This is a genomic window from Micromonospora sp. NPDC000442 (assembly GCF_042898635.1).
In the GTDB taxonomy this organism is placed as follows: domain Bacteria; phylum Actinomycetota; class Actinomycetes; order Mycobacteriales; family Micromonosporaceae; genus Micromonospora.
In genome coordinates this window covers 446,145-486,652 of the sequence record NZ_JBIAYZ010000002.1, presented here as the reverse complement: position 1 = coordinate 486,652, position 40,508 = coordinate 446,145, and the positions used below count along the sequence as shown (strand labels likewise).

The window sequence follows — 40,508 nt, the reverse complement described above, 5'->3', positions numbered from 1 at the left end:
GCGGAACTGCACGGGCTGCAACCCGGTGAACGGGAAAATCCACTCCTGGCGGGCTACCGAGATCACCTGCACCCCGACATGATCCATCATGGACGGCCGACGGAGTTACGAGACGTCCCTTAGTCAGCGCAGTTGCGGAGTTGTCGTTTGGGTGAACGGGCCGGTGCCGGTGAAGACGTGTTCCGCGAACCGGGTGCCGATCCGCTGGTGAGCCTCGGCGCTCGGGTGCAGGCCGTCCGGTAGTGGAAGGTCGGTGGCGTCGGCTGGGCCGTACAGGGCGGTGCCGTCCAGGTAGTGCAGGTTCTTGTCGGCGGCGCGTCGGTCGGCCAGTGAGCGCAACTCGCGCCGGATGACCTGAAGCGTCAGGCGTCCCAGCGTGACGTCTCCGGGTGTGCCGGTCGCGACGAAACGTACCTGGTCGGTGCCGATCGACTCGGGATCGATCGCGCCCGGGCCGGGGGTGTCCTCGTGGATTCCGCAGAACAACGGTGAGATCAGCAGCAGCGGTACGTCGGGGTGGCCGTCGCGGATCGTGTCGAGGAAGCCGTGGACGGCGGGGACGAAGGTGCGTAGCCGCATCCCGTCGAGGTTCACCACGTTGATGCCGAGCTTGACGCTGATGTAGTCGGCGGGGGCGTCGCGGATCACGCGGGCCAGGAACGGATCGACGAACGCGCTGCCGCCCAGGCCCAGGTTGCGCAGCTCGACACCGGCCCGACGGGCGGCGACGGCCGGCCAGGTCTCGCTGGGTGCGAGGGCATTCGAGCCGTGACTTATGGAACTGCCGTGATGTACCCACAGCGGCAGCACTACGTCGTCCGGCTCGATCGGGGCGTCGGCCCGCAGGTCGACCAGCTCGATGCTCTCGTTGTGCGGCAGCCAGACCTCGATCCGGCGACGGCCGGCGGGCAGCCCGGAAACGGTGGTGGTGTGCGCCTGCCCGGGATGGAAGACGCTCTGGCCACTGGTGAGGTCGACCTCGATCCGGTCGCCACCGTCAAGCGTGTCGCGGGCGGCGAGCACGCCGTCGGCGTAGACGTCGATGCGGCCACGCGGGCGCTCGGCGCCCAGGTAGGCGATCCGGGTCGGGTGGGTGACGAGTTCGAGCGTGCTCGCCGCCGTCTGGAAGGCGACGCGTACGCCGGACGGCTGGCTCTCCATCGCGAGCAGTTGACCATCCGGGAACTGCTCCCGTACCCACGCCGGCAGCCGGTGCGGCCGGATGCCACGCGGGGTGACCTCGGCCTCGGCGACGCCACGGAGGAGGTCGGACGGGACGGGCATCATTGGTTCCCTTCGATAGGCCAGGAGCGGAAGGCGGTGTCGAGTGCGCTCAGCGCCCGCTGCCAGGAGGTGTCGGCGGGGGGTTCGCGGTGCCCGAAGCTGCCGGCCGCCTCAAGGGCCAGGAAGCCGTTGATGGTCGCGCCGAGCAGCCGGGTGGCATGGACGAGTTCGGTCTCCGGCAGCCGGTAGCCGCGGAGCATCGCCAAAGTGAGCGCGACCAGTCGGCCGGCCGCGTCCGACCGCACGGTCGCCGCCGCCGCCGGACGTTGCAGAGCGGCCCAACGGCCGGGAAACTGACGGGCGTAGTCGCGGTGCGCGTCGGCGAGGGCGGTGAGCGCCTCTCGCTGTGAGCGGCCGCCGATGGCGATCGCGACCCGGTCGGCCAGCTCGCCGAGGGCCAGTTCGTGGACGCTGTCGAGCAGCGCGGACCGGTCGCGGACGTGCGAGTAGAGACTCGCGGTCTGCACGCCGAAGTGGCGGGCCAGCGCCGACAGGGTGATCGCGTCGAATCCCTCCCGGTCCGCCAGCTCCGCCGCCGCGGCGACGACGACCGCCGGGGTCAGGTTGGCTCGTCCCATGCCCCCACCCTACACCCTGTAGCTGAAAACCTAATTGCTTTAGGTTGGGGCGGCGGAGCGGGAGTCAGTGCGGGCGTACGGCGTTGGCGTCCGTCGCGGCCCGAACGAACTCCTGCACCCGCCTGGTGGTGTTGGCCTCCAGCCAGATCGGCCCGCGCTCGATCGGTGGGGCGTCGTGGATCGGTACGTAGGCGATGTCGGGGCGCGGGTGGTAGTGCTCGGTCTGCTCACCCACCGGCAGCACCCCCCGGCCCATCGCGACGAGTGACAGCATCTCCGAGAACGTGTTGCCGTGCGGGCCCTTCGGGATCAGCCGGCCGGCCGGCGTCTGCTCGGGTGTGCGGTCCCGTTTGAACGCCGCGGACGTCATCGCCGGGTACTGGACGACCGGGTGGTCGGCGAGCACCTCCAGCGAGACCGACTCCGCGTCGGCCAACGGGTGCGTGGCGGCCACGGCCAGCACCCGTCGCTCCACCATGAGCGCGGGGCCGCAGGCCAGGCCGTCGAACGGGTACGACGCGACGAGCACGTCGATCGAGCCGTCCATCAGGCTGGCCCGCGAGGTGGCCAGCTGCACCTCGCGTACGTCCACCGCGCAGTCGGGATGCCGGGCGGTGAACAGCCTGACCGCCTTGAGCAGCACCGGCGCGAGGTACTCACCGAGGAACGCCACCCGGAGTTGGCCGGTGACGCCACGGCCGGCCTCGATCGCGCGGCGCAGGGCCGCATCCATCTGCTCGACAAGCGGCGCGAGGTCGTCAGCCAACTGCCGGCCGATGGGTGTGATGCGGACGACCCGACTGGTGCGCTCGAACAGGGGAGCTCCGATGCGCCGTTCCAGCTTCCTGATGACGTGACTGATCCGGCCGGTGGTCACTCCCAGGCGTTCGGCGGTACGACCGAAGTGCAGCTCGCCGGCGAGCGTCAGGAAAGTCTCGATCTCGTGTCGCTCCAGCATCCCGCCGCTCTTTCGTTGAATCAGGCTCAACGATCGTAGTCCGATGATGGCTTGGTCGGGCTCCCCGGCCAGTGAATCGTTGAGGGCGTCACCGGGACGGCAGGTGGGCGGCAGGATCCGCCCACCTGCTGGGTGGCTGCCGGAACGATCGAGGAGAAATCATGAAGACTGCAAGGATCGACGACTATTTGACCGGACTCGACGCCTCGCTGAGGCAGACGGCCGAGGCGCTGCGCCCGGTCATCGACGGGGCGCTGGCCGACGCCACTGCGGTGATGTGGCACGGGCACCCGGTGTGGGGCCTCGGTGAGGCTCCGGGACGGCGGCCGATCTGCCTGCTCAAGGCGTACACCTCGTACCTCACCTTCGGGTTGTGGCGTGGCCAGGAGATCAGCGATCGGTCGGATCGGCTGATCCCGGGTGCCCGCCAGATGGCCTCGGTGCGACTTTCCGTCGTCACGGACATCGACGAACCGCTCTTCGTCAACTGGCTGCGCCAGGCGCGCGCCCTGGAGGGAAAGTGAGCATCGTGCGGGTCCGAGCCTTCGACCACCTGGTCCTCAACGTCGAGGACGTCGAGCGATCGCTCGCCTTCTACTCGACGACGCTCGGCCTGGAGACCATGCGCGTCGACGAGTGGCGGGCCGGGCGGGCCGGCTTCCCTTCCGTCCGGATCAGCCCGGACACCATCATCGACCTCGTGCAGGGTCACCGAGGAGAGTCGAACGTCGACCACATCTGCCTGGTGGTCGACCCGTTGAACTGGCAGGACGTCATCGAGGCCGGCGTGTTCACCGTCCTCGAAGGGCCGGTGAGCCGCTCCGGTGCCAGAGGCGAGGGCATCTCGCTCTACGTCCAGGACCCGGACCGCAACACCGTCGAACTTCGCTGGTACCCGGCGGACGCGGCACCGACGACGCCGCCGAGCCCGTGACCGACGCGCGCGGGGATGCGGCATGAGCCCGATCGACGACGTGATGATCCGCGCCGCGCACCGCGCCGACCTGGACGGTCTGGGTGAGTTGGCGGGCTCGCGGGACCGCGCCGAGGCGGCAGGTGCGGCACGCGGCGCCGACGCCATGAGTCTCGACGTCGACGTCGACGACGAGGCGGCCGTCTCGTTCTACGAGGGGTTGGGTTACGTGATCGTGCGACCTCACCAGCACCGCTGGCGCGCGGTCGACCCGCGTACCGGCGCGGTGACCGGCGAAGGCACGGCATCGACGTGGATCATGCGTCGTCACCTTCGAGGGGCCGGCTGACCGGGCTGGTCGTGATGCCGCCGCGTTGCCACGTGCAGCCTCAGGGACGCGGTTGTGGCAGGCGGGCTTCCTCAGTCGACTGGGCGTTGGCATCGCTGATCCGGTCCGGTCGACTGTCGTGGGTGTCCGTACCGCCCGAACTCGAGCCTGCCGGCCGACGCCAGACGCGTACGGTGACGGCTGCGCGGGACAGCATGAGAACGGCGACGAGGAGCAGCCCGGCACCGAGCAGCGCCGCGATGTCGGGCGCCCACAGGGGGACCTGGTCCAGCGTCACGCCGAAGTACGACGGCAGGGCGAGCAGGCCGGCAGCCACCAGCAGCAGGACCACCAGCCAGGCGACGAGACCCAGCAGGCGTCGGCGGGACCAGGTGGCGACCGGCCGCGCCACCTGCCACAGCGAGCGGGCCACCGCAACAACCAGCAGCAGGCACAACAGGCCCAGGCCGGAGAGGAGCGCGAGGTAGGACGGCTCGTTGTCGTGGATCTCGGGTACGGCTCCGGAGAGGATCGAAGCCAGTCCCCACGAGGTGTCCAGGAGCTGGTTCTCCTGGAAGCTGCCGTAGGCGTTCTGCAACACCACCACGGCCCGGTTCTGCTCGGGCAGCAGGACGATCCCGGCCTGGTAGCCCGGTGCGGCACCGGAGTGCCAGACCATCGGCTGGTCGCTGCCGAACACCGGCCAGGTGCGCCAGCCGAGCCCGTAGCTGCGGCCGTCGCCGGTGGTCACCTCGGGCTGGATCAGCGTGGCCCGTTGCTCGGCGGACAGTAGGCCGCTGCCGTCGAGGTTCGCCCGCGCGAACGCGACGGCGTCCCGGAGGGAGCCGCCGAGGTATCCGTAGCTGACACCGGCGGGGTCGAAGCGGCTCTGGAATGCCATCGGCTCGCCGAGCACGTACCGATGGCCTGGCGGGAGTCGGTCCGTCGCGTCGTCGGCCCTGACGATCGCGGTGTCCATCCCCGCGGGCGTGAGCAGCCGCTCGCGCAGTACCTCGGCGAAGCTCCGCCCGGTGATCTCCTCGACGACGGCGCCGAGCAGCAGGTAGTTGACGCTGGAGTAGAGGTGCTTCTCGCCGACACCGGCGGCCAGATGGATGTTGCCGAGGGCGTCGACCACGTCACCTGGACGGCGATCAGCGTCGTAGCGGTCGGTGAGGTCCATCCGCTCCGGGATGCCGCCGGTCTGGCTCAGCAGGTGGCGCAGGGTGATCGTCTCGGCCTCCTCGTCGGCCATGCCGAAGTTCGGCAGGTAGGTCGTCACACGCGCGTCGAGATCCAGCTCCCCGGCCGTCGCCATCGACACCACCAGGCTCGCGGTCACCGGCTTGGCCACCGATCCCCACAGGAACGGCGTCGTATCGGTGATCGGCTCGCCGTCGCCGTCCGCGCCGAACGTCGCCTGGTGCTCCACCCCATCCGAGCCCACGATCGCGTACGCGACGCCCGGGATACCGGCCCGGTCCATCTGCTCGGTGACGAAGGCATCCAGCCGGTCCGGTTCGACAGCGCTGTGCTGCGCCGGTGCCGCCTCGACCGACCTGCCGGCCCCGAGGTCGAGGCCGACGCCGGGCAGCGCGAGCAGCAGTACGGCCATCCCCCGTTGCAATACGCTCATATGGCAACCGTAGCCATACGACGGTATGGTTATCAAATGCCCCGCGTTGCCGACCACGACGAGCGACGCGCGCTCATCGCCCGGACGTTCCGGCGTCACCTGGTGAAACACGGCCTTCAGGCCACCACGTTCGCCCGCGTCGCCGCCGCTGCCGGCATCTCGGTCGGTCTCATCCAGCACTACTTCGGCAGCCGCGACGAGCTGCTCCGATTCGTGTACGTCGACGCGCTCCGCCGCCGGGACGACCGGATCGCGGCGCACATCGCCGAGGGCGAGGCCGCCGAACGGCCGATCCGCGAGATCATCGCGACCGCTGTGGTCGAGCTGCTCCCGCTCGACGAGATCCGGGTCGAGGAGTTCCACGTCACCCAGAACCTGGTGACCCAGGCCCTGCACGATCAGGCGCTCGCCGAGGTCGCGGCACGTGCTCACCGCGACCTGCACCTGCGCGCGTCGATCGCGGTGCGCAACGGGAAGCGGTGCGGCGAGGTCGACCCGGGTGTCGATGTCGACACCGCGGCCGCACGCGTCCTCGCCACCACCTACGGCCTGGCCGCCAATGTCATCCTGGTCGGACCCGACGACCCGGCCCGTCGCCGGGAACATGCCAGCGCGGTCATCGAGCCGATCCTGGCGGGCACGTTCACCGGTCGCTGCCGTCACTACGCCCGGTCGTGATCCGGCCGGCGTACGCGAGCCCGCGTCGCAGCGAGCTGCCGACACCGCCCGGGTTTCCAATTCGTCACGCAATTTGACTGCACGTTGCGATCGGGTGCCTCCGAGGTTAGCGCTAACACCGCCGCCGCCTGTGACCTCTGCCATGTTGACAACGGTCGGCTTGATGTCGATTCGCATCGCGTGACACCCGCCGTCTTCCCGGTGACCTCGCCATTCATGCGCGACGTACGGGAACGGCGCCCAGGCTTGTCGTCCCGGTCAATCAGGTCGCGTTCCGAATGGTATTGCCGACGACATTTCCCGGTAACCCCGGACCGTGGCGGAGTAGCTACGTTCAGCACCGGCCGGCGGAAAGCCGGAAAACGATCTGGGAGAGGGAGCATGCGCAGAAAACTGATCCGGCGATTGCTCGCCGGGGTCACTGTGGGGGTGGTGCTGGCACCGCTCGCCGTGTCGTCCGCGTCCGCGGCCCCGACCGGGGACGTGCAGTGGACGCCGTGTGAGCAGGACGCCAGCGCCCTGTGCGGCACCCTGGAGGTGCCGGTCGACTGGGCCGATCCGGACGGGCCGACCATCGAGTTGGCGCTGGCCAAGCGGCCGGCAACGGACCCGGCGGTGCGCCGCGGGTCGCTGATCGTGAATCCGGGCGGCCCCGGTGGCTCCGGCGTCGACTCGGCGCTGTGGGCCACCTACGGCGAGGAACTGCGCCGCCATTTCGACATCGTCGGATTCGACCCACGCGGAGTGGCCCGTAGTTCACCGATCATGTGTACTCTGGACAAGATCAACGCTCTGCCGGTCGAGCCGATCAAAACGTCCACCGCATTTGCCAGGATGGTGTCCGCGAGTCGCGCGTTGGCGGATGACTGTCGCGCCAAAAGTGGGCCGGTATTCGACCACGTCGACACGCTCCAGGTGATCCAGGACATCGACGCGATACGCGCCGCGGTCGGTGACGCCCAATTGAATTTTCTCGGGATGTCGTACGGCACCCTGATGGCCCAGCAGTACGCGGAAAGGTATCCGAGCCGGGTACGCGCCGTCGTGGCCGACAGCGTGATGGATCACAGCCAGGACGCGCGCGGTTTCGCCGTCACCCAGGCGGCCACCGGGCAGGATTCGTTCGACGAGTTCGTGGCCGGCTGCTCCCGGCTGCCGCAGTGCGCCCTGTACGGCCGGGACATCCGCCAGTTCTGGCAGCGGCTGCTCGACCGCGCCGCCCGGGGTGAGCTGCCGGATCCGGACGACCACAGCTACAAGATCACCCAGCGGGATCTGGTCAACTTCGTGTTGGGCAACCTCAACTACCAGCCGTACTGGCTGGAGATCGCCGCCGAGCTGGAGCGGGTCGATGCGGGACGGCCGTGGGGGACGTCGTCGTCGGCGGCACGGGAGTCGGCCGAGGACCCGCCGACCGTGGTGCCCTTCGCGTACCAGGCGGTGCTCTGCCAGGACTGGAACCTGAAGGCCCGTGACGTCACCCAGTGGCGGTCCATCCTCACCGATGCGCAGCGCGTCGCGCCGGACCTACCGGACCCGCCCCGGGCGTCGGTCGGCGCGATCTGCTTGGGCTGGCCGACCCCGGCGGACAACCCGCAGCGGCGGATCAGCCCGACCAACGAGTCGAAGTTGCTGCTCGTCAACTCGCTGCACGACCCGGCAACCGGTTACAACTGGGCGCTCGGTGCCGCCGACCAGTTCGCCGACCACGCCGAACTGCTGACCTACGAGGGTTGGGGGCACATCGTGTACGGCCGCGTGAGCTGCGCGGACGAGGCCATCGAGGCGTACCTGATCGACCAGGTGGTGCCGGCGGAGGGCACCCGTTGCGCCGCGGCCCCGCCGCCGGGCACGACCTCGGCCCGTGGCCGGGCGCCGAGCCAGGATTCCGGCCCCACCGCGCAGCCGCCGGTGCCGCTGCGCAGTGACCCGGAGCTGCCGACCTGGCTGTTCTGACCGATCGGGACGGAGGTGGTCGGTTCGCCGAGGCGGGCCGACCACCTCGGTCGCTGCCGGAGCGGTCGGGTCGCGGGGGTGCTGTCAGGGTAGTTCGTGGATGGTGACCGGGCCGGTGGTGTAGCGGACCGGGGCGAGCCGGGCCAGGTCGGTGGAGACCGGTCCGGCGTTGGTGTCGGCGAGTAGCCAGCGCACCCCATGGGCTTCGCGGAGCCGGGCCAGGTCGGCGGGGGTGGGCGCGGTGAAGATGCGCTCGTTGAGGCCGAACAGTGCCGGGTCGGGGGCGGATTGTCGGGGGTAGCGGTATCCGTCGCGGCCGTGGGCGGCGAGGGTGGCGTCGGCGTAGGCCCAGCTCTCCACCAGGGCGCGTCGTCCGCCCAGGCCGGTGACCCAGTAGGCGCGGGCGTCGCAGTGCGGTGTGGACCGTACCGGTCGGCAGTGCACATTGGTGGCGACCAGGTCGTCGGGGTCGGTGTGCTCGTTCAGCCAGAGCGCGGCCCGCATCTCGGCCTCGGTCACCACGAGCTGCTGGTTGATGGCGCCGAGCGGATCCTCACCGGCGAGCAGGTGCCGGACCGGGATGTCCACTCCGGTGGCGAGGCTGGCACCGAGCAGTGCGGTGACCACACCGGCGAGCGCCGACCGGCCGAGCAGCGTCGTCCGCGCCGGCCGGCCCAGCCGACGGGCCAGGGCGGCGCGGCGCGCGGTGACGGCGGCCCGGGGCCACCTGAGGAGCAGCGCCTCCACCGTGACGGCGAGCAGTGCGGCCAGGACGATCAGGGCGACGTACCGGGCGGCCGACCAGCCGAGCGCGGTCATCCAGTCGTCGGCGTTGGCGACGCGTACCGACTCGATGGCTCGTTCCGCCTGGGGCAGCACCGGGGGTGAGCCGAGCGGTGGGGCGAGAAGTTGCGCGAGTACGCCGAGGAGACCGGCCGTCACGAGCACCGGCCACCGTACCCGGGTCCGGGCGAGCAGCCAGCCGGCGAGCAGGGCACCGAACGGAATGACGGGTAGCCAGAAGTAGACCTGGCTGGCGGAGGGGTGATAGGTCAGCCAGGCCACGGCGAGGCCGGCGGCGACGGCACCGGTGAACAGCCAGGCGACCGGGTCGCGTCGGGTCGGCGTGGCCAGCAGCGACCCGCCGGCCAGCCGGGGTGTCTGCCGCAGCAGCCACGAGCCGAACAGGGCCGCCGCGAGCAGCCACGCGGCGCTCCCGTCCGCCTCCGCCAGGCCCGGCGGCAGCAGGCCCCCGAACCGGGCACCTTCTTCCGCGCCGTACGTCTGCTGGTAGGGCAGCAGGTGGCGGATCAGCCCGAGCGGTTGAGCCCGCAGGGTGCCCGCGCCGCCACCGGCGAACAGCCGGTAGCCGACGGCCATGGCGGCGACCAACGAGGCCAGCACGGCGAACACCCGCCACGGCACCCGACGACGACGGATCCAGGCGGCCAGCGCGGCGAGACCGAGGCCGGCGATCAGCGGCGGCAGGGCGCTGGACTTCGCGCCCGCGCAGGTTAGGCCGAGCGCCGGCACCAGCACCCAGGCCGGGCCGAGGGCCCGCCCGCGTAGCGCCTGGACACAGACGGCGGCGAGCAGCATCAGCAGCGGCAGCGCGTACGTCTGGGAGAGGCTGGCGTACGACAGTGCCCGGGTCCACGGGATGTCCAGCGGTGAGCCGAAGGTGGGCGAGGCGCCGACGTATCCCACCGCGGCGACCAACGGCCCGGCCCACAAGCGTCCGGCCAGTTCGCGGGCAAGCGCGGCGGTGACCAGCGCGGCCACCCAGCCGACCGGCACCACCCACAGGTGCAGCAGCACCGTGGCGGGTGGCACGCCGGTGATCATGCTGGCGCTGGCGATGTGCGCGTCGGACAGGTAGTGGTAGCGCAGCGACTCCCCAGCCAGGTGCGGCAGCTCGAAGGGCATGGTCCGGGTGAGTTCGTGCACCAGCCCGAGGTGGTAGAGCAGGTCCGGGTAGTAGGCGTAGTCGGCGGGAGGTAGCGGCAGCATCCGCCAGTTGGCGTACCCCCACCCGGCGATCAGCAGCAGCACCCCGCAGATCGCCCAGTGCCAGCCCAGCGGCAGCCGCCGACCGGGACCGGTGCGCCAGTGCCGCCGCAACCGGGGCACGGCCAGGAAGGCCACGACCACCGGCAGCGGCCACCACCGCAACAGGTGCTGGCCGCCGGAGGCGGCGGCGACCGCCCAGGCGGCGAGTTCGAGCAGCAGGCCGGTGGCCGCACCGTAGCCGAGATCCTCGGGCAGGTTGCCCCGGCTGCCGCGCAGCGCCCGGTGCACCAGGGTCCCCGGCAGCACCAGCGTCAACGCCCAGTACGCCACGAATGTCCCGACGTCGGCCGCCGGTACCCCGCCATGCCACCAGCCGACCGGCAGCGCGGTGAGCACCGCCAGCCAGGACAGCAGTGCGGCGAATCGGCGCAGGTCAGCCACGGAGGGCAGCGACCGGGTGGCCGTTGGCCGCCGGAGGCTCCGACGGTGCGGGCGGGTCGTCGGCGCTGTCCGAGCCGATGTGAAAGGTCGGCCGGTTCTGCACGGCGGCGTAGATCCGGCCGACGTACTCGCCGAGCAGGCCCAGGCAGACCAGCTGCACCCCGCCGAGCAGCAGCACCGCCACGAACAGCGAGGTCCAGCCGGGGATGGTCACCCCGCGCAGGTGCCCGACCACACCGAAGGCGATCAGCGCCAGGCAGGCCAGGAAGCTGCCCGTGCCGAGCCAGGTGGCCAGCCGCAGCGGAGCGGCGGAGAAGTTGGCGACGCTGTCCCAGGCCAGCGCGATCATGCGCGGCAGCGGGTATTTCGTCTGCCCGGCGTGTCGGGCCTCACGTACGTAGCGGACCTCGGCGCTGGGAAAGCCGAGGGCCGGGATCAGCAGCCGGTAGACCGGGTTTCGTTCGGGCAGTCGGCGCAGCGTCTGCACCACCTCCCGGCTGACCATCCGGAAGTCGCCCGCCTGAGCCGGCACCTCGGCCCCGACGATCCGCCGCATCAGGCGGTAGTAGGCCCGGGCGGTGTGCCGCTTGAACAACGTGTCAGTGCTGCGGTCGGCGCGTACCCCGTACACCACGGCGGCACCGGCCCGAGCGAGCCGCAACATCTCGGCGATGGTCTCCGGCGGGTCCTGGAGGTCGGCGTCGAGGCTGACCACCCAACGGCCGCGCGCCCGGTGCAGGCCGGCGGTAAGCGCCGCCTGATGGCCACTGTTGCGACGCAACCGCACGATTCGTAGCTGTGGCCAGTCCCGCGCCTGCGCGGTGAGCAGCGTGACGGTGGCGTCCCGGCTGCCGTCGTCGACGGCCACCACCTCGTAGTCGACGTGCAGATCGTCCAGCACCGGGCGGAGCCGGGCGACGAGGCCGGTTACCACCGCCTCTTCGTTGTACATCGGAACGACCACGGAGAGCGTCGTCTCTCCGGTCACGTCGGATCGCATCGTCTGCCGGCCCCGTCCCACGCAGAGTCCACCTCAGAGCACCCGCGCAACATGCGCAGGCGGTCACCCTGCCGCGCCGAGTTGACGCCTGCCTGGCGCTGGTGTGAACGGCCAGCGAATGCCGATCAGCGCTCCAACGTCACCAGGCCCTGCCCGACCGTCGCAGCCGGCGGTTCTCCCACCGGAGCGCCAGCGCCACCCCTCGGCAGAAGTAGCCGCCACCTGCTGCCATGCGGATGGTTGAGGGCGAGGTGAAATGGACGGGCCGGGCACCTGGTGCCGCATCCCCGGTGGGTGCGGCTCCGGCTGCCCGGCCCGCTCTCGGGTCCGCCCCGGCGACTACGTGCCGGGGCGTACCGCGCCGGTGTGTCTCAGGCCGCGACCGGCAGGCCGCCGAGCGCGCGGCCGGCCTCCCGTGCGGCCTGCAGGGCCTCGGTGTGCATCTGCGCGGCCTGGTCGGTGAACGGGTCAAGGGCGGGGTTGACACCGACGAGGGTGAACTCGCGTTCGACGACGGTGAGGTCGGCGCCCCAGCAGTCGGCGAGGATGCGGCGCAGGTACGGCGTCGCGTGGTCCCAACCCTCCCGGGGCGTGCCACCGCCGTACGCCCCGCCACGAACCGTGGCGAGCACGACCCGCTTGCCCGCCAGGAACGGCTTGGCGAACGCTCGCGGGTCGGTGCTCACCAGGTCGACGTACGCCTTGAAGTGCTGTGAGACGCCGTAGTTGTAGAGCGGCACGGCGAACAGGATGGCGTCGGCGGCGAGCAGCTCGTCCACAAGCGTCGCGGCGAGGGCGACGGCCTCGCGCTGCTCGGTGGTGTGCTCCTCCGCCGCGGTCGTCCCGGCGGTGACCGCTGCGGCCCAGGCGGTCGCGGGCAGGGGATCGACGCCGAGGTGGCGACGTTCGATCGTCTCGTCTGGGCGCGCGGTGAGCCACTCCGCCTCGACGATATCCGCGATCTCGCGGCTCGCCGAGCCGTGGGTGCGGATGCTGGCATCCAGCCGGAACAGGGTCACGACAACTCCAATGCGTGTGAGGTTCAAGCTTGAACTCGACGATAGCCGGACTCGATTCAAGCTTGAACCAAATGGGAGATGTCTCACCTTGAGGTGGGCCTGCGATGCGTCGAGGGCGCGACCGCGCGGATCCTCAGGCAACTGAGTGTGGTGACTCACACGCCTTGGGCGCGCTGGCCATCTTAGATTACGCTCATAATCTAAACGGGGCCGCGTCCGCGGCTCTCCCCTGACCTGGAGGTCCGCGATGAGCACCTACCTGATCAACCACCTGCGCATTCCCGGCGGCGTTCCGAACGAGGCCGGGCTGCGCTACCTCGAGCAAGTCGAGGCCACGGTGAAGCCGTACGGTGGGAAGTGGCTTGCCAACGGCGAGGCGAGCATTGTCGAAGGCGCGTGGCCGGGCCTGGTCGTCCTCATGGAGTTCCCCGATCGCGCCGCGGCCGAGCGGTGGTACACCTCGCCCGAGTATCAGGAGATCCTGCCTCTGCGGGTCAACAACTCGATCTCCGACCTCGTGCTGATCGACAGCCTTCCGGCCGACTACACCGTCCGGGGCTTCGCACAGCAGGTGCGCGCCGCGATCGCCGCGGCAACCGGTGCCGACAGCTGAGCGGTGCGAGGCGGAGCCGTGGCGACTGCCACGGCTCCGCCTTCGCGTATTCAGTCGGCCAGCGGAGAGGCGGCCTCGCGCACCGCGCCCAGGATCTCCTCCGACACCTCCGTGGCCGCCGTCGCCCGGGCCAGGAGCAAGCCGCCGACGATGGTGGACAGGGCGGCCAGCCCGGCGTTCCCCGGCGCGATCCAGCCGGCCATCTCCCGGACGCCGGCCGCGTACGTCTCACGAGGGACCGGGTCGTGCGCGACATCACCGGCGAATCCGGCCGCTGGGCAACCCGCGCCCGGGTCGTCCCGGTGCTCGACCGACAGGTACGTGTCCAGCAGCGACGACCATGCCGCCGCGTGGTCCGCGGAGCCGTCCTGCAGGTCCGACAGATAGCGCAGCATGTCGATGAAGCCCAGGTGCACGGCCTCGTCGACGAGCGCCGCCTTCGATGCGAACTGCTTGTAGAAGCCACCCTGGGTCAGACCGACGGACCGCATCACGTCGCCCACGCTGACGTTCGGTACGCCCTGTTCGCGGAAGAGTCGCGAGGCGGCCTTCACTGCCGCTGCCCGATTGGCCTGTGCCTCAGCCTTGGATGCCCGACTCATCTGCCCACCTTCACCGTGGCCACCGAACTGTCGAGTTATAGATTACCCGCAAAATCTAAGCAGCGGTCATGACCCTTGCGGCGCTCCCACCCGCTACGACTTAGGCGGAGGCGGTGTCGTGGGCGGTCATCGTCTCCTGACGGCCCGGCTCCTCGCGCAGGATGGCGGCGTGCAGCCAGATGTCCGGGATGGCGAATCCGTCGACAAGCGTCCGCATCTGCGGGCGCAGCTCCTTGAGCAGGCCGTTCACCACGGCCGTGATCGCCTTCGAGCGGGCCGGCGTGAGCCGGCCGTGCTCCAGCAGCCACCCCTTGTGGGACTCGATGACGCTGAGGGCGTACAGATCGCAGACGCGCGAGAGCAGCGCCCGGACCGCCGGGTCCGCAGTGTCCTCGATGCCGGCGACGAACGCCTCAAGGGTGATCCGGTCGATGTGTGCGGCGGCGGCGGTCAGGACGTGGTCCTGGACATCGTTGAAGATGTCGAACGGGCGGTCCTGCTTGGTGGTCGCGCCGTTGCGCAGGCGGCGGATCGCCCCTTCGAGCAGGTGCTTCTCGCGGTCGTCGAAGATCTTGAGCTGCCAGCCCCGGTCGGTGACGGCGACCTCCTCGTCGCGGCCGGGCACGGCGCTGATCAGCTGCTGGATCAGGGACCGTGCGGCGGTGCGTTCGAGCACCATCTCCCGGACCTGCTCGGCGACGAAGGAGGCGCGACCCCAGCCGTCCAGCGAGCCGAACTCGTCCCGGTAGCCGGTGAGCAGCCCCTTGGCGACCAGTTGCAGCAGGACCGTGTTGTCGCCCTCGAAGGTGGTGAAGACGTCGGTGTCGGCCCGCAGGCCCGGCAACCGGTTCTCGGCCAGGTAGCCGGCGCCGCCGCACGCCTCGCGACACAGCTGGATGGTGCGGGCGGCGTGCCAGGTCTGCGCGGCCTTCAGCCCGGCGGCACGGGATTCCAGCTCCCGCTGCCGGCGTTCGTCGACCGGGCCGCCGCCGCCCTGCACCTCATGCACCGCGGCGACCAGTTCGGCCTGGGCGAAATGCAGCGCGTACGTGGTGGCCAGGGCGGGCAGCAGCTTGCGCTGGTGGGCCAGGTAGTCGTTGAGCAGCACCTCCCGCTCGGCGTCGGGGGTGCTGAACTGGCGGCGGGTGTCGCCGTAGCGGACCGCGATGGTCAACGCCGCCTTGGTGGCCGACGACGCGGCGCCACCCACACTGACCCGGCCGCGGACCAGGGTGCCGAGCATGGTGAAGAAGCGCCGGGAGTCGTTCTCGATCGGGCTGGAGTACGTGCCGTCCTCGGTGACCTGTCCGTACCGGTCCAGCAGCATGTCCCGGGGCACCGTCACGTGGTCGAAGCTGAGTCGCCCGTTGTCCACGCCGAGCAGGCCGGCCTTGGGCCCCGCGTCGCCGATGGTCACGCCGGGCAGCGGTTTGCCCTGCTCGTCGCGGATCGGCACCAGCCACGCGTGTACGCCGTGCCGCCGCCCGTTGGTGACCAACTGCGCGAAGACCACCGCCATCCGCCCGTCCCGGGCCGCGTTGCCGATGTAGTCCTTGCGGGCCGCCTCGTGCGGCGTGTGCAGGTCGAAGGTCTGCGTCCGGGGGTCGTACGTGCAGGTGGTGCGCAGCTGCTGGACGTCGGATCCGTGCCCGGTCTCGGTCATCGCGAAGCAGCCCAGGATCCGGCCGGAGATGATGTCCCGAAGGTAGGCGTCGTGGTGGCGCCGGGTGCCCAGGGCCGCGACCGCGCCGCCGAACAGGCCCCACTGCACGCCGGCCTTGACCATCAGTGAGAGGTCGACCTGCGCCAGCATCTCGGTGGCGATGATCGAGCCGCCGAGGTCGGATCCACCGCCGTACTGGGTGGGAAAGGCCGACGCGATCCCCAGCTTGACGGGCAGCTCGCCGAGCAGTCGGGTGATCCGCTCACGCGCCTGGTCGCCGGTCTCGCCGTACACCGGGAGGAAGCGTTCGTCGAGGTGCCGGCGGTGCGCGTTGCGGACCTCGACCCACGGTCCGTCGAGCACCTGCTGAAGGTGGGCGAGGTCGACGGGGCCGGGTGCTTGACTGGGCATGGCTACCTCGCAGGACGCTGGTTGGGTACAGCTCGTACCCATCCCAGGGTAGCGAGCCGCTACAGTGATCAGGTGAGCAATGCGGCGGTGAAACGGGACACCATCGCCGCCCGCCGTGCCGGCGGCATCCCGCAGGAGCGGGCCCGGCGACGGCAGGCGATCGTGGAGGCCGCGGTCCGCGTCATCGAGGAACACGGCACCGACACCGGGCTGGGCACGGTAGCCGACCGGGCCGGGCTGCGCAGACCGCACGTCTACCGCCATTTCGCCAGCAAGGACGACCTCGACCAGGCCGTCGCCCGGCACGCCGCCCGCCTGGTGAGCGCCTGGATCCGTCCGTCGCTGTCGGCCCAGGGCACGCCGCCGGAGGTGGTCCACGGCATCATCGGCCGGGTGTTGAGCTGGGCGGTGGCCCACCCCAACCTCTACCGGTTCCGGGCCCGTCTCGGCACCGCGCACGCGGTGCCCGAAATCACCGAAGCCGCCGTCGCCAACCTGCGTGCCGCCGGGTACACGGCGCACCTGCCCGCGTACGTGGTCGCCAGCGTCGTCGGCATGGTCGACGCCGGCATTATCTGGTGGTTCGACCACCGGGACGAGGTCGGGCCGGAGCAGCTCAACGACTGGCTCGCCGCCCAGGTCTGGCGGGTCGTCGCCGAGGCGGTCCAGCGACCACCGTCGGCGTCTGACGACGGGTGACCGACGCCGATCCGGCACTCACGACCTGAGCGCCTCCGGCAGTGGCTTGGTGTGCAGGATGACCAGTTCGGCGACGGCCCGGGTCAGGGCGACGTAGAGCCGGTTCATGCCGCGAGGCTCGGCGGCGACGATGTCGGCGGGCTCCACCAGCACCACCCGGTCGTACTCCAGCCCCTTGACCTGGCTGACCGGGATCGCCCCGAGCGGGTCGGCGATCGCGTCCGGCGCGATGATCGCACCGGTTTCCTGAGCGAGGGCCGCCCGCAGGTCGTCCACCTGACGGATCGTGAGGGTGCCGCCGGGCCGGAAGGAGCGGGTCGGCGCGAGCCCGGGTGCCAGCGCCCGGGCGGCGAAGTCGGCGATGACCTGCGGCACCCGGTAGCCGGTGGGCAGGTCGAGCATCCTGACCTCGCGCTTGCCCAGCTGCCTCACCAGCTCCGGCCAGCTTCCGGGGGCCAGCGGATGGGTCGCCTGACCGAGGTCGCCCACGATCGTCATCGAGGCGTGGGCGGCTCGGCGGGCGATCATCCGACACTCCATCGGCGAGAGGTCCTGGGCCTCGTCGAGGATGACGTGCAGGTACACGTCCTCGACGGGCTCGGCGGGCTCCGCCACCGGCAGCGGCTCGGCCAACTCCGGCACGTGCCCCTCCTCGCCGTACGGGTCGAAGCCGTCCGACCAGCCCACCACCTGGTGGCCCTCACGCAGGATGATCGCCGCTGCCCAGCGCTGCGCCGCCCAGGTGTTGCCGCTGTCCAGGGACTGACCGGAGACGGCGATCGGGGTGGACAGCCCGGGCGCGAAGAGCTGCCAACCGTCGTTGAGGCTCAGGCTGAGCACGAAGGTCTCCGCCAGACGCGGGCCACTGCTCAACTCACGCACCTGCCACTCGTTCCTGGTCGGTGTCGGGGTGACCGGCCTACCCAGGATCTCGGCGAGTTCGTCGAGCAGCGGGACGTCGTCCACCGACCATTGCCCGTGCTGCGCGGGCAGCACGTCCTGCGGCGTCAGCGTCGGCCACCACGCCGTGAGGAAGGCCTCGGGGATCTCCCGGCCGCCGAGCAGTTCCGAGAGCACCGTCGCCGCCTCGGCGCGGGCGCCGTTGGGTTTGATGCCCCGCGCCTCGCACCGTCGACGCACCTCCAGGCGCGCCTTCGCCAGGTCGTCGGCGTCGAGCCTGCCCAACTGCGCCGGCGCGTTCGGCGGGGTGTCCCAGGCCAGTTCGGTGAGTACCCGCACCATCTTCAGGTCGCCCTTGGATCTGGCGACCTCGGCGCGGTCACGTCGGGTCGCCACCACACCGTCGAACAGTTCGCCGATCGCCCGCAGGTGGACGCTGTCCTCGCCGAGACCGGGCAACACCCGGCCGATGTACTCGGTGAACACGGTCGACGGACCGACCACCAGCACCCGGCCGTCGGCGAACTTGCCCCGGTCGGTGTAGAGCAGATAGGCGGCACGGTGCAGGGCGACCTGGGTCTTGCCGGTCCCGGGGCCACCGGTGATGACGGTGACGCCGTGCGCGGGTGCGCGGATCGCCTCGTCCTGCTCGTGCTGGATGGTGCTGACGATGTCGCGCATGTGCGGACCGCGCTCCCGGGTGAGCGACGCGAGCAGGGCGCCTTCGCCCACCACACCGTCGACGTCGCCGGCCGACAGCACCTCGTCGTCCACGTCGACGACCGTGGGACCCTCGCAGGTGATGATCCGACGGCGCACCACGCCCAGTGGCTCACCGGGAGTGGCTCGGTAGAACGGCGCGGCGGCCGGTGCGCGCCAGTCCACCACCAGCGGCTCCCGGTCCTCGTCGCGTACGCCGAGCCGGCCGACGCGGTAGGTGTCGCCGTCGTCGAAGTCCAGCCGACCGAAGACCAGGCCCTCCTGCTGACCGTCCAGGTCGGACAACCGGGCCGCGGCGCGCAGCACCATCGCGTCGCGCTCGACCAGCCCGGTCAGCGGGCCGGCCGAGGCACGACCACGGCCCTCGGAGTCCAGTTCCCTCGCCTGCGTACGCATGACCTCCAGTCGCTCGTAGACCTTGTCGACCACCTGCTGCTCGATGGCGAGCTGCCGCACTGTTTCGGACACACTGCTCCCTGGTCTGCCAGAGGCTGCTGCACGGGGACTGGTCGAGAATATGTACCGGCCAGACCCACAAAATCGGCATCCAGGGTGATTCGCACGACTTGACCCGTAGATAAGATGGAGGTGGCCTCAGGGGATCAGCCCTGATCGCCCCGCCCGGTCTGCTGCTGCAACTGGTCGATCAGCTTTGCCGCCTCGGCCTTGCTGAGGCCGTCCGGCACGCTCTCGCCCGCCTCGCGGGCCAGGGTCCGCAGGTACGACTCCTGCGCCGCCGTCGTCGGCTCGTCGCCGGTCACCCACTCGTCCGGGTCCTTCACCGCGGCCTGCGGATCATGCTTCTCGGTCATCTCGGCACCACCCCTTCTCTCGAACAGGTGTGCCATACCCGGGTCGGTGGTCACCCATTCCTCCCCGGCGTCCTTGGTCCGCCGGGGAGGATCGGTGGCTGGTGTCCGGGTCGTCCGACCCAGCGGAGGTCGGCGGCCCGGCTGCGCGACGACGTCGCCGCGCTGCGCTGGGCGATGCGTGCCTATCCGGTGGCCGGGCCGGTCGTCGGGCCCGCGCCGGTCACGTTGAGCGCGAGCGAGTAGACCGAGGTGGTGGCCGTCACGAACAGCAGATTGCGCTTGCGGCCACCGAAGGTGAGGTTCGAGCAGATCTCCGGTAGTCGGAGTTTGCCGAGCAGTGTGCCCTCCTGGTCGAAGCAGTGCAGCCCGTCGTGGGCGGCGACCCACAGCCGGCCCTCCCGGTCGAGTCGGATCCCGTCGAACGACCCGGCGTCGCATTCGGCGAGCACGCCACGGTCACGCAGCGTCCAGTCGGGGCCCACGTCGAAGTGGCGGAGATGCCGACGACGGGTGTCGACGATGAACAGCCGACGCTCGTCCGCCGAGAACGCCAGGCCGTTGGGACGCAGGAAGTCGTCGGCGACCCGTTTCACCCGGCCGTCGGGCGAGCAGCGGTAGACGTGGCAGCCGTCCAGCTCCGGATCCGCCCGGTGCCCCTCGTAGTCGCTGTCGATGCCGTAGCTCGGATCGGTGAACCACAACGAGCCGTCGCTGGTCTCCACGACGTCGTTCGGGCTGTTGAACCGCTTGCCCCGCCAACGGTCCGCCACCACGGTCAGCGACCCGTCGGGTTCGGCACGGGTGACCCGACGGTGGCCGTGCTCGCAGGTCACGACACGGCCGAGGCGGTCGATGGTGCGGCCGTTGGGGTAACCGGCGGGTGTCTGGAAGACGTCGCACCGGCCGGTGACCTCGTCCCACCGCACCACCCGGTCGTTGGGGATGTCACTGAACAACAAACAGCGCCACGCGGCGGAGTACGCCGGCCCCTCCAACCAACGCCCACCGTCGAACAGTCGCTGCACCATGTGGTCACCGCTCACCGCCTGGAACCGCTCGTCCAGGACGTCCCAGCGGGTGGGTATGCGCTCGACCGGGTTCATCGCTCACCCTCGCTACCCGCGGCGAGCTCGGCGAAGGTCGTCGCCTCCTGCGCGAGGAGTCGCTGGGTCCGCCTGCCGTACAGCAGCTCGACCAGGCGGGCTCCCGGGCCGTCCCAGTCGATGCTCAGCCGCAGGCGGGTGGCGGAGCCCTCCGGATGCAGCTCGTGACTCGCCCTGGTTCGGACCCCCGGCATACGGGCCACCCAGGTGAAGCCGGCCCCGGGTCGCCAGTCGGTGATCTCGTACGTGGCGGTGGTCAGCCCGGATTGGCGGATCCGGAAACGGCTGCCGACCGTCACCGGCCCGGCATCGTCGATTCGTCTGATCTCGTCGATGGTGGGCAGCAGCTCGGCCCAACGGTCGACGTCGCTCACTGTCCGCCAGACGGTGGCGACCTCGGCATCCACGTGCTGTTCGACGGCAATCGTCATGTACCGGATGGTACGGCGGCGTCGGGTACGCGGCCCACGTGGGTCGGGCGGCCCGGGGGTGCGCGGTTCGCCCCCGGGCCGCCACAGCCGTGGTCAGCCGTTGTCGATCAGACTCGCGATCTCGTTGTAGATCAGGTGCGCCTTGGCGCCCTGATTGGACGGACAACCGCCGAGGTGGTGCAGGGCGATCACCCGGTGGCTGCTGTTCAGCACCGGTGAGCCCGAGTTGCCGCCGGAGGTGTCGCAGCTGTAGCTGATGTTCCAGGTGTTGTAGTTGGCGTTCCGTACGGTGCAGCGCGCGCCGTTCTGGGCGTTCTCGAAGATGGACAGACGCTTCGGGCTGCCGTCACCGTGCCCCGGGATGTACATCTGCGTCCCAGTGGTGGTGGCGGACGTCGCCAGGTAGAGCGTGCCGAAGCCCTGGATGGCGGCGAAGTTGTTCACCGAGAACAGGGCGTAGTCGAGTTGGCTGGAGCCACCACTGCTCACCCGGTAGAGCGTTGCACCACTGACCTTGGTGCCGGGCCCGGGGTTCGCGCCGCCGCAGGTGGCGCACTGGTAGTTGAACTGCATCTCACTGCCGCTGACCGCGGCCTGCGTCGAGAAGCAGTGCTTGTTGGTCAACATGCGGTTGGTGTTGCCGACCCGCCAGGTGGTGCACATGCCGCCGCCGCTGATCAGCAGCCGGGCCACGGCGTTGCCGCGTGCGTACTCGGTGGGGTGGCTGCTCTGGTAGCAGACCACGTCTCGGCGGGCGTCGGTGCTGCACACCGACTGGGTGGAGAAGTTGTACTGGCCGATCTCCGTGCGGTCGTAGCCGCGCCAGAACCGGTCGATGATCGCGGCGCTGCCCCGGGAGGAACGGTTGCTGTGCAGCGCCACCACCGCCGTGTCACCTTCCACCGACATCGCCCAGAAGCCCGGCCGCCCGTCGGTCGTGTAGTCCGCGCCGGTCGCCCGGTTCAGGTGGCGGTCGTACCGGTAGCTCTCCCGGCCGTCGGGGCTCGACACGGTGACGTACTCCCCGGGGGCCAGCCGCAGCGAGCTGAAGTGCACCTTGATGTACGTGGCGCCGGGGTGCTGGATGACCTGGGTCCGGCCGTCGCGGGCGTACGACAACGAACCGTCGACGGTGCGCAACTCACCGACGGTCGTCACACCCTCGGCCGAGAACTGGTCCGACTCGGGTGCCCGGTCGGAAAGTGGCGTGATCGGCTGCACCGGGTGTGCTGCGGCGGGAGCCGACAGCAGGGTCAGCCCGAGTGTGCAGGCGGCGAGTGTGACGGTCACCGTGCGTAGGCGGCGCAGGGCAGGTTTCATCGTCGCTCCTCCCAGGAAGCGGAACCTGAACGATTCCTAAGCCTTCATACCGGACGGCGATCGATACATGCAAGGAAATCGATACAAGCGGGTGCTCGCGGCCCGTCTGGTGGCGTGGGGCCGACCTGACATGCGGGGCTACGGGCAGTCCGGCAAGGCGCGAATTCTGCCGGACCACTCCCAGCAGTCCAAGCGGGTGGTTGCGGCGGACATGGTCCGGCTGATGGACGCGCTGGGCCATTCGACGTTCGCCGCGGTCGGGCACGATCGCGGCTGCTACGTGGCGCTGCGCCTGGCGCTGGACCATCCCGACACCGTCAGTCGGCTGGTGGTCATCGACGGGGTGCCCATCAGCGAGGCGCTCGCCAGGTGCGACGCGACGTTCGCCCGGAACTGGTACCACTGGTTCTTCTTCGCCTAGCCGGACAAGCCGGAGCGGGCCATCGGTGCCGATCCCGACGCCTGGTACGGCGACAAGGCGCGGCCGGACCGCATGGGAGTCGACAACCACCGGAGTTCCGGCAGGCCATCCACGACCCGGCCACCGTGCGGGCGATGCTCGAGGACTACCGCGCCGGCCTCGGGGTCGACCGGGCGCACGAGGAGGCCGCGGCTACCCCGCCTCGACGACCAGCGCTGCGTTCGGGGCTGGTGCGGGAGCACCGGCATGGGTCACCCTGACTGTCACGCTTGAGCCATCGATCCCCATCACCACCCCACCTGGTTCCGAGACCGTCCGGCAGTCCCGCTGGACGTGCCCGAGCCCGTCGGGCACCCGCATCCCTGGATGTGAAGGAGCGCCATGAAACCGTCCCTCCGGGTCCTCGCGGCGGTGGTCGTCCTCGCGGCCCCGCTGGCCCTGACCGCTCCCGCGCAGGCGGCCAACACCCTCACCATGCGCGGCGCGGACGTCTCCTCGCTGCAACGCAGCCTCGATCTCGGCGCCCGCTACTACAACGCCTCCGGCGCGCAGGCCGACCCCTACGACATCCTCGCCTCGAAGGGCGTCAACTATCTGCGGCTGCGCATCTGGAACAACCCGGCCAGCGGCTACAACAACAAGGCCAGGGTGCTTCAGCAGGCCAGGGCGATCAAGGCCAAGGGCTTCAAGCTGCTGATCGACTTCCACTACTCGGACACCTGGGCCGACCCGGGCAAGCAGTATCCGCCGGCGGCCTGGGCCGACCATTCGCTGAGCCAGTTGCAGGCCGACGTCTACAACTACACCTACGACGTGTGCACGGCGCTGAAGGCGCAGGGCACCACGCCGGACGCCGTGCAGATCGGCAACGAGATCAACGTGGGCATGCTCTGGCCGGCCGGACAGGTGGTCAACAACGACTTCGCCCCGCTGGCGAGCCTGCTCAAGCGGGGCTACCAGGCCACCAAGGCGTGCAACGGCGCCACCCAGGTGTGGATCCACACGGCGAACGCGGACAGCAACGCCAACGCCCGCTGGTTCTACGACGGGATCCGGGCGCAGGGCGTCACCTGGGACGTCACCGCCTTGTCCTACTACTGCATGTGGCACGGCACGCTGGCCAACCTGTACAACGTGATCGCCGACGTGAGGTCCCGCTACGGCTGGCCGGTGGTGATCGCCGAGACCGCGTACCCGTTCACCACGGCCGACGCCGACCACCAGCCGAACGTGATCTCCGGAACCGCGCGCTGCGACAACATCCCGGCCACCTGGTCCGGCCAGGCGCAGCAGTTCAGCTGGGTGCAGAACACCGCGCGCAACGCCGGTGCGGTAGGCGTCTTCTACTGGGAACCGACCTGGCACGCGGTACGCGGCAACGGCTGGGACCCGGCGGACATCAACGGAACCGGCAACGGCTGGGACAACATGGCCGTCTTCGACTGGTCCGGGCGGGTGAACCCGCACCTGTACTGGACTCCGTGACCGCCGTCCGGGCCCGGGAGTCGCCACCGGGCCCGGTGGGCGGGGTGTTCCGTGGCCCCGGGCGGGCCCGGACCGGAGTCCGCAGCATGGCCAACAAATAGACCTCAGTCGTTTGACGTATGACGTCGTTAACGCTAACTTCGCTGTCACGAGCGGGTCTTGTGGCTGCCGGGAGCCAGATTCTCCGCCGTGGTCCCGCGCCGGCCGGTCTCGACCGTGGGCTCGTCGTCACGCTGGTCGGCGGCTCCGGTGACCTGATCTTTCCGCACCACACCACCGTGCTGACGCCACCACCTGACGCCGGCACATAGGCAGCGCATCCACGGACTGCGCGTGGGTGACCCCGATCGAAGGAGTGGACCATGAAGGCCATCGGTGAGGCTCGTCCCGCCTCTCCACCCAGACGCGGTTGGCGGTCGGGACTGGCCGCGGCGGCCGCCGCGGTCCTGGCGGCGAGCGCGCTCGTGGTGGTGAACGCGGCGCCCGCGGCGGCGGCGACCGTGGACACCAACGCCTGGTACGTGCTGGTCAACCGCAACAGCGGCAAGGCATTGGACGTGTACGGCCTGGCGACCAACGACGGCGCGCGGATCAGCCAGTGGACCCGCAACGACGGCGCCAACCAGCAGTGGCAGTTCGTGGACTCCGGCGGTGGCTACTACCGGCTGAAGTCCCGGCACTCGGGCAAGGTCCTCGATGTGCACAACTTCTCGACCGCCGACGGCGGGGCGATCGTGCAGTGGTCCGACCACAACGGCACCAACCAGCAGTTCCGGTTGGCCGACTCGGACGGCGGTCACGTCCGGCTGATCAGCCGGCACAGCGGCAAGGTCGTCGAGGTGCAGGGCGCCTCCACCGCAGACGGCGCGAACATCGTGCAGTACGCCGACTGGAACGGCGCCAACCAGCAGTGGCAACTGGCCCGGGTCGACGGTGGCGGCGACCCGCCGCCGACCGGCGGCTCCGGCTGCGGCAAGGCTCCGACGCTGAACAGCGGCACGCACACCATCCAGAGCAACGGCAAGAGCCGCCAGTTCATCCTGCGCCTGCCGGCCAACTACAACAACAACAACGCCTACCGGCTGATCTTCGCGTTCCACTGGCGCGGCGGCACCATGCAGGAGATCTCCTCCGGCGGCACCAGCGGGAGTGCCTGGTCCTACTACGGCCAGCAGGAGCAGTCGAACAACAGCGCCATCCTGGTCGCGCCGCAGGGGCTCGGCAACGGTTGGGGCAACGCCGGTGGCGAGGACGTCACCTTCGTCGACGACATGATCCGTCGGATCGAGAGCGACCTGTGTGTCAATCCGAGGCAGCGCTTCGCCCTCGGCTTCAGCTGGGGCGGTGGCATGAGCTACGCCCTCGCCTGCGCGCGGGCCACGGTCTTCCGGGCGGTCGCCGTGATCGCCGGTGCGCAGATCAGCGGTTGCAGCGGCGGTACGCAGCCGATCGCGTACTTCGGTCTGCACGGCATCTCGGACAACGTCCTCAGCATCGGCCAGGGCCGAGGGCTGCGCGACACCTTCGTCCGTAACAACGGGTGCAACGCCCAGAACCCGCCGGAGCCGGGTGCGGGCAGCCGTACGCACATCACCACTGCCTACTCCGGTTGCCGCGCCGGGTACCCGGTGCAGTGGGCGGCCTTCGACAACGGGCACATGCCGGGCCCGGTGGACGGGACGTACGCCGAGAGTGGCATCACCACCTGGACCAAGGGTGAGATCTGGCGCTTCTTCGCCCAGTTCTCCTGACCGGGCCGAGCGCGACGGCGGGTCGCGGCCTCCTGGCGGCAGTGGGAGCCAGGAGGCCGGGCCCGCCGGCCCGTCGTGTCCCGGGTCAGCGTTGCAGGCGGTCCGGCTTGCCCGAGCCGCTGCGGCGGACCACCCAGGCCTCGGTGATGTGGGTGAACATCGCCGCCGCGGCCCCTTCCGGGTCGTGGGCGGCGATCATCTCGTAGACACGTCGGTGTCCACGGTTGGAGGCGACGCAGAGCGACCGCTCGGTGCGGCCGGTGTACCGCGCCGTGTTCACGACCTGACTCTCCAGCGCCTGCACGACGCCACGAGCGATGCGGTTCCCGGACGCCTGCATGACGGTGTCGTGAAAGGCACGGTCGAGTTCGTGGTAGGCCACGGTGTCGCCGACGAGCTCGTCCATCCGGTCGACCAGGGCGCGCAGGCGGTCCACGGTCTCCTCATCGGCGACCCGGGCGGCGACGTGTGCCATGTCGGACTCCAGCAGCCGCCGGGTCACCACCACGTCGTCGAGGATGGAAAGGCTGTCGTCCTCGGCGATGGTGGCCCCGAGGACGAGTTCGTCGAGCATGTCCCACATCGAGGCCGGGGTGACCATGGTGCCGGCGCCCTGACGGACCTGTACCAGCCCCTTCTCCTGAAGGATCTTCACCGCCTCCCGGACGACCGTCCGGCTGACGGAGAAGGTCTCACAGAGCACTGGTTCCGGAGGCAGTGCCGTGCCGGACGGATGCACCCCGCGGACGATGCGTTCCACCAGCTCGGCGGTGACCGCCGTGGCGAGGTTGGTGGGGCGGCGCGCCCAGGCCGGGGCGGCCAGTTTTTCCAGGGCCGTCTCCTGCGATGGCGTCATGTCCCCCTCCGATTGGCTCGTCGTGCCGCGACGTCCAGGGCCAGTGTACGGCGGACTGTTGACGTCAGACGTCATACGAGTTACGTTCTTGATCACGTTGGCTGCGGCAGGCCGTCAGCCATTCCCCTCAGAGGTGAACAACGATGAAACAACGAGCATTGTGGTCAGCCGTCCTCGTTGTGGGACTGGCGACGGCAGGTTGTGGAAGTGCCACCGACACGGGCTCCTCTTCCGGTGGCGCGACCGACAAACTGGTGGTGTGGGACTGGAAATCCGGTGAGCCTTCCGCCGGACCCTACATCGAGAAGGCGAAGGCCGACTTCGCCGCCAAGCACCCCGACGTGACGGTCGAGTTCGTCGCGCAGCCGTTCGACCAGTACTACACGCTGCTCGGTGCGGCCATTCAGTCCGGCAAGGGCCCGGACGTGATGCTTTTCAACGGCGGCGGCCAGATCCGCGACCGGGTCGACGCGCTGGTGCCCCTCGACGAGTATGTGGCCGAGGACAAGCAGCGGCTCGCCGGTTGGGACGCCTTCAGCAAGGACGGCAAGACCTATGCCGCTCCGGTGACGCTGCAGGGGCACCCCATCTACTACAACAAGGCGCTCTACGAGAAGGCCGGGCTCGATCCGGCGAGCCCCGCCACCACCTGGGACAAGTTCCTCGCCGACTGCGCCGCGATCGACAAGGCCGGCGCCAAGTGCTTCGCCCTGGGCAACAAGGAGGGCGCCGGAATCCAGTTCTGGATGTCGGCGCTGGGCTCCGGGATTCTCACCGCCCAGGAGTACGACGACTGGATCGCGGGCAAGCGCGACTGGAACTCGCCAAACGTGAAGCGAATCTTCGAGCTGTGGAAGGAAGCCGGCGACGCCGGTCTGAACAACGACGGTGCCAACTCGACCGCGATGTTCAACGACTCGTTCGCACTCTTCCAGTCCGCCAAGGCCGCGCACGTCATCGGGCTGATGTCGGACGTCGGGCACTGGAAGGACTTCAACGAGTTCCTGACGCCCGACAAGCTCGGCGTGATGGGCGCTCCGGTCGTCACCGCCGGCACCACGCCGAGCCTGGCCTACGACGGTGGCATCGGATACGCGGTGGCGAAGTGGACCAAGGATCCCAAGGTCGCCGCCGACCTGGTGCGATCGCTGACGTCGACCGAGGCGCTCCAGGCGTTCTACGCCGACGCCGGCGCGATCGCCGCCGACACCACCATCGACGTGTCGCAGGCCGGTCCGGCCGCCGCCACGATCGTCGCCGCGCTGCAGAGCGGTAAGCCCGCCCTGCACGTGGCGCTCTCGTCGAAGACCCTGGATCTGATGGGACGGGTCTCCCAGCAACTGCTCAGCGGGTCGATCAGCGTCGACGAGGCGGTGAAGCAGCTGGCAGCTTCCGACCAGGCGGGCTGATTTCGTGCCGATCGGAAACGCAGAGCCGTCGGTCCGTCCGGTTCCCCCCGGACGGGCCGACGGGGCGGCGGCCGGATCAGCGGGCCCCCGTCGTGGCGCCGGGTCACGGCCCGTCCGCGGCGGCTCGCGGGCCGAGCGCTTCGCCCCTTACGTCCTGGTCGCACCCGCCATCCTGATCATCGTGGTGCTGCGGCTGTACCCGTTGCTGCTCGGCGTCAACTTCTCCTTCACCGGAGACGGCGAGCGCAACGGTACGACGGTGGGCTTCGACAACTACCTTGAGTTGATCGATGACCCGTTGTTCCGCACCGCGCTGGGCAACGTCGGGCTGCTGGTGTTGTTGCTCCCGGTGGCGGTGGCGATCCCCGGGCTGCTCGCGACGTTCATCTACCTGCGGGTACCGGGTCATCGCTTCTACCGCAGCGTCTACTTCTTCCCGGCGGTGCTCTCACCGGTCATCGTCGGCGCGATCTTCAACCTGCTGCTCGCCTTCGACGGCCCCGTCAACGCCGTGTTCGAGGCGGTCGGCATCAGCCCGGTGGACTGGCTCGGGAATCCCGACGTCGCGATGTTCGTGGTGGTCGGTGTACACATCTGGGCGACCTTCGGCATGGCGCTTGTGGTGTTCCTGGCCGGGTTCGCGACCCTGGACGCCGCGCTGTTGGACGCGGCCCGGGTGGACGGAGCGTCGCTGCCCCAGGTCATCCGGCACGTGATCATCCCGGGCCTGTCCCGCACCATCGCGTTCGTCGCCGTGACCACCATGGTCGGGATGCTGACCTCGATGTTCGGCCTGCTCTACGTGATGACCAGCGGCGGGCCGGAAGGATCCACCTACCTCCCGGAGTACTACATCTGGATCCAGCAGGGCCAGATGAATCGGCCCGCCCTCGCCTCGGCCGCGTCGACGGTGCTCTTCGTGATCATGCTCGTTGTGGGGCTGCTACAGGTGCAGCTGCTCAGGCGGGCGGGAGGGGAGGACTGATGTCCCGCGTACGACTGAGTCGGTGGCTGCTGGCCGTTCCGATGTCACTGCTCGCGCTGGCGACGATCTACCCACTGCTGTTCACCGTCAACGTGGCGATGAAGACCCGGCGCGACTACATCCTCGACCGGTTCTCGCTGACCGACACCCTGCGCTGGGACAACATCAGCACGGCATGGAACAGCGTCGGCATGGACCGGTACTTCGTCAACTCCCTCATCGTGGTGACCTCGTCGGTCGTCCTGCTGCTGTTGCTCGGGTCGATGGCCGGCTTCGCCCTGAGCCAGCTTCGGTTCCGTGGTTCCTCGGTGCTGTTCCTGGGCTGCCTCGCGGGTCTGTTCGTGCCGTTCCAGGTGATCATGGTGCCGCTCGCCCGGATCATGGCCGACACCGCCCTCATCGACACGTACCCCGGACTGGTCCTGGTCTTCGTGGCACAGTTCCTGCCCTTCACCGTCTTCCTGATGACGAGTTACTACAAGACCATTCCGCGGGAGGTCATCGACGCGGCCAGGATCGACGGCAACAGCGTGTACGGCGTGTACCGCCGGATCATGCTGCCGTTGGGCACCCCGGCCCTGCTGTCGGTCGGCATCCTCAACGCGCTGTTCTGCTGGAACGACGTCCTGATGTCGCTGGTGATGATGCCGTCGGCGGATCACCGCACGCTCATGGTCGGCGTGACCTCGCTGCGCGGTCAGTACTCCGACGACATCCCCACCTTCGCCTCGGGCGTACTGATCGCCGCGATACCGGTCCTGGTGGTCTACCTCTTCCTCCAGCGCCAGATTGCCGACGGCGTCGCCGCCGGCTCCACGAAGGGCTGAAATGCGCATCACCGGATATCGGACGCTCACCACGGTCCAGGAATGGGGGCGCCCGGTCGGCGACGCCAACGGCGTCCTCGCCGACGGAATCGTCCCGGTGCCGATCGTCGTCGTGGAGACCGACGAGGGGCTGTCGGGTGTCGGCATCGGCCCGCACGTCGAGATCGAGCGGATCTTCGAGGCCATCGACGGTGAAGATCCCCGCGCGGTGACGACGCTCTACGACCGCATGCTGCGCCACACCTTCAAGGCCGGTCACGCGGGCCCGGTGTTCGGCACCATCGGCGCACTCGACACCGCACTGTGGGACATCAAGGCGCAGGCGGCCGGCCAGCCGCTGTGGCGATTGCTGGGCGGCCGCGACCGCCGGGTGCCGGCGTACGCGTCCGGGCTCGACATCGCCCTGACCGACGAGGAACTCGTCTCGGCGTACACCCGTTACGCCGAGCACGGGCTGCGGGCCGCCAAGCTCAAGGGCGGTCTCGACATCGAGCATGACCGACACCGGCTCCACCTGGTCAAGGAGGTCCTGACCGAGGCCGGCCACGGACTGCGGCCGGGCCTGATGCTCGACGTCAACGAGGCGTGGACCCGCAAGCAGGCCGTCCGGCACGTCTGCGAACTCGAACGCACCCTCGACCTCATCTGGATCGAGGAGCCGGTTCGGCGCTGGGACGCCGACGGGCTCGCCGCCGTCGGCCGAGGGGTGCGCGCCTCCGTCGCCACCGGGGAGAACCTCACCGGGCTCGAGCAGTACCGGCCGCTGATCGCCGCCGGCGCGGTCGACGTCGTCCAGACGTCCGCGGTCGGGGGAGTCACCCACTTCCTGCGGGTGTCCGCCCTGGCGCATGCCTACGACCTGCCGGTCAGCCCGATCGGCAACAGCCCGCTCGGGCTGCTGCACGCCGCCACCTCGGTGCCGAACCACCTGACCAGCGAGTTGCAGGACCTCTGGCCGCCGGTCGGTGTCTCGGTCGACATGCACGTCGAGGACGGGGTCTTCGTCCTGGGCGACTCGCCCGGCCTCGGCCTCCGAGTGGACGAACAGCGGATCCGGGCCGTGGACCGGCACCCCCAGGCACCGGCGGTCGACGGCCCGAACGTCCGGCCGGAGCAGGCCGGGCGACGGCTGCTGGCGGCGACGGACGGCGTCCTGCCCGCCGCGGCTGGCTTCCCGCTGGCCCCGGCGGCCACCCCGGCACACAACAGCAACCAGGTGTCGCCGACCGGAAGTCACTGAACGGACCCGATGGTGGTGGCCGGCGGCACGAGCGGCGTGCGGTCGTTGATACGGAGGATCGATGAAGGCAGTGGTCTACCGGGGAGCACGGCACCTCGGAATCGAGGAACGTGAGCCGGCGGCACCCGGACGCGGCGAAGTGCGGATCTCGGTGGCCTATACCGGGATCTGCGGCACCGACCTGCACATCTACCACGGCGACATGGACAACCGGGTCGGCGCCGCCGCGATCATCGGGCACGAGATGTCCGGGCGGATCGCGGCGCTGGGCGAGGACGTCACCGGCTGGTCCATCGGCCAGCCGGTGACGGTGCTGCCCACCAGGTGGTGCGGGCGGTGTGCCGCCTGCCGGCGCGGCAACTCGCACATCTGCCACGCCATGAACTTCCTCGGCATCGACTCGCCCGGCGCCATGCAGTCCGCCTGGAACGTGCCGGCGGAACTGGTCCTGCCGCTGCCCGAGGAACTGCCGCTCGATCAGGGCGCACTCGTCGAACCGGTCGCCGTCGCCGTGCACGACGTGCGGCGTGGAAAGGTGGCCTCAGACGATCATGTGGTCGTCGTCGGCGGCGGGCCGATCGGGGTGCTCATCGGCACCGTCGCCCAGGGGCGCGGTGCGCGAGTACTGCTCGTCGAGCCGGACGAGGCTCGCCGCGCCGTGGCAAGCGAAATCGGGATCGAGGCGGTTGACCCGGGCGCGATCGACGTGGCGGCGTTGGTCGCCGACCGGACCGACGGTGCGGGTGCCGACGTCGCCTTCGAGGTTTCCGGCGCTGCGGCGGGTGTCGCCACCGCGGTCGAGGTGCTGACCGCCCGGGGTCGGCTGGTGATGGTGGCGATCCATCCCCGGCCCCGGGAGGTCGACCTGCACCGGTTCTTCTGGCGCGAGTTGGAACTGCTCGGCGCCCGGTTGTACCAGCGCGACGACATGGCGGAGGCGATCAGGTTGGTCGCCTCCGGCGCGATCCCGGCACGGCAGCTGATCTCCCGGGTCGAGCCGCCCGAGGCGGCGACCGCTGCGTTCACCGCGCTGGAGGGCGGCGGTGTCATGAAGGTGCTGCTGGACTGGCGGGAGGGCGACCGGTGACGAATCTGTTCGACCTGTCCGGACGGACCGCTGTGGTGACCGGCGCCCGGCGGGGCATTGGCCTGGCCATGGCCGAGGCGCTGGCCCAGGCCGGTGCCGACGTCGTGGGTGTCTCCGCGCACCTCGAACCGGAGGAGAGCGAGGTGGGGCGCCGGGTGCGGGCCGCCGGTCGGCGGTTCACCGCGCTGCGCGCCGATCTGGCCGATCGGGCGGCCGTGCGCCGGCTCGCCGACGAGCTGGTCGCGCTCGGCCCGATCGACATCCTGGTCAACAACGGCGGCACGATCGCCCGCGCCCCGGCCGTCGATCACCCCGACGAACTCTGGGATCATGTGATCGAGGTGAACCTGAACAGCCAGTTCGTGCTGAGTCGGGAGGTCGGTCGGACGATGGTCGAGCGCGGCCACGGGAAGATCATCTTCACCGCGTCCCTGCTCAGCTTCCAGGGCGGCATCACGGTGCCCGGGTACGCTGCGTCGAAGTCGGGCGTGGCCGGTCTCACCAAGGCCCTGGCGAACGAGTGGGCGGCGCACGGGGTGAACGTGAACGCCATCGCCCCTGGCTACATCGCCACCGACAACACCCGGGCCCTGCGTGCGGACCCGGAGCGCGACCAGGCGATCCTCGCCCGGATTCCGGCCGGCAGGTGGGGCGTCGCCGATGACCTCGGTGGTGCCACGGTGTTTCTGGCGTCGGCGGCCTCCGACTACGTCAACGGGATCGTGCTGCCGGTCGACGGGGGATGGTTGGGCCGATGACCGAGGTAGCTCCGGGGCCGGCCGGAATCGTCGACGCCCACCACCACCTGTGGGTCCGGGCACGGCATCCGCAGCCGTGGATCGACCCGGTGACCATGGCGGCCATCGACGCCGACTTCGAACTGGCCGACCTGGCCCCGCTGGCCCGGGCGACGGGCGTCACCAGCACCGTCGTCGTACAGTCCATCGCCTCGGCGAGGGAGACCGTGGACCTGCTCCGGGTCGCGGCCGACGACATCCTGGTCGGCGGTGTCGTCGGTTGGGTCGACCTGACGGCCGACGACGTCGCCGGTCGCCTCGACCGCCTGCGCGCGGCGCCCGGTGGGCAGCGTCTGGTCGGCGTCCGTCACCTCGTGCAGAGCGAGACCGACCCGGCCTACCTGGACCGCCCGGACGTCCGCCGGGGCATCGTCGCGGTCGGCGCCGCCGGCCTGGTCTTCGACCTGCTGGTCCGGCAACACCAGCTGCCCATGGCCGCACGGTTGGCGCATGACCTGCCCGAGGTGCGCTTCGTCCTCGACCATCTCGGCAAGCCCGCGCTGGGCACCCCGGAGTTCGACCACTGGAAGCGGGACCTGCGGGCCCTCGCCGAAGCACCCAACACGACGGCCAAGGTGTCCGGCCTGACGACCGAGGTGCCCCGGTCACCTTGGACGGTGGCCGATCTCCGACCCGCCGTCGACCACGCCCTCGACGTGTTCGGGCCGCAGCGGCTGATGTTCGGTTCGGACTGGCCGGTGTGCCTGCTCGCCACCTCGTACCCCCGCTGGATCGAAGCGGTCACGGAGTTGCTGGGCGACCTCGACGCGACCGACCGGGCGGCGTTCTGGGCAGGCACCGCCCGGCGTGCCTACCGACTGGGGGCGTCATGAGGACACACGCCCTGCCGCGCCGTCCGGCGATCGGCCTCACCGAGCTGGGCTTCGGCGCGGCACAGGGCGGCAACCTCTACCGGGTGACCACGGACGAGGAGTTCGTCGCCGCCATCGACTCCGCCTGGGCGGCCGGCGTGCGGTACTTCGACACCGCGCCGCACTACGGCCTCGGGTTGTCCGAACGTCGCCTGGGCAGCGCGTTGCGACACAGGCCACGCGACGAGTACGTGGTGTCGACGAAGGTGGGGCGATTCCTGGAGCCGTCGCCGCAGGACGCGCACCTGCGCGACCCCGAGGGGTTCGAGGTGCCCGCGACCCACCGCCGGGTCTGGGACTTCAGCCGCGACGGCGTACGCCGTTCCATTGAGGCCAGTCTGGAGCGGACTGGCCTGGACCGGATCGACATCGCCTACCTGCATGACCCCGACGATCACTGGGAGCAGGCCGCCGCCGAGGCCGTGCCCGCCCTGGTCGAGTTGCGCGACCAGGGCGTCGTGGGCGCGATCGGGGCCGGGATGAACCAGTCGGCGATGCTCGCGCGGTTCGTTCGGGAAACCGACGTCGACGTGATGATGTGCGCCGGCCGGTACACCCTGCTCGAACAGGGCGCGGCCGGTGACCTGTTGCCGCTCGCGGCGAGTCGGGGGGTGGGTGTGGTGATCGCGGGCGTCTACAACTCGGGACTGCTGTCGCGGGACCGCCCGCCGGCCGACGCGTTCTACAACTATCAGCAGGCGCCGCCGGAGCTGATCGAGCGGGCGCGGCGGATCGCCGAGGTCTGCGACGCACACGGTGTCACCCTGCCGCAGGCGGCGCTCGCCTTCGTCCGTCGGCACCCGGCCGTGGTGTCGACCGTGGTCGGCGTCCGCAATGGAACGCAGATGGCGGAGACCGTACGGCGCTCGGACGCGGTCGTGCCCGACGAACTCTGGCAGTCACTGGCCACCGCCGGTCTGCTCGCCTCGGCCCGCTGAACGTCTCTGACACCGCACTCCGTCCGGATGACCGGTATGAATCGCGGGGGTGTCTCTGCGCTGCCCGGCGGTCAACCCGATCGACAGCGGCTGCCGTGCCGCTGCCCAGTGGCTCCGCCCGTCTCCCGATCGGGACCGGCTCCGCTCCCGGAGACCGGTCCCGACCGGAGACGTCACTGACCATCGCGATGGTCAGGCCAGGCTGAACCGCCACTGCTGGTTGGTGCCGCTGTGGCAGGTCCACTGCAACAGGCGGGCGCCGTCGGTGGTGGCACCGCCGTTGACATCGATGCAGAGCCCGCTCAGCACACTCTTCACCGTGTAGACCCCGGTGGTTCCGGTGGACGTGACGGTGAACTTCTGCTGGTTGCTGTTGTTGCAGGTGGCCTGCTGAAGGAAGGCGCCGGCGCTGGTGGAACCGCCGATGATCTCCGCGCACTTGTTGCTGTGGACGGCCCGCAGATAGACCGCGCCGCCGCCGGCGTCGACCGCCTGCCACTTCTGGTTGTTGCCACCGGTGGCGGCCCACTGGTGGATCTGCGCGCCGTCGGCGGTGGAGACGCCGCTGACGTCCATCAACTTGTTGCTGTGTTGTGCGGTGAGCGTCCACGTACGGCCGGCTATCCCGCCGCCGGTGTCACCGACGCCCACTCCAGGACCACCGAAGGTGTGCGAGTCGAGGTCGAACCAGTTGTTGGCGCTGCCCTTGAACACCAGGTACAGGGTGTGGGTGCCGGCGAGGGACGTGACGTTCACAGGTGGCGTGGACTGGTAGTTGTCCCAGCCGCCGGTGCTCGGCACCGGAGTGGTGGCCAGCAGCGTGCCGGTCGGCGAACCGGCCCGCAGCTCGATCGATCCGCCGCCGGACGGCGACGACAGCCGGTAGCTCACGGTGTTGATGCCAGACAGGCTCATCGGGGTGAACGCCACCCAGTCGTTGTTGGAGATGTCCCCGATGCGCTTGCCGCTCTCCGCGCCGGCCTGGTCGATGATCCGGGTGCCGGACTGGCTGCTGTGGTACTCGGCCTGCTTGTGCTTGGGCTGGAGAATCACCTGGGCGCGGCCGGTGAGTGGGGCCGCGCCGCCCGCCCCACCGTCGTCGGTGTATCGCGCGTTGAGCACGTAGAACAGGTTGGCGCCGTCCGGGTGTCCGCCGAGCAGGTCGGTGGGGATGGTCCCGGAACAGCCGGCGTAGTCCGTGGTCTCGTGCGCGTGGTCGTCGTGCCCGAGCGCCGGGTTGAGGAAGACCTTGCTGCAGTCGATCGGTGCGCCGCCCGGGTCGGAGACGGTGATCTGGTACGAGACCCGGTCGCCGAAGGTGAGCATGCCACCGTTGGCGGGCGTGGTGATGGTGACCACCGGAGCGGTGTTGCCGACGGTGATCTGCACGTTGGCGAAGCCGGTCTTGCCCGAGCTGTCGGTGACCTTCAACTGCGCCGTGTAGTTGCCGTTGCTGGTGTAGACCTTCGACGGGTTGGCCGCCGTCGAGGTGGTGCCGTCGCCGAACGTCCAGTGGTAGCTGATCGTGTCGCCGGGGTCGGGATCCGACGACCCGGCGCTGGAGAACTGCACGGTCAACGGGGCGTTTCCGCTGGTGGGAGTGCCGGTGGCCTTTGCGATCGGTGACCGGCCGCCCTGGACGTAGTCGATCCGGTAGAGACCGGAGTCGCTGTTGCCGCCACCGAAGTTGGTGCCCCACTCCAGCAGGTAGAGCGAGCCGTCCGGGCCGAACTCGAGGTCCATCGGGCTGTTGAACTGGGCGGTGGGCAGGAACGGGTTGATCCGGGTGACCGCCGACGCGGAGTCGAAGTGCATCTCCTTGATGTAGTCACGCGACCACTCGTAGAAGAAGTGCACGCCATCGTAGTAGGGCGGGAACTTCGTCGCCGACGGGTTCTCCGGGTCGTAGCGGTAGACGGGTCCGCCCATCGGCGCCGAGCCACCCGAGCCCACCTCCGGGAAGTTCTGCGAGGCGCCGTAGCCGTACCACATGTTGGGCGCGACGACCGGCCGGAGGTTGGTCAGGCCGGTGTTGTTGGGCGAGTTGTTTACCGGCGCGGCGCAGTTGAACTTGGCACCGACCTGGCCGGTGTCCGGGTTGTACGGCGCGTACGGCTGGTTGTCGCCGTGGCAGAACGGCCAGCCGTAGTTGCCCGGCGTCTTGATCACGTTGAGTTCGACGAGACCCTCGGGCCCCCGGTTGGTGGTCGGCGGGTTCCGGTCCGGTCCGTAGTCGGCCAGGTAGACCCAGCCGTTGGCCGGGTCGATCGAGAAGCGGAACGGGTTACGGAAGCCCATCGCATAGATCTCCGGCCGGGTCTGCGCCGTTCCCTGGGGGTAGAGGTTGCCCGACGGGATGGTGTAGCCGCCGCCGGTGGAGGGACGGATGCGCAGCAGCTTGCCGCGCAGGTCGTTGGTGTTGCCTGCGGTACGCGCCGCGTCGAGCATGTGCTTCCCCGAGCGCCAGTCCAGCGGGGCGTAGCCCTGCCAGTTGGGGTCGAGGTTCGGCGCGACGTCGTCGCCGGTGCCGATGTACAGGTTGCCGTCGGGCCCGAAGGCGATGTACCCGCCGGTGTGGCCGGGCTCGGGGTACGTCCGATCCCGGTAGGCCGGGACGTCGATGATGGTCACCCCGCTGGACATGTTCAACGTGTCGCCGTTGAGTGTGTATCGGGAGACCCGGTTGACGTCGGTCGAGCTGCTGGCCGGCGCGTGGTACAGGTAGACGTACCCGTTGCTGGCGAAGTTCGGGTCGAGCGCCAGCCCGGTGAGCCCGTCCTCACCTCCGGTGTAGACGCTGAGCGTGCCGGCGGTGACCGTGCTGTTGGTGCTCGGCTTAAAGATCTTGACCTGGCCGCCGCGCTGGACGTAGAGCACCCGGCCGTCGGGTGCCACGGCCAGCGCCATCGGGTCGACGGTGTTGCTGTCGAGGGTCCGCTTCTCGAAGTTGCCCCAGACGGTGCCACCACAGTCGCCCGGCTCGTTGCCGGCGGCCCACTTCACCCCGCCGAGGACGTGGTTACGGAAGTGGGTCTCGCTGTAGGACGCCGCGGCGTGGCCCATCGCGGTGGCCCAGACCCGGCCACCGCCGGTGTTACGGCACCAGGAGATCGGGTGGTCGGAGCCCATCGCCCGGGGGCCCGGGTTGTACGTGCGTTCGTCGGCGGTGACCAGGACGTGCACCTCACCGCGCGGGTTCTTGTCGAAGTTGTACCACTCCTCGCTGCGGTTCCAGCGATCCGGCAGGCTGGCCGTCGACGGGTGCTTCTTGTCGGCGACGATGGCGGTGCCGGGCAGGACGCCGGGGGAGTGCTCCGGCATGTGCGCACCCGCGTTGATGGTCTGGTCCCACCAGGGGTACTCGCCCTCGATCCCCATGTCGGTGGCGTTGTGGATGGCCACGATGCCCTTGCCGCTGGCGAGGAAGCCCTCCACCGCCTGACGTTGGCTGGCCGAGGTCCACACCATGCCGGACGTCTGGAACATGATCAGGACATCGAAGGTGGCCAGGTTCGCTGCGGTGAAGACGCTGGAGTCCTCACTGTGTACCAGTTCGAAGTTGTCGGACGCGGCCTGCTGCTGGAACATCGAGACCCCGGCGGGGATCGAGTCGTGCCGATAGCCGGTGGTCTTGGTGAACAACAGGGCGCGGAAGGCCGGGGCCGCTGATGCCGGCTGGACCAGCGCGAGCGCCAGTAACAGACCGGTGATCAGCCCGATGATGGCTGTCTTACGACGCATGCCGTCTCCTCGTCGGGGCGGAGCAACAGGGGGTGCGACCACGGGTCCGGTCACCTCCCACGGCACGTCGGGTGGTGCCTGGTGGCACGACGGGGTGCGTGCGCGGTCGTCGTCGCACGGTTCGTCGCACCGATGTGACGCCGCTGGATGTGACGCAGAGTCACGGCCGGGTGGGTTCCGGGCCCCGTGGTGGCAAGGAGCCTAAATAGTATGGATATGGACATAAATTGATGTTAACGACAACATGGATGGGGCTGATCATCGGCGCCTGCGTTCCCCAGTGGACCTGACCCGGCATCGTTGCCTGCCACCAGCCCGGTCGGGAGTCCGGGAGATCGGGGATTGCGTACCTATCCCCGAGCATCTATCTTCATACGTGTGATGTTTCGGTCATGTCAAGCGAAAGTTTGAGCACGACAACAGGAAGCTTCGCTTCCGATAACTAAAGCCAGGTGACCGGCCGGTCCTAAGTGAATTCTGAGGTGGCGCACCGATGCCCTTGGCGATTACTATCCGTGAGGATTCTTGATGTCGGCTCGACCCCCGGCGCTGCTGACCCTGCGGGGCATAGGCAAGTCCTTCTTCGGGGTACGCGTCCTCGACGGTGTCGACCTCGACGTCGCCCCAGGCGAGGTGCACGCCGTGGTGGGGGAGAACGGTGCCGGCAAGTCGACCCTGATGAAGATCGTCTCGGGTGGATACGCCCCGGACGGCGGCACCGTCGAGTTCGCCGGGCAGGCACGCGTGTTCGGCGGCCCGCGTGACGCGCAGCGGGCCGGCATCGGCATCATCCACCAGGAGTTCAACCTTCTGCCGGAGCGCACCGTCGCGGAGAACGTGTACCTGGGCCATGAGCCGAGGCGGCGTGGCCTGGTCGACCGGCGACAGATGCTCAGCCGCACCAGGGAACTGCTGGCCACCATCGGGGAGACGGAACTGCCCGCCGATGCCGTGGTGGGCCGCCTCGGTGTCGCCCAGCAACAGGTGGTGGAGATCGCCAAGGCGCTCGCGCTCGACGCGCGCCTGCTCATCATGGACGAGCCCACCGCCGCGCTGGCCGACCACGAGGTCGAACTGCTCTACGGCCTGGTGCGACGGCTGCAACAGCAGGGCATCGGCCTGCTGTACGTCTCGCACCGGTTGACTGAGGTCTTCGACCTGTCCGACCGGATCACGGTCCTCAAGGACGGCCGCCTGGTGCGGACGATGCGCACCGCCGACGCCACGGCGGAGGACCTGGTACGCCAGATGGTCGGCCGGGAGTTGTCCAGCTACTACCCGGATCGGGCCGCTCCCGAGGACCTCGGTGCGGTCCGGCTTGCCGTGCGGGGTGGCGGGAACCGGAAGCTACGCGATGTCGACCTGGACCTGCGCGCCGGTGAGGTGCTGGGGATCGGTGGCCTCCAGGGCTCCGGACGATCGGCGCTGGCCCGCGCGCTGTTCGGGGTCGAGCCGTTCACCACCGGCGTGGTCACGATCGACGGCAGGCCGGCGCGGCTGCGTTCACCGCGCGCGGCGACTCGGGCTGGCGTCGCGTACGTAAGCGAGGATCGCAAGGGCGAGGGCATCGCCGCCCGGCAGTCGGTGCTCGACAACGCGCTGCTCGCGAGCCGGGCGGTCTTCCCGGCCCGCTCGGGCCGCGCCGCGCGCACCGTGCGCGTCCGCGAGCTGCTCGCCGCGGTGGAGGTCCGGGCCGCCGGTGACGGCCAGGAGATCCGGTTCCTGTCCGGCGGCAACCAGCAGAAGGTGGTGCTGGCCAGGTGGCTCGCATTGGAACCATTGATCCTGCTCTTCGACGAGCCGACCCGGGGCATCGATGTGGGCGCGAAGTCGGCGATCCACGATCTCGTCCGGCGGCTCGCCCGGGCGGGTGCGGCGGTGCTGATGATCTCGTCCGAGCTGCCGGAGCTGCTCGGCATGAGTGACCGGATGCTCGTCATGCGCGACGGCCGCGTCGCGGGTGAGCTGCCCGCCGGCGCCACCGAGGAGGACGTCGTCGCCCTGGCGGTCGGCACCGTACGGGA

The 40,508-nt window shown here is 69.9% G+C and carries 36 protein-coding genes; 19 read left to right on the top strand and 17 right to left on the bottom strand.

Annotated features, from left to right (window positions below; translation table 11 throughout):
• Nucleotides 1-123 precede the first annotated feature (123 nt).
• From ACFY2A_RS04880 to ACFY2A_RS04870, 3 genes are all read right to left on the bottom strand, one after another.
• Entirely contained in the window at nt 124-1,284 is a 1,161-nt protein-coding gene (locus ACFY2A_RS04880) for a GDSL-type esterase/lipase family protein (protein WP_387168508.1), read from the bottom strand.
• Nucleotides 1,284-1,862 carry a WHG domain-containing protein gene (locus ACFY2A_RS04875; RefSeq protein ID WP_387168505.1) on the bottom strand — a complete coding sequence of 193 codons (579 nt, stop codon included), beginning with the start codon at nt 1,860-1,862 and terminating at the stop codon, nt 1,284-1,286. Before ACFY2A_RS04875 ends, ACFY2A_RS04880 begins: the two co-directional genes overlap by 1 nt.
• 64 nt (nt 1,863-1,926) lie before the next feature.
• A complete protein-coding gene (locus ACFY2A_RS04870) occupies nt 1,927-2,820 on the bottom strand; it encodes a LysR family transcriptional regulator (RefSeq protein WP_387168502.1) in 894 nt (297 codons plus the stop codon).
• 161 nt (nt 2,821-2,981) lie between these two features.
• Between ACFY2A_RS04870 and ACFY2A_RS04865 the strand changes: the two genes are divergently transcribed.
• Genes ACFY2A_RS04865 through ACFY2A_RS04855 form a run of 3 tightly spaced genes read left to right on the top strand, consistent with a single transcriptional unit; the run spans nt 2,982 to nt 4,082 of the window.
• On the top strand, nt 2,982-3,344 hold the full coding sequence (locus tag ACFY2A_RS04865; protein ID WP_387168499.1) for a DUF1801 domain-containing protein: 363 nt from the start codon (nt 2,982-2,984) through the stop codon (nt 3,342-3,344).
• Nucleotides 3,341-3,754: a VOC family protein gene (locus ACFY2A_RS04860; RefSeq protein ID WP_387168496.1), complete on the top strand. Its 414-nt coding sequence runs from the start codon at nt 3,341-3,343 to the stop codon at nt 3,752-3,754. The genes ACFY2A_RS04865 and ACFY2A_RS04860 overlap by 4 nt, the downstream gene beginning before the upstream one ends.
• A gap of 22 nt (nt 3,755-3,776) precedes the next feature.
• The gene (locus ACFY2A_RS04855) at nt 3,777-4,082 is read left to right on the top strand and encodes a hypothetical protein (protein WP_387168493.1); all 306 of its coding nucleotides are present in this window, start codon (nt 3,777-3,779) and stop codon (nt 4,080-4,082) included.
• A 40-nt stretch (nt 4,083-4,122) separates the two neighbouring features.
• On the opposite strand, the gene ACFY2A_RS04850 is transcribed toward ACFY2A_RS04855, so the two are convergent.
• Entirely contained in the window at nt 4,123-5,697 is a 1,575-nt protein-coding gene (locus tag ACFY2A_RS04850) for a serine hydrolase domain-containing protein (RefSeq protein WP_387168490.1), read from the bottom strand.
• Between the two features lie 36 nt (nt 5,698-5,733).
• Between ACFY2A_RS04850 and ACFY2A_RS04845 the strand changes: the two genes are divergently transcribed.
• Together ACFY2A_RS04845 and ACFY2A_RS04840 are read left to right on the top strand one after the other, a co-directional pair.
• Nucleotides 5,734-6,375: a TetR/AcrR family transcriptional regulator gene (locus tag ACFY2A_RS04845; RefSeq protein WP_363919327.1), complete on the top strand. Its 642-nt coding sequence runs from the start codon at nt 5,734-5,736 to the stop codon at nt 6,373-6,375.
• A gap of 381 nt (nt 6,376-6,756) precedes the next feature.
• Nucleotides 6,757-8,331 (top strand): alpha/beta hydrolase, encoded by a 1,575-nt coding sequence (locus ACFY2A_RS04840; RefSeq protein ID WP_387168486.1) that lies wholly within the window; start codon nt 6,757-6,759, stop codon nt 8,329-8,331.
• An 84-nt stretch (nt 8,332-8,415) separates the two neighbouring features.
• On the opposite strand, the gene ACFY2A_RS04835 is transcribed toward ACFY2A_RS04840, so the two are convergent.
• The 3 genes from ACFY2A_RS04835 to ACFY2A_RS04825 form a co-directional block, all read right to left on the bottom strand.
• Nucleotides 8,416-10,782, bottom strand: a complete 2,367-nt coding sequence (locus ACFY2A_RS04835; protein WP_387168483.1) for a hypothetical protein — start codon at nt 10,780-10,782, stop codon at nt 8,416-8,418.
• The gene (locus tag ACFY2A_RS04830; RefSeq protein ID WP_387168481.1) at nt 10,775-11,770 is read right to left on the bottom strand and encodes a glycosyltransferase family 2 protein; all 996 of its coding nucleotides are present in this window, start codon (nt 11,768-11,770) and stop codon (nt 10,775-10,777) included. Before ACFY2A_RS04830 ends, ACFY2A_RS04835 begins: the two co-directional genes overlap by 8 nt.
• Nucleotides 11,771-12,153: 383 nt before the next feature.
• The gene (locus ACFY2A_RS04825) at nt 12,154-12,801 is read right to left on the bottom strand and encodes an NAD(P)H-dependent oxidoreductase (protein ID WP_363919319.1); all 648 of its coding nucleotides are present in this window, start codon (nt 12,799-12,801) and stop codon (nt 12,154-12,156) included.
• 247 nt (nt 12,802-13,048) lie between these two features.
• On the opposite strand from ACFY2A_RS04825, the gene ACFY2A_RS04820 reads away from it, so the two are divergent.
• Nucleotides 13,049-13,414 (top strand): DUF1330 domain-containing protein, encoded by a 366-nt coding sequence (locus tag ACFY2A_RS04820; protein WP_387168478.1) that lies wholly within the window; start codon nt 13,049-13,051, stop codon nt 13,412-13,414.
• A gap of 50 nt (nt 13,415-13,464) precedes the next feature.
• Here ACFY2A_RS04820 and ACFY2A_RS04815 read toward each other — a convergent pair whose 3' ends face one another.
• Nucleotides 13,465-14,016, bottom strand: coding sequence for a TetR/AcrR family transcriptional regulator (locus ACFY2A_RS04815; protein ID WP_387168475.1), 552 nt, complete (start codon nt 14,014-14,016; stop codon nt 13,465-13,467).
• Nucleotides 14,017-14,116: 100 nt separating this feature from the next.
• Nucleotides 14,117-16,090 (bottom strand): acyl-CoA dehydrogenase, encoded by a 1,974-nt coding sequence (locus tag ACFY2A_RS04810; RefSeq protein WP_387168472.1) that lies wholly within the window; start codon nt 16,088-16,090, stop codon nt 14,117-14,119.
• Nucleotides 16,091-16,162: 72 nt separating this feature from the next.
• Here ACFY2A_RS04810 and ACFY2A_RS04805 point away from each other — a divergent pair, with 72 nt between their 5' ends.
• Complete coding sequence (locus ACFY2A_RS04805; protein WP_387168469.1) at nt 16,163-16,789, top strand: TetR/AcrR family transcriptional regulator; 627 nt, start codon at nt 16,163-16,165, stop codon at nt 16,787-16,789.
• Nucleotides 16,790-16,807: 18 nt separating this feature from the next.
• Here ACFY2A_RS04805 and ACFY2A_RS04800 read toward each other — a convergent pair whose 3' ends face one another.
• The 5 genes from ACFY2A_RS04800 to ACFY2A_RS04780 form a co-directional block, all read right to left on the bottom strand.
• A complete protein-coding gene (locus ACFY2A_RS04800) occupies nt 16,808-18,877 on the bottom strand; it encodes a HelD family protein (protein WP_387168466.1) in 2,070 nt (689 codons plus the stop codon).
• Nucleotides 18,878-19,011: 134 nt separating this feature from the next.
• Nucleotides 19,012-19,221: a DUF3072 domain-containing protein gene (locus tag ACFY2A_RS04795; protein WP_363919311.1), complete on the bottom strand. Its 210-nt coding sequence runs from the start codon at nt 19,219-19,221 to the stop codon at nt 19,012-19,014.
• Between the two features lie 182 nt (nt 19,222-19,403).
• Nucleotides 19,404-20,324: an SMP-30/gluconolactonase/LRE family protein gene (locus tag ACFY2A_RS04790; RefSeq protein WP_387168463.1), complete on the bottom strand. Its 921-nt coding sequence runs from the start codon at nt 20,322-20,324 to the stop codon at nt 19,404-19,406.
• A complete protein-coding gene (locus ACFY2A_RS04785; RefSeq protein WP_387168460.1) occupies nt 20,321-20,755 on the bottom strand; it encodes an SRPBCC family protein in 435 nt (144 codons plus the stop codon). Before ACFY2A_RS04785 ends, ACFY2A_RS04790 begins: the two co-directional genes overlap by 4 nt.
• A 93-nt stretch (nt 20,756-20,848) precedes the next feature.
• Complete coding sequence (locus ACFY2A_RS04780) at nt 20,849-22,075, bottom strand: trypsin-like serine peptidase (protein WP_387168457.1); 1,227 nt, start codon at nt 22,073-22,075, stop codon at nt 20,849-20,851.
• Nucleotides 22,076-22,142: 67 nt separating this feature from the next.
• On the opposite strand from ACFY2A_RS04780, the gene ACFY2A_RS04775 reads away from it, so the two are divergent.
• Entirely contained in the window at nt 22,143-22,496 is a 354-nt protein-coding gene (locus ACFY2A_RS04775; RefSeq protein ID WP_387168454.1) for an alpha/beta fold hydrolase, read from the top strand.
• A gap of 381 nt (nt 22,497-22,877) precedes the next feature.
• On the top strand, nt 22,878-23,981 hold the full coding sequence (locus ACFY2A_RS04770; RefSeq protein ID WP_387168451.1) for an arabinogalactan endo-beta-1,4-galactanase: 1,104 nt from the start codon (nt 22,878-22,880) through the stop codon (nt 23,979-23,981).
• Between the two features lie 146 nt (nt 23,982-24,127).
• On the opposite strand, the gene ACFY2A_RS04765 is transcribed toward ACFY2A_RS04770, so the two are convergent.
• Complete coding sequence (locus ACFY2A_RS04765) at nt 24,128-24,250, bottom strand: hypothetical protein (RefSeq protein WP_387168449.1); 123 nt, start codon at nt 24,248-24,250, stop codon at nt 24,128-24,130.
• A 93-nt stretch (nt 24,251-24,343) separates the two neighbouring features.
• Between ACFY2A_RS04765 and ACFY2A_RS04760 the strand changes: the two genes are divergently transcribed.
• Complete coding sequence (locus ACFY2A_RS04760) at nt 24,344-25,732, top strand: RICIN domain-containing protein (protein ID WP_363919297.1); 1,389 nt, start codon at nt 24,344-24,346, stop codon at nt 25,730-25,732.
• Nucleotides 25,733-25,817: 85 nt separating this feature from the next.
• Here ACFY2A_RS04760 and ACFY2A_RS04755 read toward each other — a convergent pair whose 3' ends face one another.
• Nucleotides 25,818-26,588, bottom strand: coding sequence for a FadR/GntR family transcriptional regulator (locus tag ACFY2A_RS04755; RefSeq protein ID WP_363919295.1), 771 nt, complete (start codon nt 26,586-26,588; stop codon nt 25,818-25,820).
• A 257-nt stretch (nt 26,589-26,845) separates the two neighbouring features.
• On the opposite strand from ACFY2A_RS04755, the gene ACFY2A_RS04750 reads away from it, so the two are divergent.
• From ACFY2A_RS04750 to ACFY2A_RS04715, 8 genes are all read left to right on the top strand, one after another.
• Nucleotides 26,846-27,997 (top strand): ABC transporter substrate-binding protein, encoded by a 1,152-nt coding sequence (locus tag ACFY2A_RS04750; RefSeq protein ID WP_387168445.1) that lies wholly within the window; start codon nt 26,846-26,848, stop codon nt 27,995-27,997.
• 181 nt (nt 27,998-28,178) lie between these two features.
• Nucleotides 28,179-28,982, top strand: coding sequence for a sugar ABC transporter permease (locus tag ACFY2A_RS04745; RefSeq protein WP_363919291.1), 804 nt, complete (start codon nt 28,179-28,181; stop codon nt 28,980-28,982).
• Nucleotides 28,982-29,809: a carbohydrate ABC transporter permease gene (locus tag ACFY2A_RS04740; RefSeq protein ID WP_363919289.1), complete on the top strand. Its 828-nt coding sequence runs from the start codon at nt 28,982-28,984 to the stop codon at nt 29,807-29,809. The genes ACFY2A_RS04745 and ACFY2A_RS04740 overlap by 1 nt, the downstream gene beginning before the upstream one ends.
• A gap of 1 nt (nt 29,810) precedes the next feature.
• Nucleotides 29,811-31,049, top strand: a complete 1,239-nt coding sequence (locus tag ACFY2A_RS04735) for a mandelate racemase/muconate lactonizing enzyme family protein (RefSeq protein WP_387168441.1) — start codon at nt 29,811-29,813, stop codon at nt 31,047-31,049.
• 61 nt (nt 31,050-31,110) lie between these two features.
• Nucleotides 31,111-32,136, top strand: a complete 1,026-nt coding sequence (locus tag ACFY2A_RS04730; RefSeq protein ID WP_387168438.1) for a zinc-binding dehydrogenase — start codon at nt 31,111-31,113, stop codon at nt 32,134-32,136.
• Nucleotides 32,133-32,894, top strand: coding sequence for a 2-dehydro-3-deoxy-D-gluconate 5-dehydrogenase KduD (gene kduD / locus ACFY2A_RS04725; protein WP_363919283.1), 762 nt, complete (start codon nt 32,133-32,135; stop codon nt 32,892-32,894). The genes ACFY2A_RS04730 and kduD overlap by 4 nt, the downstream gene beginning before the upstream one ends.
• Nucleotides 32,891-33,766 carry an amidohydrolase family protein gene (locus ACFY2A_RS04720; RefSeq protein WP_387168434.1) on the top strand — a complete coding sequence of 292 codons (876 nt, stop codon included), beginning with the start codon at nt 32,891-32,893 and terminating at the stop codon, nt 33,764-33,766. Before kduD ends, ACFY2A_RS04720 begins: the two co-directional genes overlap by 4 nt.
• Nucleotides 33,763-34,743, top strand: a complete 981-nt coding sequence (locus ACFY2A_RS04715; RefSeq protein ID WP_387168431.1) for an aldo/keto reductase — start codon at nt 33,763-33,765, stop codon at nt 34,741-34,743. Before ACFY2A_RS04720 ends, ACFY2A_RS04715 begins: the two co-directional genes overlap by 4 nt.
• A gap of 192 nt (nt 34,744-34,935) precedes the next feature.
• Here the strand turns inward: ACFY2A_RS04715 and ACFY2A_RS04710 are convergent, their stop codons facing one another.
• Nucleotides 34,936-38,484 (bottom strand): ThuA domain-containing protein, encoded by a 3,549-nt coding sequence (locus tag ACFY2A_RS04710; protein ID WP_387168428.1) that lies wholly within the window; start codon nt 38,482-38,484, stop codon nt 34,936-34,938.
• Nucleotides 38,485-39,012: 528 nt separating this feature from the next.
• Here ACFY2A_RS04710 and ACFY2A_RS04705 point away from each other — a divergent pair.
• A partial coding sequence (locus tag ACFY2A_RS04705; protein ID WP_387168425.1) for a sugar ABC transporter ATP-binding protein occupies nt 39,013-40,508 on the top strand: 1,496 nt, incomplete at its 3' end.

Coding starts and splice junctions, on each gene's coding strand:
- ACFY2A_RS04795 (WP_363919311.1), bottom strand. CDS start 19,221: ATGACCGAGAAGCATGATCCGCAGGCCGCGGTGAAGGACCCGGACGAG.
- ACFY2A_RS04865 (WP_387168499.1), top strand. CDS start 2,982: ATGAAGACTGCAAGGATCGACGACTATTTGACCGGACTCGACGCCTCG.
- ACFY2A_RS04850 (WP_387168490.1), bottom strand. CDS start 5,697: ATGAGCGTATTGCAACGGGGGATGGCCGTACTGCTGCTCGCGCTGCCC.
- ACFY2A_RS04840 (WP_387168486.1), top strand. CDS start 6,757: ATGCGCAGAAAACTGATCCGGCGATTGCTCGCCGGGGTCACTGTGGGG.
- ACFY2A_RS04775 (WP_387168454.1), top strand. CDS start 22,143: ATGCAAGGAAATCGATACAAGCGGGTGCTCGCGGCCCGTCTGGTGGCG.
- ACFY2A_RS04780 (WP_387168457.1), bottom strand. CDS start 22,075: ATGAAACCTGCCCTGCGCCGCCTACGCACGGTGACCGTCACACTCGCC.
- ACFY2A_RS04810 (WP_387168472.1), bottom strand. CDS start 16,090: ATGCCCAGTCAAGCACCCGGCCCCGTCGACCTCGCCCACCTTCAGCAG.
- ACFY2A_RS04715 (WP_387168431.1), top strand. CDS start 33,763: ATGAGGACACACGCCCTGCCGCGCCGTCCGGCGATCGGCCTCACCGAG.
- ACFY2A_RS04770 (WP_387168451.1), top strand. CDS start 22,878: ATGAAACCGTCCCTCCGGGTCCTCGCGGCGGTGGTCGTCCTCGCGGCC.
- ACFY2A_RS04815 (WP_387168475.1), bottom strand. CDS start 14,016: ATGAGTCGGGCATCCAAGGCTGAGGCACAGGCCAATCGGGCAGCGGCA.
- ACFY2A_RS04790 (WP_387168463.1), bottom strand. CDS start 20,324: ATGAACCCGGTCGAGCGCATACCCACCCGCTGGGACGTCCTGGACGAG.
- ACFY2A_RS04875 (WP_387168505.1), bottom strand. CDS start 1,862: ATGGGACGAGCCAACCTGACCCCGGCGGTCGTCGTCGCCGCGGCGGCG.
- ACFY2A_RS04755 (WP_363919295.1), bottom strand. CDS start 26,588: ATGACGCCATCGCAGGAGACGGCCCTGGAAAAACTGGCCGCCCCGGCC.
- ACFY2A_RS04760 (WP_363919297.1), top strand. CDS start 24,344: ATGAAGGCCATCGGTGAGGCTCGTCCCGCCTCTCCACCCAGACGCGGT.
- ACFY2A_RS04735 (WP_387168441.1), top strand. CDS start 29,811: ATGCGCATCACCGGATATCGGACGCTCACCACGGTCCAGGAATGGGGG.
- ACFY2A_RS04855 (WP_387168493.1), top strand. CDS start 3,777: ATGAGCCCGATCGACGACGTGATGATCCGCGCCGCGCACCGCGCCGAC.
- ACFY2A_RS04845 (WP_363919327.1), top strand. CDS start 5,734: ATGCCCCGCGTTGCCGACCACGACGAGCGACGCGCGCTCATCGCCCGG.
- ACFY2A_RS04880 (WP_387168508.1), bottom strand. CDS start 1,284: ATGCCCGTCCCGTCCGACCTCCTCCGTGGCGTCGCCGAGGCCGAGGTC.
- ACFY2A_RS04730 (WP_387168438.1), top strand. CDS start 31,111: ATGAAGGCAGTGGTCTACCGGGGAGCACGGCACCTCGGAATCGAGGAA.
- ACFY2A_RS04785 (WP_387168460.1), bottom strand. CDS start 20,755: ATGACGATTGCCGTCGAACAGCACGTGGATGCCGAGGTCGCCACCGTC.
- ACFY2A_RS04820 (WP_387168478.1), top strand. CDS start 13,049: ATGAGCACCTACCTGATCAACCACCTGCGCATTCCCGGCGGCGTTCCG.
- ACFY2A_RS04870 (WP_387168502.1), bottom strand. CDS start 2,820: ATGCTGGAGCGACACGAGATCGAGACTTTCCTGACGCTCGCCGGCGAG.
- ACFY2A_RS04710 (WP_387168428.1), bottom strand. CDS start 38,484: ATGCGTCGTAAGACAGCCATCATCGGGCTGATCACCGGTCTGTTACTG.
- ACFY2A_RS04740 (WP_363919289.1), top strand. CDS start 28,982: ATGTCCCGCGTACGACTGAGTCGGTGGCTGCTGGCCGTTCCGATGTCA.
- ACFY2A_RS04720 (WP_387168434.1), top strand. CDS start 32,891: ATGACCGAGGTAGCTCCGGGGCCGGCCGGAATCGTCGACGCCCACCAC.